Origin of the sequence: Pseudomonas mohnii, from assembly GCF_900105115.1 — a bacterium.
Classification (GTDB): Bacteria; Pseudomonadota; Gammaproteobacteria; order Pseudomonadales; family Pseudomonadaceae; genus Aquipseudomonas; species Aquipseudomonas mohnii.
Genome location: NZ_FNRV01000002.1, coordinates 57,672 through 115,342, shown reverse-complemented (window position 1 = coordinate 115,342; position 57,671 = coordinate 57,672). Strand labels below are relative to the sequence as shown.

At 52.6% G+C, this 57,671-nt stretch carries 45 protein-coding genes and 7 pseudogenes (2 of these 52 cut by a window edge); 26 read left to right on the top strand and 26 right to left on the bottom strand.

Annotation, left to right across the window (positions count from 1 at the left end; genetic code table 11):
- The 6 genes from BLV61_RS30595 to BLV61_RS30570 form a co-directional block, all read right to left on the bottom strand.
- Nucleotides 1-191: part of a DUF4214 domain-containing protein coding region (locus tag BLV61_RS30595; protein ID WP_167361855.1), annotated on the bottom strand (this coding region is incomplete at its 3' end). 1,209 nt of the annotated region lie to the left of the window's left edge; the window shows 191 of its 1,400 annotated nt.
- Between the two features lie 295 nt (nucleotides 192-486).
- Complete coding sequence (locus tag BLV61_RS30590; protein WP_090470259.1) at nucleotides 487-3,864, bottom strand: glycosyltransferase family 4 protein; 3,378 nt, start codon at nucleotides 3,862-3,864, stop codon at nucleotides 487-489.
- Nucleotides 3,865-4,038: 174 nt separating this feature from the next.
- The gene (gmd, locus tag BLV61_RS30585; protein WP_024015085.1) at nucleotides 4,039-5,085 is read right to left on the bottom strand and encodes a GDP-mannose 4,6-dehydratase; all 1,047 of its coding nucleotides are present in this window, start codon (nucleotides 5,083-5,085) and stop codon (nucleotides 4,039-4,041) included.
- Nucleotides 5,082-6,467, bottom strand: a complete 1,386-nt coding sequence (locus BLV61_RS30580) for a TolC family outer membrane protein (RefSeq protein WP_090470278.1) — start codon at nucleotides 6,465-6,467, stop codon at nucleotides 5,082-5,084. Before BLV61_RS30580 ends, gmd begins: the two co-directional genes overlap by 4 nt.
- Nucleotides 6,468-6,490: 23 nt before the next feature.
- Entirely contained in the window at nucleotides 6,491-7,813 is a 1,323-nt protein-coding gene (locus tag BLV61_RS30575) for an HlyD family type I secretion periplasmic adaptor subunit (RefSeq protein WP_090470256.1), read from the bottom strand.
- A gap of 13 nt (nucleotides 7,814-7,826) precedes the next feature.
- Nucleotides 7,827-9,566 (bottom strand): type I secretion system permease/ATPase, encoded by a 1,740-nt coding sequence (locus BLV61_RS30570; protein WP_047539394.1) that lies wholly within the window; start codon nucleotides 9,564-9,566, stop codon nucleotides 7,827-7,829.
- A 279-nt stretch (nucleotides 9,567-9,845) separates the two neighbouring features.
- Here BLV61_RS30570 and BLV61_RS30565 point away from each other — a divergent pair, with 279 nt between their 5' ends.
- Nucleotides 9,846-10,979 carry a glycosyltransferase family 4 protein gene (locus BLV61_RS30565; protein ID WP_090470252.1) on the top strand — a complete coding sequence of 378 codons (1,134 nt, stop codon included), beginning with the start codon at nucleotides 9,846-9,848 and terminating at the stop codon, nucleotides 10,977-10,979.
- A gap of 508 nt (nucleotides 10,980-11,487) precedes the next feature.
- Here the strand turns inward: BLV61_RS30565 and BLV61_RS30560 are convergent.
- Nucleotides 11,488-12,191, bottom strand: a protein-coding gene (locus tag BLV61_RS30560; protein WP_425272133.1) for an IS5 family transposase whose coding sequence is annotated in 2 segments (ribosomal slippage) — nucleotides 11,488-11,907 and nucleotides 11,910-12,191 — 702 coding nt in all. Because the reading frame shifts where the segments join, the coding sequence is not laid out codon by codon here.
- Nucleotides 12,192-13,048: 857 nt separating this feature from the next.
- Here BLV61_RS30560 and BLV61_RS30555 point away from each other — a divergent pair.
- A complete protein-coding gene (locus BLV61_RS30555) occupies nucleotides 13,049-14,386 on the top strand; it encodes a hypothetical protein (RefSeq protein WP_139213676.1) in 1,338 nt (445 codons plus the stop codon).
- Nucleotides 14,387-14,866: 480 nt separating this feature from the next.
- Here the strand turns inward: BLV61_RS30555 and BLV61_RS31800 are convergent.
- Nucleotides 14,867-15,079: pseudogene (locus tag BLV61_RS31800) on the bottom strand (type II toxin-antitoxin system YafQ family toxin); the annotation flags it as partial.
- A 335-nt stretch (nucleotides 15,080-15,414) separates the two neighbouring features.
- Between BLV61_RS31800 and BLV61_RS31230 the strand changes: the two are divergent.
- Nucleotides 15,415-15,666 (top strand): hypothetical protein, encoded by a 252-nt coding sequence (locus BLV61_RS31230; protein ID WP_139213675.1) that lies wholly within the window; start codon nucleotides 15,415-15,417, stop codon nucleotides 15,664-15,666.
- A gap of 69 nt (nucleotides 15,667-15,735) precedes the next feature.
- The gene (locus BLV61_RS30540; protein ID WP_090470240.1) at nucleotides 15,736-16,011 is read left to right on the top strand and encodes a hypothetical protein; all 276 of its coding nucleotides are present in this window, start codon (nucleotides 15,736-15,738) and stop codon (nucleotides 16,009-16,011) included.
- Nucleotides 16,012-16,455: 444 nt separating this feature from the next.
- On the opposite strand, the gene BLV61_RS30535 is transcribed toward BLV61_RS30540, so the two are convergent.
- A complete protein-coding gene (locus BLV61_RS30535) occupies nucleotides 16,456-17,190 on the bottom strand; it encodes a replication initiation protein (protein WP_090470237.1) in 735 nt (244 codons plus the stop codon).
- An 879-nt stretch (nucleotides 17,191-18,069) separates the two neighbouring features.
- On the opposite strand from BLV61_RS30535, the gene BLV61_RS30530 reads away from it, so the two are divergent.
- The 3 genes from BLV61_RS30530 (at nucleotide 18,070) to BLV61_RS30520 (ending at nucleotide 20,226) form a co-directional block, all read left to right on the top strand.
- Nucleotides 18,070-18,702, top strand: a complete 633-nt coding sequence (locus BLV61_RS30530) for a ParA family protein (protein ID WP_090470232.1) — start codon at nucleotides 18,070-18,072, stop codon at nucleotides 18,700-18,702.
- Nucleotides 18,699-19,007 carry a hypothetical protein gene (locus BLV61_RS30525; protein ID WP_047539383.1) on the top strand — a complete coding sequence of 103 codons (309 nt, stop codon included), beginning with the start codon at nucleotides 18,699-18,701 and terminating at the stop codon, nucleotides 19,005-19,007. The genes BLV61_RS30530 and BLV61_RS30525 overlap by 4 nt, the downstream gene beginning before the upstream one ends.
- A 193-nt stretch (nucleotides 19,008-19,200) precedes the next feature.
- Entirely contained in the window at nucleotides 19,201-20,226 is a 1,026-nt protein-coding gene (locus BLV61_RS30520; protein ID WP_090470230.1) for a DNA replication terminus site-binding protein, read from the top strand.
- On the opposite strand, the gene BLV61_RS30515 is transcribed toward BLV61_RS30520, so the two are convergent.
- On the bottom strand, nucleotides 20,201-21,409 hold the full coding sequence (locus tag BLV61_RS30515; protein ID WP_090470228.1) for a tyrosine-type recombinase/integrase: 1,209 nt from the start codon (nucleotides 21,407-21,409) through the stop codon (nucleotides 20,201-20,203). The two genes, BLV61_RS30520 and BLV61_RS30515, sit on opposite strands and share 26 nt — an antisense overlap.
- Before the next feature lie 709 nt (nucleotides 21,410-22,118).
- Here BLV61_RS30515 and BLV61_RS30510 point away from each other — a divergent pair.
- A pseudogene (locus BLV61_RS30510) lies at nucleotides 22,119-22,731 on the top strand (transposase); the annotation flags it as partial.
- Between the two features lie 328 nt (nucleotides 22,732-23,059).
- Here the strand turns inward: BLV61_RS30510 and BLV61_RS30505 are convergent.
- Nucleotides 23,060-23,347, bottom strand: coding sequence for a type II toxin-antitoxin system RelE family toxin (locus tag BLV61_RS30505; protein WP_090470225.1), 288 nt, complete (start codon nucleotides 23,345-23,347; stop codon nucleotides 23,060-23,062).
- A complete protein-coding gene (locus BLV61_RS30500) occupies nucleotides 23,337-23,576 on the bottom strand; it encodes a type II toxin-antitoxin system RelB/DinJ family antitoxin (RefSeq protein ID WP_090470222.1) in 240 nt (79 codons plus the stop codon). Before BLV61_RS30500 ends, BLV61_RS30505 begins: the two co-directional genes overlap by 11 nt.
- A gap of 528 nt (nucleotides 23,577-24,104) precedes the next feature.
- Between BLV61_RS30500 and BLV61_RS31795 the strand changes: the two genes are divergently transcribed.
- On the top strand, nucleotides 24,105-24,398 hold the full coding sequence (locus tag BLV61_RS31795; protein ID WP_244160013.1) for a hypothetical protein: 294 nt from the start codon (nucleotides 24,105-24,107) through the stop codon (nucleotides 24,396-24,398).
- A gap of 205 nt (nucleotides 24,399-24,603) precedes the next feature.
- Here BLV61_RS31795 and BLV61_RS30490 read toward each other — a convergent pair whose 3' ends face one another.
- Nucleotides 24,604-24,828 carry a type II toxin-antitoxin system RelE/ParE family toxin gene (locus BLV61_RS30490; RefSeq protein WP_228022317.1) on the bottom strand — a complete coding sequence of 75 codons (225 nt, stop codon included), beginning with the start codon at nucleotides 24,826-24,828 and terminating at the stop codon, nucleotides 24,604-24,606.
- Between BLV61_RS30490 and BLV61_RS31935 the strand changes: the two are divergent.
- The 3 genes and pseudogenes from BLV61_RS31935 to BLV61_RS30475 form a co-directional block, all read left to right on the top strand.
- Nucleotides 24,805-25,354 (top strand): annotated as a pseudogene (locus BLV61_RS31935) (recombinase family protein). The gene BLV61_RS30490 and the pseudogene BLV61_RS31935 overlap by 24 nt on opposite strands.
- A 3-nt stretch (nucleotides 25,355-25,357) precedes the next feature.
- Nucleotides 25,358-28,324 (top strand): Tn3 family transposase, encoded by a 2,967-nt coding sequence (locus BLV61_RS30480; protein ID WP_065990646.1) that lies wholly within the window; start codon nucleotides 25,358-25,360, stop codon nucleotides 28,322-28,324.
- Nucleotides 28,303-29,505 (top strand): annotated as a pseudogene (locus BLV61_RS30475) (IS4 family transposase); the annotation flags it as partial. The gene BLV61_RS30480 and the pseudogene BLV61_RS30475, both read left to right, overlap by 22 nt.
- A 94-nt stretch (nucleotides 29,506-29,599) precedes the next feature.
- On the opposite strand, the pseudogene BLV61_RS30470 reads toward BLV61_RS30475, so the two are convergent.
- The 4 genes and pseudogenes from BLV61_RS30470 to BLV61_RS30455 form a co-directional block, all read right to left on the bottom strand.
- Nucleotides 29,600-30,565: pseudogene (locus tag BLV61_RS30470) on the bottom strand (DUF4113 domain-containing protein); the annotation flags it as partial.
- Between the two features lie 154 nt (nucleotides 30,566-30,719).
- A pseudogene (gene umuC / locus BLV61_RS30465) lies at nucleotides 30,720-31,901 on the bottom strand (translesion error-prone DNA polymerase V subunit UmuC); the annotation flags it as partial.
- Between the two features lie 441 nt (nucleotides 31,902-32,342).
- The gene (locus BLV61_RS30460) at nucleotides 32,343-32,864 is read right to left on the bottom strand and encodes a hypothetical protein (RefSeq protein ID WP_047299966.1); all 522 of its coding nucleotides are present in this window, start codon (nucleotides 32,862-32,864) and stop codon (nucleotides 32,343-32,345) included.
- A gap of 258 nt (nucleotides 32,865-33,122) precedes the next feature.
- Nucleotides 33,123-33,542 (bottom strand): DUF6691 family protein, encoded by a 420-nt coding sequence (locus BLV61_RS30455; protein WP_047299967.1) that lies wholly within the window; start codon nucleotides 33,540-33,542, stop codon nucleotides 33,123-33,125.
- Nucleotides 33,543-33,814: 272 nt separating this feature from the next.
- Between BLV61_RS30455 and BLV61_RS30450 the strand changes: the two genes are divergently transcribed.
- From BLV61_RS30450 to BLV61_RS30415, 8 genes and pseudogenes are all read left to right on the top strand, one after another.
- Entirely contained in the window at nucleotides 33,815-34,156 is a 342-nt protein-coding gene (locus BLV61_RS30450; protein ID WP_047299968.1) for a hypothetical protein, read from the top strand.
- Nucleotides 34,157-34,256: 100 nt separating this feature from the next.
- Entirely contained in the window at nucleotides 34,257-35,513 is a 1,257-nt protein-coding gene (locus tag BLV61_RS30445) for a TolC family protein (RefSeq protein WP_090470216.1), read from the top strand.
- Nucleotides 35,510-35,761 (top strand): annotated as a pseudogene (locus BLV61_RS30440) (heavy metal-binding domain-containing protein); the annotation flags it as partial. The gene BLV61_RS30445 and the pseudogene BLV61_RS30440, both read left to right, overlap by 4 nt.
- 95 nt (nucleotides 35,762-35,856) lie before the next feature.
- On the top strand, nucleotides 35,857-36,144 hold the full coding sequence (locus BLV61_RS30435; protein ID WP_244160012.1) for a hypothetical protein: 288 nt from the start codon (nucleotides 35,857-35,859) through the stop codon (nucleotides 36,142-36,144).
- Between the two features lie 24 nt (nucleotides 36,145-36,168).
- Nucleotides 36,169-36,408, top strand: coding sequence for a hypothetical protein (locus tag BLV61_RS30430; protein WP_090470214.1), 240 nt, complete (start codon nucleotides 36,169-36,171; stop codon nucleotides 36,406-36,408).
- Nucleotides 36,409-36,496: 88 nt separating this feature from the next.
- Entirely contained in the window at nucleotides 36,497-36,856 is a 360-nt protein-coding gene (gene tnpB / locus BLV61_RS30425; RefSeq protein WP_244160011.1) for an IS66 family insertion sequence element accessory protein TnpB, read from the top strand.
- 17 nt (nucleotides 36,857-36,873) lie between these two features.
- On the top strand, nucleotides 36,874-38,418 hold the full coding sequence (gene tnpC, locus BLV61_RS30420) for an IS66 family transposase (protein ID WP_090470211.1): 1,545 nt from the start codon (nucleotides 36,874-36,876) through the stop codon (nucleotides 38,416-38,418).
- 457 nt (nucleotides 38,419-38,875) lie between these two features.
- The gene (locus BLV61_RS30415) at nucleotides 38,876-40,201 is read left to right on the top strand and encodes an OprD family porin (protein ID WP_045061357.1); all 1,326 of its coding nucleotides are present in this window, start codon (nucleotides 38,876-38,878) and stop codon (nucleotides 40,199-40,201) included.
- Between the two features lie 377 nt (nucleotides 40,202-40,578).
- Here the strand turns inward: BLV61_RS30415 and BLV61_RS30410 are convergent, their stop codons facing one another.
- From BLV61_RS30410 to BLV61_RS30390, 5 genes are all read right to left on the bottom strand, one after another.
- A complete protein-coding gene (locus tag BLV61_RS30410) occupies nucleotides 40,579-40,911 on the bottom strand; it encodes a DUF2790 domain-containing protein (protein ID WP_017341680.1) in 333 nt (110 codons plus the stop codon).
- 142 nt (nucleotides 40,912-41,053) lie between these two features.
- Nucleotides 41,054-41,251, bottom strand: a complete 198-nt coding sequence (locus BLV61_RS30405) for a co-regulatory protein PtrA N-terminal domain-containing protein (RefSeq protein WP_017341679.1) — start codon at nucleotides 41,249-41,251, stop codon at nucleotides 41,054-41,056.
- A 143-nt stretch (nucleotides 41,252-41,394) separates the two neighbouring features.
- Complete coding sequence (locus tag BLV61_RS30400) at nucleotides 41,395-44,568, bottom strand: CusA/CzcA family heavy metal efflux RND transporter (RefSeq protein WP_045061358.1); 3,174 nt, start codon at nucleotides 44,566-44,568, stop codon at nucleotides 41,395-41,397.
- A gap of 26 nt (nucleotides 44,569-44,594) precedes the next feature.
- Nucleotides 44,595-45,809: an efflux RND transporter periplasmic adaptor subunit gene (locus tag BLV61_RS30395; RefSeq protein ID WP_090470207.1), complete on the bottom strand. Its 1,215-nt coding sequence runs from the start codon at nucleotides 45,807-45,809 to the stop codon at nucleotides 44,595-44,597.
- An 88-nt stretch (nucleotides 45,810-45,897) separates the two neighbouring features.
- Nucleotides 45,898-47,184 carry a TolC family protein gene (locus BLV61_RS30390; RefSeq protein WP_139213674.1) on the bottom strand — a complete coding sequence of 429 codons (1,287 nt, stop codon included), beginning with the start codon at nucleotides 47,182-47,184 and terminating at the stop codon, nucleotides 45,898-45,900.
- 365 nt (nucleotides 47,185-47,549) lie between these two features.
- Between BLV61_RS30390 and BLV61_RS30385 the strand changes: the two genes are divergently transcribed.
- The 4 genes from BLV61_RS30385 to BLV61_RS30370 all read left to right on the top strand — a co-directional run bounded on the left by BLV61_RS30385 (nucleotide 47,550) and on the right by BLV61_RS30370 (nucleotide 52,215).
- Entirely contained in the window at nucleotides 47,550-48,224 is a 675-nt protein-coding gene (locus BLV61_RS30385) for a heavy metal response regulator transcription factor (protein ID WP_045061360.1), read from the top strand.
- Nucleotides 48,221-49,648: a heavy metal sensor histidine kinase gene (locus BLV61_RS30380; protein ID WP_090470204.1), complete on the top strand. Its 1,428-nt coding sequence runs from the start codon at nucleotides 48,221-48,223 to the stop codon at nucleotides 49,646-49,648. Before BLV61_RS30385 ends, BLV61_RS30380 begins: the two co-directional genes overlap by 4 nt.
- A 483-nt stretch (nucleotides 49,649-50,131) precedes the next feature.
- Nucleotides 50,132-50,806 carry a heavy metal response regulator transcription factor gene (locus tag BLV61_RS30375; protein WP_090470200.1) on the top strand — a complete coding sequence of 225 codons (675 nt, stop codon included), beginning with the start codon at nucleotides 50,132-50,134 and terminating at the stop codon, nucleotides 50,804-50,806.
- Nucleotides 50,803-52,215 carry a heavy metal sensor histidine kinase gene (locus BLV61_RS30370; RefSeq protein ID WP_090470197.1) on the top strand — a complete coding sequence of 471 codons (1,413 nt, stop codon included), beginning with the start codon at nucleotides 50,803-50,805 and terminating at the stop codon, nucleotides 52,213-52,215. The genes BLV61_RS30375 and BLV61_RS30370 overlap by 4 nt, the downstream gene beginning before the upstream one ends.
- 41 nt (nucleotides 52,216-52,256) lie before the next feature.
- Here the strand turns inward: BLV61_RS30370 and BLV61_RS30365 are convergent, their stop codons facing one another.
- On the bottom strand, nucleotides 52,257-52,589 hold the full coding sequence (locus tag BLV61_RS30365; RefSeq protein ID WP_045061364.1) for a DUF2790 domain-containing protein: 333 nt from the start codon (nucleotides 52,587-52,589) through the stop codon (nucleotides 52,257-52,259).
- 285 nt (nucleotides 52,590-52,874) lie between these two features.
- Nucleotides 52,875-53,552, bottom strand: a complete 678-nt coding sequence (locus tag BLV61_RS30360; RefSeq protein ID WP_090470194.1) for a heavy metal response regulator transcription factor — start codon at nucleotides 53,550-53,552, stop codon at nucleotides 52,875-52,877.
- A gap of 515 nt (nucleotides 53,553-54,067) precedes the next feature.
- On the opposite strand from BLV61_RS30360, the gene BLV61_RS31225 reads away from it, so the two are divergent.
- Both BLV61_RS31225 and BLV61_RS30350 read left to right on the top strand, forming a co-directional pair.
- Nucleotides 54,068-54,874, top strand: a complete 807-nt coding sequence (locus BLV61_RS31225; RefSeq protein WP_139213673.1) for a hypothetical protein — start codon at nucleotides 54,068-54,070, stop codon at nucleotides 54,872-54,874.
- Between the two features lie 194 nt (nucleotides 54,875-55,068).
- Nucleotides 55,069-56,769, top strand: coding sequence for a phosphoethanolamine transferase (locus tag BLV61_RS30350; protein ID WP_090470187.1), 1,701 nt, complete (start codon nucleotides 55,069-55,071; stop codon nucleotides 56,767-56,769).
- A 249-nt stretch (nucleotides 56,770-57,018) separates the two neighbouring features.
- Here BLV61_RS30350 and rloA3 read toward each other — a convergent pair whose 3' ends face one another.
- The gene (gene rloA3, locus BLV61_RS30345; protein WP_090470184.1) at nucleotides 57,019-57,534 is read right to left on the bottom strand and encodes a retropepsin-like aspartic peptidase RloA3; all 516 of its coding nucleotides are present in this window, start codon (nucleotides 57,532-57,534) and stop codon (nucleotides 57,019-57,021) included.
- 72 nt (nucleotides 57,535-57,606) lie between these two features.
- Nucleotides 57,607-57,671: the final stretch of a cation diffusion facilitator family transporter gene (locus BLV61_RS30340; RefSeq protein ID WP_045058199.1), read on the bottom strand. It continues 850 nt past the right edge of the window; 65 of the gene's 915 nt are visible here — the last part of the coding sequence; its start codon lies off the right edge, out of view; its stop codon occupies nucleotides 57,607-57,609.

Genomic DNA, 57,671 nt, shown 5'->3' with positions numbered 1-57,671 from the left:
CGGGTCAAGCCGGCATAAGCGTTAACGTACTCTGGTTGCTCGTTAACGAAGTTAGCGCGCAGATTTTCCAGAGTCAGAACAGGCTTCTCACCGTTCAGTTGCTGGGACCAGTAATCCAGGCCAGCCTTGTCGGCAGCGCGGCCCAAGTAAGCAACATACAGCTGTTGAATCTGTGCAGTGGTAATAGCCATTACGTTTTCATCTCCAATATGAGTCGATATCGACATCCAGGCTTCCGTTCGGATGAGAGCCCGTCGGCCCCAGCCTGTTGCCACGTCCCGGTAGGCCGTGGCCCCCTTTATGGGAAATCAGCTTTCACTGACCCTGTGCCAGTTATTTTTCCGGGACTTTTTTTAAGTCCTTCAGAGTGATAACTGGCAATTGCCGGGCGATCATACATGCCAAATTAGCGGCGGAACAATAGCTGAAAGCCTTCTTTTTCATCATGTCTGTAGGAACTTTCTGGCAATTCATTAAAATATTTGGTTACTTTCTGACCACTAAAGTTTTAATACTTTCAGCAGAGAGGGCGATTAAAACGTTACGTAGACGGGCCGAAACGGTGGACCATCCATGGTTGCGGATCCAATCTGCCTGCCGAGCCAGCGGGCCGACGTCAAGATTTTTACGCAAGCCATCTGCCATAGATTGGCTATCAGTGCCAGGGAGGAAGGTCACGGCATCCGCCACGTCCTCGAAGATGGCCAATGGGGTGCAAAAAATCGGACGACCGGTACTCAGGCCCCAACGTACGGCAGCACTCGAAGACTCTTGGGTATGTTGATACGGGAACACGATTGCATCGGCCATTCCCAGCCACGCCAGAGACTCCTCGTCAAGCAGGTAGTCGGTGATCAAGGTGACTCGCCCCGCCAGATCCGGCGCCTGAATCCGCTGACGGCAGGTTTCGGCAAGCGCTGCCGAAGCGGGTACCGGATATTCAGCATTGACCAATAGCAGGTGCAGAGAGTCGTCACGCTTGGCCAATAGGGCGAACGCCTCGATCAGTTCCGGCATGCCTTTGTGGGGCAATAAAAAGCCGTAACTGGCAATAATCGTTTTGCCTTTCAGGTTTGCGGCATTCTGACGCGTTCCCGGCGCCGGCGCCGGGGTATCAATGACCCCGTGAGGGAACAGCAGCAGGTTCTTGCTCAGGCCAAAGCCTTTAAGGCGATTGAGGTCACCCACACTGTGTACCAGCAGGCGCTCTGAACCGGCCAACGACTCCCGCATGTCGGACAATGACTTGAGCTTATCGCCATGCTGAACATCGGCCGTGGAGTGGAAAACCACCAGCGTACGGATGCCGCGGCCATGCGCCCAATCCAGCAACGAGGCAAACGCCTGCAACCCGAAGAAGGAGAAGTTGAACTGGAGCAGCAACGTATCCACGCCGGAACGTTCAATGGCGGCTTTCAGACGATCCAACGGATCGAAATCGCCCGCGCTCCAGCAGCGTTCAATGTTTCCCTGATCGGCACTGGTCAGCACTGCGTCATCGTTGGCGAATACATGGCACTCCAGACCAAAGGCCGGCTCGAGCAGTTTGGCGCTATAGGTCGCAATGCCGCAGGCACTGTTCCAGGTGGTGACGCTGCCCAGCCGCGGCGCTTTCTTGAGTAACGGCTGACGCTTGGCCTCGGCAATGGCCTCGACGCTGGCCTGGGCCACGTGTGACCAGGTGAAGCGGCTGCGGATCAAGGCATCGGCAGCCTCGACACGCTCGGCGGTCATCTCGTTCAGCTCACCTTTGCTCCAGGCCTGGTAGAACTCACCCAAGAGGCCGGCCAAGTGTTCGCTACTCGGCTCAAACCATACTGAGGCACTGGCTTTCAGGTGAGTGCGAGCACGCTCGTAACGGTAATCGATGAGCCAGGCGGTCTGTTCGGTACAGAAATCTGTCTGACCGCCCTGCCCCGTCACGATCACCGGCAAGCGATGCAGCATCGCTTCTGCCAGCGGCAGGCCAAAGCCCTCCCCTCGCGAAGGTGCGACCAATGCATCGGACAAGGTGTACAGCGCGCGCAGGGCAGAATCCGGCAGATCCTGTTCGATCAACTCGACCGCAGGCGCCGATGGGAACTCGGCACGCCAATCCGCCAACTGCTGCTGGATGTTGTGGTGCGGGTTGGGGAAGGTTTTGATAATCAGCACCACCGCGTGTTCGGCGGTGAAGGCCTGGCCGTAGGCCTTGAGCAAGACGTCGACGCCTTTGCGCGGGAAGCAGGACGAAACGTGCAGCAGCTTCAGGCGCTCGCTGGTCACCTGCGGCATGGCCGGCAGGCTGTCGAAATCGATGTCCGCCTTGAGGATATGGTCCGCGCCCAGGCCCACCGTGGCCAAAGGCACGGTCACGCCGTTGTCCCGCAACGTGGTGGTCACCCAGCTGGACATGCTGGTGATCAGGTGCGTCTGATGGTTGAAGTCATGGCAGTAGGCTTGCGGCAGGCAGGATTCTTCCCAGCCATAGCAGGACATGACATTCAGATCGCCCTGCATATCGGTGACCCGGGGTGGGTACATCAGACGCATCACGGTGTTCGCCGGTTGTTCGGCGCGTGCGTGCAGGGCCGCACAATCGGGGTTATTCAGCAGGAATGTCTGATCGACCGGGATCGGCCCCGGCCCTTCGGTGGCGCGCAAGGCGACCTTGTGGCCGTGTTCAGCGATCGCTTTGGCCAGCTCACGGTTCACCAGCGCCAGGCTGTAGGTGCTGTCGAATGGACCCTCGATGCGGTAATCCACCGCTGCTTTCGGCACCGCTACCGGAAATGTGTGATGCGGCAACACGATCTCGAATTGGGCCAGGAAAGCGCTTAGGCGGTCGTAAAGCCGTTGGTAGCCAAACTCGTCCATGCGCTCGATGCCGTAGCGTTTCATGCTGCGACGCAGCGCCGGGTTTTCCATGATCTGAGCAATGGTCGCCGCGACTTCGTGAGGCTCGGCGTTGTCCAGCAACAGGCCTGCATTGCCGAGGGTGTGAACCACGTTGCTATTGGGCGCATCGTAAGCCAACACCGGCAGACCGTGGGCCATGGCCTCGATCAGCGGCATGCCGAAGCCTTCGTGCTTGCTCAACGAAACGAACAGGTCGCTGCGGCAGTACAGGGCGTTGAGGGTGTCATCATCAACCTTGCCGGTCAGGTTGACGAAGGCTTCGATCCCCAGTTCGCGAATGCGCGCCTGAATCTTGTCCTTGTAATCAGCCACGGTAAAACCGCCAACGAGGTACAACTGCAGCGGCACTTGTGCACTGCGCAACAGGTGAGCGAATGCCTCGACCAGGGCCAACTGGTTCTTGTGCGGCATGATTCGGCCAACGAACAGCAACGTGAACGGACGCGGGGTGTCGTGACGCTGCACCGCATGCGGCTCGATGCGCTCCAGGTCCACCAGCAACGGAATCTCTGTCACCTTGTGTTCGTCATACCCGCGCGTGAGCAGCTCCTGCAGGTTCTGCCGGGAGTCGGCAATACTACCCGTCAGCCAGTGCTGCCAGCTATCGACCTGTTCCCAGCCGTGGGCCAGCATCGGCTGAATGACGTGATCGGCGGGGAACAGCTCGCCCGGCGTGATGTTGTGGAACACCATGAATTTGCGCTCGGGCAAATCACGCAGCCAGGATTCAACCGGGTTTCCGATGCCGTGATGCACCAGCAACGCATCGGCACTGCCCGGCAGATAGTCATCGATACACAGTACGTCGCCGGCCATTTGCTCTGACGGTTGGATGCAATAGATATCCGACTTGACGCCTGCCAGGCGCAGCAGCTTGCGGGTCAACATCATCCCGTTGCTGATGCCGTCACCGTGACTGACACTGATGGCGAACTGGTGGATGGTGACCTTTGCTTCGTTTTGCATGAGCTGACCTGGGACAAAAATTGAAAAGAAAATAAAAGAGGGTGTTATTGAACACTACAAAGAGGTGGGCCGCATTCGGCATTCGGTTTACGTGGCAACCGCTATAAAAAAGGGCCGCGTTTTCACGCGACCCTTATGACTAGCTAGCTAGATAGCTATATAGCTATAAAGATATCAGAAAGACTTGCCGACCTTCACTCGCTCCAGGTCAGCCTTGACCATCAGCTGGCAAAGCTCTTCCAGCGTAGTCTTGGGTTCCCAGCCAAGTACGCGCTTGGCTTTTTCGGGGTCACCAATCAGCAGTTCGACTTCGGCAGGACGATAGAACTTCGGGTTGACCTGAATAACGGTCTTGCCGGTCTTGGTGTCGATACCGTGTTCGTTGTCCGCACTGCCCTTCCAATCCAGTTCGATGTCTACGGCCTTGAACGCCATGGACACGAAGTCGCGAACTGTCTCGGTACGATTGGTCGCCAGGACAAAGGTGTCAGGTTCATCGGCCTGCAGCATGCGCCACATACCTTCGACATATTCCTTGGCGAAGCCCCAGTCACGCTTGGCGTCCATGTTGCCCAGCTCCAGGCAATCCTGCATGCCAAGGGAGATGCGCGCAACGGCGTCGGTGATCTTGCGGGTTACGAACTCTTTACCGCGAAGGGGGGATTCGTGGTTGAACAAAATGCCGCTGGAACCAAAAATCCCGTAGGACTCACGGTAATTGATGGTCATCCAGTGCGCATAGAGCTTGGCCACGCCGTACGGGCTGCGCGGGTAAAAATCAGTGTTTTCGGTCTGCGGGATCTGCTGAACCTTACCGAACATTTCCGAGGTAGAAGCCTGATAGAAGCGAATCTTCGGATTAACGATACGGATCGCTTCCAGCAGGTTTACTGCACCGATACCGGTGATTTCCGCGGTGGTGATTGGCTGGTCGAAAGAGACGCCTACGAAGCTCTGAGCCGCAAGGTTGTAGACCTCGGTTGGCTCGGCTTTCTGTAGCAGACGGATGCTGGCGCCCAGGTCAGTGAGGTCATGTTCAACCAGCTCCAAGTTTTCATGGGAGGCAACCCCCAATTCTTCCAGACGCCAGAAGTTAACCGAACTCGTGCGACGATAAGTGCCATATACCTTGTAGCCCTTCTCCAGCAGCAGCTGGGTAAGGTACGCACCATCCTGACCTGTTACGCCTGTGATGATGACTGACTTTTTACTTGTGTTCATTGCTTCATGTTCCGGTCGGAGACAGGGTTCGTTGCGCTGTTATTACTCAACCACACATTGACGCTCTCGACGCTTTCCTCGGAAAGCTTGCCAGCCCAGCGGTTGAGGATGAACAGGTTCGTAATGAAATCGTATTGAGTTTTTAGCAGATCGCGACGAGCTTTGAACTCGTTTTGTGTCGCGGTCAACACGTCCACGGCATTGACCACACCAAAGGCAAACGCCTTTTCTGCAGCAATACTGGACTTCTCCGCGGATGCCAACGCGGTGCGGTTAGCCCGTATTTTTTCGACGCTCGAATCCGCAGTCAAATAGGCATTGGTGGTTTCTTTGACAACCTGGCGGCGCATCGCCTCCATTTGCATTTCCGCAGTCAACTGGTCCTCATACAGACCACGCACCCTGGCGGACGTCGAACCGCCACTGTAAATCGGGATTTGTACCCCAATACCCGCCACATAGCTGTCGGTTTTTGGTGCCAAGGAGTTGTTGTAGCCTTCGTTGGTATTCTGCGCGCTTAAATTCAAGCTGACCGTAGGGTAATGACCACCCTTGCCGCCGCGCAAAGCCGCCTGAGCCGCTTCGACCGCGTTTTGGCTGGCTTTGAGTTGGGGGTTGTCTGTCACTGCCAACTGCACCCAGCTGTCCAGGCTTTCGGCCGAAACCTGCAATTCCACGTCATCGCGCACGCGACTCAACTTCTCCTTGACGGGACGGCCAATAATTTCCGACAACGCAACGCGGGTCACTCGCACCTGGTTTTGAGCATCCACTTCTTGCGCCGCAAGGGCGTCTACACGCGCCTGGATATCGAGCTGGTCCGTGATCATTGCCAGTTGCTTGCTATACAAGGCATTGACTCGGTCGAGGTTTTTTTGCGTTGCACGGCGTTCGGCCTGGACCAATTCAAGCTCATCGTCAGCCGCCAGGGCGGCGAAATAACGCTGCGCCAAATCGACGGTAGCTTCGGCTCGCGCCTCAGTGGACTCGTCATTTGATTGCTTGGCGAGGCTCTTGAACTTCTGATAGTTCTCCCAGGCAGCCTTGTTATAGATGTGCTGACTCAGATTGATACTGTAGTTTTCGCTGTTATAGGACTGACGACTGAGGTCATTCTCTTGACGAATCCGGTTTGCACCGCCATTGACCGTGACTTGCGGCAATAGACCACCCAATGCCTCGCGTTGCTGCTCCTCACTGGATTTAGCCCGGGAGTAAGACGCCAGCACCCGCGGATCTTCCAGGCGCGACTCGCGGTAGAGTTGCATCAGATCAGCTGAGTAATCCTTGGCACTCACACTCTTGAGGGGCGGTTTGGGCGTCGACGGTTCAGCGGTTTTCGGCTCGGCAGCATGTGCTTGCAACACAAGCATTCCCAACATCAGGCATGGAAACAGACGCACAATCACTCCTCAATCATCGATTGCGAGATAGCGTTGTGCGCTGGCTGCATCAGATATTGCAGCATGGTACGTTCACCCGTATTAATCAGCACGTCAGCCGGCATACCCGCCAGAAGCTTACGATCAGCAAGTTTTTTTAGACCCGCCTCGGTGACGCTGACTCTGGCCAGGTAATAAGGCTGGCCGGTTTTTTCATTGGTTAACCGGTCTGCCGATATGTTCGTGACACTGCCTTCGATCACGGGGGTCGTGGCGCTGTTGAACGCACTAAAGCGAATGTCCGCCAGTTTTCCAATGGCGATGCGGTTGATGTCTTGAGGCGCGACTTGAGCTTCGACAATCAACTCGGAGACAGACGGGACGATATCCAGCAGAGGGGTTGCCTGGCGTACAACACCGCCGACGGTATGAACGGTCATACCGATGACCATACCGTCATCCGGAGCGCGGATGATGATGCGACTCAGGCGATCTTCCAGTGCTGCCGTACGCTCTTGCAGGTCATAAGCCTTGGTCTGGATTTCAGACAACTGCTTAACCACGTCGGAGTTGAAATCCTTGTTGACTTGCAATATCTGCAATTGCGTTTCATTGATCTGCAGGCGAGTCTTGGTAATGGTAGAGCGATGATCTGCAACTTCGGATTTGAGCATATCGAGCTTGCGCTGCTGTTCCAGCATGCGCTGCTTATCGACGAAGCCTTGAGCAAGCAATTCGTTCAAATCACCAATTTCACCGGTGTAGGACTGCTCAAGGTTTTGCTTGGTACCAATGATGGTATCGGTACCTTTGATTTGCTGGTTTAACTGTCCAATACGCTCTTGAAGTACTGCAATCTGGCCCAGGCGCGCACCGCGGCGCGCATTGAAAACCTCGGTTTCACCCGCACGCGCTTCGATGCCCCGCGGACTTTCAGGCTCGTACATTTGGTCAAACGTTATGACAGATTTGTCGTCCCGCTCTGCGATCAGGCGGGCTTCCATCGCCTTGGCTGCAATCAGCTGATTGCGTGTCATTTCGTATTCGGAGCGCAGCTGGGCATCGTCAAGGATGATCAGCGGATCACCTTTCTTGACGATGTCACCATCGTGAGCCAGCACGTCTTTAACGATACCGCCCTCAAGGTGCTGGACCGTCTTGCGGTAAGTCTGCACGGTGACAACACCTGGGGCGTAAACAGCGCCATCGAGTGGCGCGAATGCAGCCCAGGTGCCGAACAAGCCGAAAGTCACGAACACAATGCCAAAGCCGAGGCGACGCGTTTTTCGGTCGGAAATCGGAAGATCAGCGAAGCTATCGGTTTGATTACTGAGAGAGCGGGTCATCGACATCTTCCTGTCAGGCGCTGGCCGGAGCCGTGCCCGTGGCAACTTGAGCAGCTTTTTGTTGAGCGGCAAGTTGTTGTTTGTTGAGTTCTTCCATTACTTGATCACGCGGACCGTACATGCTGACTCCACCTGCGCTCATGACGAGCAACCGATCGAGTTGAGACAGGATGGTGGTGCGGTGAGTGATGACGAAGATGGTCGCCCCAGTAAGCTTTAGCTCCTGGATAGCGGATGCCAGAGCACGCTCACCAACCTCATCGAGGTTGGAATTGGGTTCATCCAGCAAAATAAGGCGCGGCGAACCATAGATGGCACGGGCCAGGCCGACACGCTGACGCTGACCACCGGAAAGGTTGACCCCTTCACTGCCGATGACAGTGTCATAGCCATCGGGCAGCAACAGAATCATTTCGTGTACGCCTGCAGTCTTGGCAGCGCGCACCACTTTCTCGGGATCGACGTCGGTGAAGCGTGAAATGTTTTCGCTAATGGTGCCTTCAAAGAGCTCAATGTCCTGAGGCAAATACCCCATGTAAGGGCCTAGCTGGTCTTTATCCCAATTGCTGATGTCGGCACCATCCAGGCGTACGACACCATTCTGGGGCGCCCATACACCCATCAATGCTCGGGCCAGCGTGGATTTTCCTGACGCGCTCGGGCCAATAATGCCGACTACAGAGCCGGCCGGGACACCAAAGCTGATGCCACGCAAGATCGGCGTTTTTGAACCGGGAGGGCAAACGATCAAGTTCTCAACCAATACATGCCCTTGAGGTGCAGGCAATGCCATGCGCTCTGGCTCTGCATGCAACTTATCGAGAGTGTCGTTGAGCCGGTCATATTGCGATCGGGCGGCAATAAAGCCTTTCCAACTACCGATAATCAAGTCGATAGGAGCCAGCGCACGTCCCAGCAAAACCGAACCTGCGATAACCAAACCAGGGCTGATCTCATGGTTTACGGCTAAATATGCCCCCAAACCGAGGATCAACGACTGAATAAGCATGCGGAAGGTTTTGGAAACAGCACTGACTATCCCGCCCTTGTCGCTTGCCTGGGACTGAAGGATCAATACATTTTTCTGACGCATACCCCAGCGGTGCATGAGGGTATTCAGCATCCCCATTGATTCGATTACTTCGGCATTACGCAGGTTTTTAGTCGTGTACAGGGTTGCAGCGATGTTTTCTTTATTCGCTTGCCCTAAAGCCTTGCCTGTCATCTTTTCATTCATGTAGGCGAGGAATAGCAGCACCAGGGCGCTACCAATAGCGACCCATCCATACCAAGGATGGAACAGGAACATCACAGCAATGTAGATCGGCAGCCACGGAGCATCAAAAAAAGCAAACAATCCATTGCCCGTTAGAAACTGCCGCAGGCCTGTCAAATCGTTGAGTGACTGGGCCGAAGCATCCATACCGCCACTTTCCAGTGAACGCTTGAAACTGGCCTTATATACATCGCGGCTTAGCAATACATCCAGCTTGGTGCTGACGCGAACCATGATCCGCGAACGGACCCACTCCAGGGACCCCATCGTGATAACCAGCACGGTCATGATGATGGTCAGCATCACTAACGTAGAAATGCTACCGCTTGTTACCACTCGGCCATAGACCTGGAGCATATAGAAGGTAGGAACAAGCATCAGGGCATTGACAAATAAACTGAAAATACCGACTGATATGAAACTGCCTTTACAAGCTTTCAACGCAGCTTGCAAGCTGTTTTCATGAAGGTTACGCATAATTTCCTAATGCCGCTGGGTATGGAAAAGCGCGGGAGTGTAGCACCTCGCTTAGCCTGCAATAAATGAAAAAACGTTTAGAGGAAGGCACTGTTGGCCCACAAAACAATGGGCGCCGTTTTTTTTGCGTTGCAAGCCTCCGAAGCTAGCAGTTAATCTCTCAGGCCTTTTCTCACATGCGCCCAGGCTCCCCCTGTGTGTTGAGCGTTTTAGGCATGAACAAGGGCTTTTGGCGTTGTTCAAAGCAGCCAAAGTCAAATGTTTTAGCCAAGGTAACTCATGCGCATCCTGCATTTTTTCAAGACCTATTATCCCGACACCACAGGTGGCATCGAGCAAGTCATATTTCAGCTCTGCCAAGGCAGTCGTGTCTTAGGCGTTGAAAGCCAGGTGCTGACTATCAGCCAAGATCCTTCTCCTGCGCGGCTACAGATGGCTGACCATCAGGTCACTCGTGCCAAAGAAAATTTCAACTTGGCCTCTACAGGCCTCTCGATGCGAGTGTTCAGCCAATTTAAGGAAATGGCTGCCGAAGCCGATCTGGTGCACTTTCATTTCCCGTGGCCCCTCATGGACCTGGTGCATTTTGCCACCGGCCATGGTCGCCCTACCGTGCTCAGTTATCATTCGGATATCGTCAAGCAGCGCACCTTGCTCAAGCTTTATGGCCCTTTAATGAAGCGTTTTCTCAGGAGCATGGATCGAATAGTGGTGGCCTCGCCTAACTATCTGGCCTCCAGCGAAGTGCTCAAGCCATTTGCCGACAAGACGATGGTCATCCCTTACGGATTGGATCAATCGGCGTACCCAAAAGCATCGATGGAAACACTCAGCCACTGGCGAAAAAGTCTGCCAGAAAAATTCTTCCTGTTTGTCGGCGTGCTTCGCTATTACAAAGGCTTGGATAGCCTGCTTAACGCGCTTGAAGGCGTAGATTATCCAGTGGTGATTCTCGGTAGCGGCCCGCAAGAACTTGAACTCAAAGCTCAAGCGCAAAAGTTGCAACTGCGCAACGTGCTGTTTTTGGGGCGTCTGGATGATGAGGAAAAAGTCTGTCTGCTGCAGATGTGTTACGCCCTGGTGTTCCCTTCCCATCTTCGATCTGAAGCGTTTGGCATCTCTTTGTTAGAAGCTTCGATGTATGGAAAGCCGATGATTTCTTGCGAGATCGGAACAGGGACCACCTACGTCAACATTCACGAAGAAACAGGCTTGGCCGTCCCTCCCGATTCACCCGTGGCCTTGCGGGAGGCCATGCATCGCCTGTGGAACAACCCTGAAGAGACGCAGCGTTTCGGCAATAATGCTCGCGCCCGGTTTCAAGAGTTGTTCACCGCTGACCGCATGTGCGAGAGCATGGTGCAGCTTTATAACGAAGTGATTGACTTACATGGCACTAAAAATAAAGCGTAAGTCAAATTAACTTAAATTTAACAGGTATAGAACTTAGCTATTCCGCACTTTTAAATATCTAACATCATTATTACTCGAATTAAACTATTGCTTTATACAACGTATTTTTCGCACGCAATTATAAACGCCAAAATCCATGCTGGACGGCTAGTTTTGGATGATCCGTCATCAGAGGTATTCCCTCAGTGCGAATAAAAAGAACCCGAGCTCATCGCACGTCTGCTTGGCGGCACCTATAGTTTGGGTCGCAACCCTCTACGACTGGAGCGATCGCAGGGGGCAGCTGGGTTCCAGAATGATAAAGCCCTGCTCAAATAATAGTCGATGCGTGAAATATCACTAAAAAAGCACCCAGCTTCGTATTCAGGCCCTTGGTAAAGCTTGCGCTACAGGCACAGCTGGTTTGGCGTTACGCCGTTACGCCGAGCGACCACCAAAATACTGTGTCCTTGCTCAGGTCTCTTGCGAACCATGCTCAGTTTTTTATGGCACTACAGGGCGTTCTCAATCAGGCCAGCCAAATAACAGCAGACACAAGGCTCAACATCGCCTGATCGTTCCTGGCCAGTCGCTCATATCGGGTCGCTATCCGTCGGAACTGCTTCAACTTCAAAAAGAAGCGTTCCACCAGATTGCGCGCCTTGTAGAGATGCCGATCCAGTGTGCGAGGGTGCAAACGATTCCTTTTGGAAGGGATCACGGCATCAGCCCCCATGCACTGGATCGTATTGCCGAAGACGGCAGAGTCATAGCCTTTGTCTGCCAATACGACTTCGCACGCAAAACCGTCAATCAGGGCGGAGGCTTGCTCGTATTCGGAAGCTTGCCCAGGTATTAACAGCAAACGCAGCGGGTTACCCAAGGCATCTACAGTCGCGTGAATCTTGGTGCTCAAGCCGCCTCGTGACTTACCCATGGCCTCGGCGGCCGGGACTGTTTTTTTGCGGCATCATGCTGATGAACGCGGACAATGCAGCCATCCACCATCATATGTTCCAAGTCAGCATCTCCAGCAAGCGAGGCCATTAGTTTCAACCAAAAAACCTTGCGGGACCATCGCTCATAGCGGACGTAGACGCGATGCCAATGACCATAGCTATCGGGCAGATCACGCCAAGGGGCGCCGGTTCGGGCAACCCACAATACGGCCTCAACAAACAACCGGTTATCGCGAGCCGTGACACCTCGGTCGCTGGCTTTGCCCGGCAGCAGATCCTTGATGCGCTCCCATTGGTCATCGCGCAGCCAGTACAGCAGTCGGGTTGCGAAAGTAGGCCACCGAATTCACCGCGTTCAGTGCTGCTGCGTGGCTCTTTGCGTATCTTTTTTTCAATCCAAGCCGGTCAGAGGGACATCGGGGCTCCATCGCGAGCATTTCCGCGCCCTAACAAAGCCCTAACAAAGCTTTATCAGCGCTTTGTTGTGGTACAGAAATGCAGTGCCGGTATTTCTGTGCCATTAAAAAGCTTTGTTGTGCCACCGAAATGAAGCCTAGGCATTTCTGTGGCATTAAAAAGCTTTGTTGTGCCACTGAAATGAAGCCTAGGCATTTCTGTGGCATTAAAAAGCTTTGTTGTGCCACCGAAATGGCATGTCGAGTAATACCCCTCTGCCTCGCTATGCGATTAGTGCGCCCATCAGCCAATCACTGACCTCAGACCTTGGGTAGTGCATTGGCCTTTTTGTACCTCAACCCCGTTTCGGTCATTCAGTTTCCAGCCTCAAAAAAACCAACACACACCCTCCCCATCAGCTGGCAAAGCCACTGGTGCTGAGCCCTAGAGTGTTCACCACAAGCAGGTCATTGCCTCCTTCAAAACAACGTTGTACCTGGCTCTGGACTTTGTCTGTACCAAGGACTGGATATTTTATGTACCTGGGTTAGGATTGAGCTATGTACCTGGGTTCGGACTCACCTTAAAAAGTCCCGAATATATTACGTTTTGGTGTTTTTTGGTGGTACACCGAAAAATGGCGAAACGACCGGCCAACCCTATGTATGGCAGCAATCGCTAAATCCTTTGTCATCGTTATGAGTAGGATCGTTAACACCGGAATGGATGCAAACCATGACTATCAGCAGCGAAATCCAACTACGTGCTATTGGCATCCTCAACGCATTCAGAACCGACAACCCTGAAGGCTCTGTGTCATCGCAAGGAAGTGGTGTTGACGCGCAATCATCCTCAGCGCAAACACAGAAGCCCTCTCCTGCCGAACACCCTCATACGAGCGTGGACATAGGCAGATTCACGCGATGGCTTGATCAGCGCGTTACAGAAAAGGGTTTAGGCGAGAGAACCGCACTGTGTTATCGCAAATGGGTTTCGAGTTACCTTGAATCGGTGGGTCATACGTCAACGCAAGAGCTTCGCGCCTGGATACCACCCAGCAGGCGCGAACGTATGAGGCAGGCTGCTGCGTTGAGCCCTGAGAACGTACTGCTTAATGACGTGAACGATACAAAGCTGTTCGTGGCGTCCTCGAAGAGGAACCAGCGTTACCTTTCGTTCATGAGCGAGAGCGTACTGGAGCTTTTGAAGGCTGACCTGATGCCGCTCCCTCGTACGAAAGAGGAAGATGAAAAGCCATCGCGTAATCGCATTGCTGGTATGGAAACCTTTATGTGGTTTACGTGCACGCTATGGACTGGCCTGCGTCCACACGAATGGCCTTATGCACGCTACCTCGAAGATCACTATGACGCTGACACACGGCTAACCATTCGGCGTGTACTGGAGGTGACAACGCTCAAGCAGTCTGGTCGGCGCGAAGACAATCCACTCAAGGACAAGCGCTACCTGGTGCTGGAAGACTGGCCTGACAACCAGATTCGTGCGCTGAAGATATTTCTTGAGATTGTGTATCGCCATGAGGATGCGAAGGTGTTTGGTCGTTTTTACGACAGCCGCCGCAAGCTGCTACAACGAGCATGGGCGAGAATACTAAAGTTCCACGGTGGTACTATCGAGCACCTTGGGGCTGAGTTCTCGCCAGCCAAGAAGTCGAAGCTCAAATCGCTTGCAGCCTCGACCAGTAGCCCAGCTATCACTGAAGGCAATTCGATCTGCTTCTACACAGCGCGCCACGCCTTTGCTGAGGAAGCACGTCGCAGCGGCACATTCAGCCGCTATGACATAGCGGCAGTACTTGGCCATTCCATGATTACGAACCAAAGCTACTACGGCCCACGCAAGGGCCGGTTGGAGCGTGAGCATCGCTACATCTTGCCGAAGCCAATGCTTGGTGAGTCTGAGGCCATTGCGATGTGGGATGAGACCGCCAACCCTCTGCGCGGCAAATACACCAACCGCGACGACCTCGCACGATCTCTTCTGGACACTGAGAGCAAGAATAGGAGCCGTGAGGACGTGGACGGCATCTCAAGCTTCTGGCTGGGCTTGTAGGAGCTTCCGCTCGCAGTCAGACAGGACTGCCGGGGTCTAAGAGGGCGCGCGTCGCCCTCTTCCTTTTCCAGTAGCCTTACCGCATAATCTTTTTCGCACCGTAGCCGTTCGGCCATTCCTCTGGTGCTTCTGCAAAAGCCTCTTAAAACGGATCGTACGATCCAGACAAATCAAACAGCCCATCAAATCGACACACTCTGCATGTGGTTCGTACGCAATGCTTTTGCCTTTGATTCTGTCTGTGCCATTGATGTTCTGGATGTGGGAAACGATCCTCCCTGCTCATGAACGCGCCAACGCACAGACTGTTTCAAGCGTTGACGTAAAAGCGTCTTTAAAGCGTTCCCGCTATCAAGGCACTACAGCGTTCCCGTAAAGCAAAGCTGGTTTGGGTTCCCGCAAAAGCAGATGTGCGTTTACGGTGAAGCGGCCATGCCTTGGTGACTGCGAATAATGGGATTTATGGTAACCGAGGTGTATTTACTCCTCGAAAAGGTCAGCGTGGGTTCCTGCTCGAACGAAGACGATTTGCTCTTGTTTGCTTTCAGCAGCTAGGCGGTAAACCAGTAGGAAATCTCCGACGACATGGCACTCTCGAAAGCCAGCCCAGTTGCCTTTTAACGGATGGTCTAACCATTCAGGCGCTAAAGCTCCATCATTGGAGACAAGCAACATCATGACTTCCTTGAGCCGGTTAAGATCAAATAGACCGGAGCCGGAAAGTCACTCCCAATCCTTTAGGATGGTCTTCGCGTAGTCAGACACGCGAGGTAACGCCGCACGTTTACTGGCCGCTGTTTTTCTTGAGTTCAACTCATAACGGCCATAACGCCGCGTTTATGTCAAATCGGCCCCCACAAAACAGCCCACCTTGATGGGCTTCTGTGTGCCAACTAGACACCAGCCCCTCGGAGCCTGGTCTACCCTTCTCCCGGTGCGTGGTTTGACGCGTACTCCGTTAATAACTGGAAAAGGATAGCCAATGCCGTTGCCCCCCCAGTCATCGCGCGCAGAAAGGTTTTGAGGCGTTGCGCCAGGTAGCTCCGGACGTCGCTGGACTCGCGGCGGCGATCAGTGATGCCGTGGATGCCGAGCGGGTGTATGACGCCGACGTCGCCCAGGAAATAATCTATGGGTTGTGCCGCCGCGTGCACCAACATCCGCACGCCGGGGGGCTACCGTTGTTGGCCCAATTGAAAACCTGGTACCTGGAGGGCGCATTGAGCCCGACGGCTTTCAGTCTGTTGACCGTGCATGCGACGGCGCTGATCAATGCGTAAAGGCCTTCAGGAAAAGGCGTTGCGCTCCATGCTCGAGACAACCGCTAATTCGCTGGCAAGGAATCCACCATGCTGCTCACGATGCAACCCAAGATATTTTATCGGGCACGACAGGCCGGTCATGATGTGTTCATCGACGGCTATTTTTACAACGGTGGCTTTTACCGACGGCATCAACTCCTCGGGCAGATCGAGGAAGACGGCACGTTTGGTTATGTCAAAGGGCATGGCCAGTCGACCTGTCCCGAACATATCGCCGGCCATGTCAGGGGGTTGGTGTTGATCCTCAAGGATGGCACCCTTTTTAACCTGGTCGATGTGGATCAGCACAACCTGGAGGCGTGATGAACGCGCCTCACACAAACCGTGTACCGACTAGACAATGGCCTGCAGTCCTGGATCGACTGTTAGTTGTAACAGCTTGCAATCGAAAACGGCTGAGGGCATTCATGATGACGCGCTGCCGGTGATGCTCGAGGGCGGTACCGTTCGTGAAGAACTGGTCAGCCGGAATGACAGTAATTAATCGTCAGAACTCGCTTTCACAGCAGCGTATCGACTACAAAATCCGGCTATCTAGATGGTCGCAAGGATGGGGTCTTGAAATTCGATGGTGTGGGCTTTGCAGCTAGGCGGTGTGACCCAGACTTGCTTCTTACTTTGGGATAATTGAATGCTATCGACTACAAATTCCGGCTATGCGAATGCAACAGTTGTCTACATAGCTAGCTATATTGATAGCTATCAATATATTTATAAATTGTAAGATGCTGATTTTATTGTGCTTTTTTACAAAAGACTTTCCGATTGAACGGCCTCCATACCCTCTCCAAGCGAAAGCCGTAGCTGAGCAGCCTCCTGGAAGCGAAATATCAGGCTTTTGACAGCTTTACCTTCAGTGATGGTTTGGTAAGTGATGGCGATTCCAGATTTGGCCATGATTTCGGCGATCGACGGCGCTATCACCCTCTGCCGTAGATTGTTGAATCGCTTGTAGCTGTCACCCAAATCCAACAACGTCCGCAGCTTCTCTACCTCAATGATCAATATGCCGGTGCTCTTGAATTGCATCATCAATTCGAACAATCGAAAACTGTGCATGGAATTCAGATTGGCCACACGACGTAAGTCATACGAAGTGAGCTTGCTGTTGAGCATCGATAGGTAAGGAATTACATCGACAGTGAAATTAAGGGTCACTCGACCCTCACCCTCTGCGTAGGTCGCCTTGTACACCCAACGGATACGGGTTCGATTTTTGCCATCAAAGGTCTGAATGTCACGCTCGTAGAGGGAATCAGCAGCCTCCTTGAGATTGGTGTAAGCAAAACGTATCGGTATGCCATAGATCTCGGAGAAACTGGCGGCAGTAACCGTGATTTTGGAGGGCATTGGTTTACGTGGGTCAACCTGGGCAATTGCCGCCAGCAATAGGCGTTGCTCTTGAAGAGTCAGCCGATAGGAGGCGCTGATCAAATCATTGGCTTTTGTAACGAGCAATGACGATGGTTCTTTGGAGCTCATCGACTAATCCTGATGCAGTGATGAGTCGATAGTACCAACTTGAGGACGCGCTGCGTGATGGTTTTCCATAGCCGGAATCTGTAGTCGTTGAATGGCTATGGGCTATTGCCGGAATCTGTAGTCGTTGGAAATCAGTACTATTCGTGGCCAGTGCTCACCTGAACGGGCGGACATCACCAGCCAATAGCCAGAATTTGTAGTCGTTAGTCGGACGTACTAGCCGGAATTTGTAGTCGATAACTTTGCGATATGGGTGGTTTCTGATTTATGCCTCTCCAAAGGTGCTTTGAGGAAAGAGAAAGAACTCTTTTTCAGCAGAGTGCCTGTGGATAACAGCCGGAATCTGTAGTCGACATAGCTGAAATCTGTAGTCGTACTAGCCGGAATCTGTAGTCGATATAGCCGGAATCTGTAGTCGTATAGCCGGAATCTGTAGTCGCTGACCCGCTGCAGGCCACGGAAACAAAGGCCTCCAGCGATGCTAAAAACAAGCTTTAAAAACAAGCTTTAAAAACAAGATAAAAAGATTTTAAAAAAGAGCTCAAAAATTATTTTTCTTGGTTGAAAATCAAAAGAAAGGCAAGAGCACGTAAAAGCGCTTAGGCCGCGCTATAAGCCGATAAATCATAAAGGCTTGGTACCTCACTACAAGCGCCATAGAAATGCCTCAGAACGGCTATAAAAGGCCTTAAAATTGATTTATTCCATGTGGATCCAAGCGGATGCCGATAGGTAGAGTCAAAATCACATTTACAATTCATGACTGTAGATCCGGTATTGAACTTGACAAACAGCACTTGAATATCTATATCTAGCTATCTTAATAGCTATCTAGATAGCTATGATGTTCACGTAACCTCTTATAGGAAGAGAACCACAGTGACCATATTTGCTTGTGTAAATACCAAAGGTGGCGTTGGAAAAACAACGACAGCCGTTCACCTGGCAACGATGCTAGCCAAAATTGGGAAAACCTTATTAATAGATGGTGACCCTCAAGCAAGCGCCGCCAGCTGGGCTGCATGGCGCCGAGACAACCCAGAATATAGTCCTAGTCCTACAACTGTCTGTCTCCAAGGTAAAGCGATCAATTCCGAAGGCAGGCAGCTAGCAACAGCATATGAGCATGTGGTTGTAGATGCCGGAGGCCGAGACTCCGTGGGCTTACGTTCAGCATTACTCCTTGCCGAAGTTGTAATTGTACCTGTTGGCGCTAGCTCATTTGATGCTGCTGCTATGACAGACCTATTGACCGTCGTAGACCTAGCGCGAGATTACAATCCAGAGCTCGACGTCAGGATGTTGCTTTCCAGGGTCGATACACGGACAAAAGACACGGGGGAAATGCTCACATTCCTTGAGGAGCAATCCTTTAGTGTTTTCAAAACCAAGATCTGTGAGCGGGTTGCATTTCGTCGTTGCATCAGTGAAGGCGCAACTGTTCATGAACTCAAACGTGACAATGCAGCAATTCAAGAAATGAATGCTTTCTTTGCTGAGGTGTTGGGATGATTAAGGCCAAGCCAGATATAAAGAGCTACAAAAAAGATCCCAATGAGTTTCTGGAAGGGGGGGAGGCGGATAAGGCTTTATCAAAATCTGCTTCTACTCGAAAGCAGCCAGAAGTCGAAGAAACTGCGTCTTACATGATCGAAGCACTCAAACCAGAACCTACGGTGCAAAAATTATTTCGGCTACGTTGGGACATCGCTTGCGCTCTTAAGCTTGGAGCCGCTCAAGAGTCGGCCAAGACAGGAAAGCGAGTGACAGAAACAGACATCGTTCAGCAGCTATTAAAGAAACACTATAATCTATAATGCTAGATAGCTAACTATCTAGCATTATAGTTAGCCACAAGCGATACGCATCGACAAGACCTGAAGCCTATAGACGGCTAGTGCGTAATAATACCACCCATCAATGTGAGCACCATAATGGTTACCAATCTGCCTCAATCGCAGAAGTTTAAAGGGATGGTTTGTTAAAGATGCTATATTTAGGGGTGGTATTATGATGGCTGACATCGTGCATTTACACGCCTGCCTAAATGCTACGCTCAAAGAGTTCGGCAACGCATGGCCAAATTTCGTGGTGCGCTCGAAGGTATGGCAACTGCCCTTGTTGGCTGAACAAAAAGCAGCCGACCATATTGAGGCTCGAGCGTTAGAAGGCTGCGCGGCGATAGATGCGGCAATTCAAGCCATGTCGATGTTCGAGAGAATGCCTGATCAAGCACCTGGCACTGTCATGCGCTTACCAGGGTACTTCGCCCTCAGCGAGAGCGTTCTACATTGGGTGAAAGAGATCAACCAGCTCAAAGACCAACTCACCATGGAGATCGAAAAGACCCGCGTTGAGCTGAATTTAGCGCCATCGGCACGTTCGAAAATCTTGCGCCAGGCTTTAGGCGGGCAAATGAGCATGAAGCAATTTCTGCGTCATATTCAGGCATTTGATATCTGCCCGCGGCTGATTGTATTTACTTGGGCTGGCCATACCACAGGAGGGGAGCGGGTAGCGGTTGGCAAAGTAAGGGAGTTACTGGGCAAGACTGCGAAACAACAGGCCATGAAAGAGGGGATTGAGGTTGATCAAACCCTAGCGGGCGCCGAATTGCGGCGTATTGTTAACCTGGCTGACCAAGCGAGTCTGGTTAAATATAAAGTGGTGGCTCCCCATCCAAGAGCAATGGTGTATTTCTCGGAAAGCTCACGTTACGACGCAATGATTCATAGCAACTTACCTATGTTCGTATTAGCGGGAGACCGTTCCACTGACGTACACGAACTACGGAATTTTGACCGGCATGCGCGTCAAGCTCAGAGGCCTGATAAAAAAACGCGCATCGAAGTGATACCTCGTATGAATCTCTATCTGAATCCGGATGACCTGGTGGGCCAGCGTAAACCAGATATACAGGTATCTAACCGAAGTAGCGTTTCCTCAACCTATTCAGCCAGCAGTCAACGAAAAGTACTTGCAGAAACGCCTAACGCGCCACAACTGGACCTCAACTTTTTTCTGCCTGATGATTAAAGCTAATCATTGCGCCAACGCTGATAAGGGTCGCCCACTCATTCATCAATTGCCGACGCTTATCTAAAAGATCGCCGCGGTTATACGCCGCTTCTACTTTGTTTTCCAAGGAGTGAGCAAGCGCCATTTCACAAATCTCTCTCGGGAAATTTGTATGCTCGGCAGACCAGGTGCGGAAGGTAGAGCGAAAGCCATGGGGAACGTATTCTCCAGCCTGTAGCTCATCCATGACGCGGCGAATAGCGTTCCCGGGTAAACTGCCGGTGCGTCTGGCGTTGGGGAAGACATAGATGGGATGTTTGCCTTGCTGTTGCTCCAGGGTCTGAATAGCGCCTGCTGACAGCGGCACACGGTGGACCTTTCCTGCTTTCATTCTTGCTGCATCAATCGTCCATATACCTGCCGCGAAATCGAACTCAGACCAGCGAGCATCGCACACTTCATTGCTCCGGCAAGCTGTATAGATCAGAAGCTCGCACGCACGTGCGGCCGTGCTCTCCAGGCTGTCGAGTTGCCGAATAAACGGACCTAACCGCTCTGCGGGCATGGCACTGAAAGGTACTTTTGCGCGTTTTTGACGTGGCAGCAGTTTATCGAGATGGCCTCTCCATCGAGCTGGATTTTCTCCTTCGCGCAACATCCTGGCTTTGGCTGCATCAAGCACTAATTCAATACGATTTCGCAGGCGAAAGGCTGTTTCCGGAATGCGGGTCCAGATCGGTATGAGTACATCGAGCACATGCTCGGTTTTGATGCTGCCTACAGGCATTTCCCCTAGCAATGGATACACATGATCGCGCAGAGAGTTCGACCATTGCTGTACGTGCCTAACGTTTTTCCAGCTTTGACGATGGGTACTGATATACCGCTCAGCTTCGTGGCGAAACGTCACTGACGCGCGCGTTATCAGGGCCTGCTCGTACTGCAGCGATGCCCGTTTAGTGAGTGGATCAATACCCTGTGAAAGGTCCAGTCTATAGGTGTCGACCGCCAGTCGCGCAGCCTTCAACGAAACCGTCGGGAAGGATCCCAATCCTAAATCATGACGTCGGTTGTTGAGCTGATAACGCAAGACCCAATTCTTGGTGCCATTAACGCTAACGCGCAGAATGAGCCCCCGTTCATCATGATAACTACCTGGGGTTTCAACTGAGCGGAGAAAGGATTGAGTCAATTTGGCCATTTCAGGTGTCTGACTCCCAATTCTGACCGTGGCAAGACGAAGTACGAATTATAATGTACGCGGAGTATAAATCCTCGTACATATGAGATATTGCTCAATAAAATATGTGATTTTTGTATAGTATTTATTTTCAACCCCACACTCGATCCCACACGATCTCCTTCAGCCCCTTCGGTTGCTCGTCAACCTCAAAATCAAGCTCACACCACTCATCGTTAAAATTCATAAATCCAAAACGGCAGCCGATAGGGAAATTAATGCTCAATTTGCTGGGATTCAGAATTTGGAAGCTCGTGCCTCGTGGTCCTGCAAAAATGTACTGATCGAGTAGCTCCGACTGATCCAGGAAAGCACTGTTCTAGACAGCGACATAGCCGGAATTTGTAGTCGATACTTGAAAGTCATAAGTATTTTAAGCTAGATATCTAGCTATAAATCTATTTCACGAGGCAGAAACTCGTAGCAGTAACTTCAAAGACGATTCCGTTTTATCACCGTAAGATCAGTCTAAATCCTTGGGCGGGCATTTTCCCGCCTAGGGATTTAGAGCGAAGCGTCAGCATCTTCCAATCACCGTGGAAGTCATGTGTTTAAGCAAGGCCTAGGGAAAGCTGGGACGAGCTTTCGAAACGCCTGAGCGTGGTTATTTCTTAGTTTTTTGGGAAACACGTTTTATGGGGAGTTGGGATGTGCACCAGAACGGTAGGTGAAGAAGGCCCTTTCAGTATTGCATCGCCTGCGCGAGTCGCTGATCCGCGTCCCTACCAAGGCGGTCAATCAGATGCAGGGTTTCCTGCTGGAATTCGGCATAAGCCTACCCAAAGGGCTGGCCGTCATGAAGCGCTTGTCCAGTGTTCTGGCGAAGCACGAGCTGCCTGTTCGGTTAACGGTACTGCTGCAGCGTCTGCACGATCACTTGGTCCATCTGGACGGCCAGATCAAGGAACTGGACAAAGAGCTGACCGGCCAACTGGCTGTAGAAATGGGCGATGGCCAGAAATACGGTTGCAACCGAGATTTTGCTGCCTCTCTGGGCTTGGTTACCCAGACAGTACAGCACCGGCGGCAAGTCAAACTTGCTGGGCATCAGCAAGCGTGGCGACAAGAACCTGCGCCGCCTGCTGGTGTAATGCGCCAGGGCCTACCTGCAGCACATTGAACGTCAAGAAGGGGCGCTGGCCGACTGGGTACGCTCGCTGCTGACGCGACGTCATTCCAACGTGGTCGCCTGTGCGCTGGCCAACAAATTAGCCCGTATAGCGTGGGCGATTGCCGCACACCATACCCAATACGATGCAGGGCCAGACGCCTTGAGCGCATGACCCTGCAGTTGTTGCTGTACCAGGATTCACCCTTCAGGTTTTGCGATAGCTGAACAACAGATGACGTGAACGGCTAACCGGCCTGACGAAGATCTTGACACGAAAATCGGCTTTTGAAGCCGCGTCAGTTTTAAGGATCGCCAGGCGCGACTCTCATCCTGGCGCGGGGCAAGCCCTAATTGGACGCCGGATAGATTTAAGCAAGCCAACCACTTCATCCGTTAATCAGTATTGCAAAAAATGGGGTGACCATAGATTTTCAGTCAGCGGCAACACAGTCTCAGGTGTGACCGGATTTACCGTAAGCGTTGTTATGAAAAATCGAGCTTCATTTAAGCCGTTCTGATGCTTTTCGATACGCGGCTTCCTTTTCACGTTTATCAATCGCGACCACGAACACCACAACCTCTTGGTCGATCACCTGGTAGATCAGACGATAGCCAGCGCTGCGCAGCTTTACTTTGTAGCAATCTGGCAGCTCGCGTAAGCGGCTGGCCTCGATGCGGGGATTCTCCAGAATTTCAGCCAGCTTTTTCTTGAATTGCTGCCGGATCGTATCTCCCAGCTTGTGCCATTCTTTCAGTGCACGTTGGTCAAATTCAAGGCTATAGGTCATCCAACGTCACCTTAACGCGCTGCGGTGAAGCCAATCGCTCGCGTACGGTGTTTATGAGGGTTTCATCCTCTTCTGTCATGAGTACAGGCCTGAAGGGAAGCTGGCCGCGCTCAGCAACGTATTGCAACGCTTGGCGCATGAGTTCAGACGGTGTCACACCCAAACGTTCCAATTCGCGGTAAGCGCGGTTTTTGAGATCATCATCCACACGGACATTGATTGAGGCCATTTCGCATGATTCCTGTAAAGACGATTGTCTTTACAGTGGCATCGAAGGTGCTATTTTTCAAGAAAATTTACAAAATATGTATGAGGAATTTACGTACTTTCTCACCTTCCTGGTTAGCTAAGAGGGTGTAGACAAAATAAACTAAACTTACTGCTCCTTCTGCCTGAACAGCCTTGAAGTCATGCCTCGAACCGGACGCCCGCCCGCGATTACCGCAGAGCAGAACCCACCTGGTCAGATTTTCGGTCAGCGCCAACAGTCTTGGAGCACATCAGGGCCTATTTCCGCCATAAAAAAACTGACAGGGCTCAAACGTCTGATGGAGCTGGTTGAGGATGATGAGGGACGGCTGTCTGTGGTGCTGGCTGGCCATCCCAAATTGCGCAACAACTTGCGTCGCCCGACCATGGAGGAAATCGGCTACCAGACCGACATTTTTTCGCTCGACGGCATTGCAGACAGTCAGCCGAACATATTCACTGGCTGCTGGACACCTGCACGCAGGGCTCAGTCTACGTGTCCCCTATCATGATCGAAGAAGCGGTTGATCTATTGGCTGGCAAACTCCGTACGCCATTGCAAATTCAACTGCACTTGAGTTTATCGCTGGAGGCCGGCTACCTGACTGGTGAGAAACCCATCTCGGCGGAACTGGTAGAGTCACAATTGGACGACCTGGAGCCAACCTTGATGCGCCATGGTTACCGCATCAAGGACTTGGTGAAGCAATTTGATGCCAAGCCTACCGAGATCAATGCGCAATTGCATGGACTTGACCACCCATTTGCATTCGACTTGATCAGTTGTTTACATCGGATTTGATCAGTACACCTGCTTGCTTGATCGTCCAGAAATCAGCCGCTTGGCTCGCCCGTTAGTAGCCGTTTGGGCCGCTGACGCGGCCCAAACGGCATTACGAACGTCTATGGGGGAGCCTACAGAATTCGGAAAAAATCGTACGCTAAGGTTTTCCGATCAGTCATAGGCTCGCCAGTTTGATGTGTTCCGTTCCTGGCCCAGCCAAAACCTATCGGTCTTCGCGGGTGTGCCACAGGCGCAGCAGGTAGATAGTGGAATCCACTATCTCGTAACGCATCTCGTATTGGCCGATCTGAATTCGGCGTACATCCCTTGGTTCGAACTCTTCTAGTCGTTCGCCAATGCGCGGATTGGTCAGCAGCGTGGTAGGTGCTGCTGTAAGTTCATCTACATAGCCTAGGGAGGCCCCTTGCAGGGGCAACGTATCGGCTATGTCCGGGTCAACAGCTACGAACAGAACCCGAAATGTCAGCTGAAACAAAACGAGGTGAACAAACTGTTCACCGACAAGGCCTCTGCCAAGGATACCCAGCGTCCGTAACCGGAGGCCATGCTTGGCTTCGTCCGTGAAGGTGATACGGTCGTGGTACACAGCATGGATCACTTGGCCCGCAACCTGGATGACCTGCGCCGCCTGGTGCAAAAAAATGACCAAGCGCGGCGTGCGTATCGAGTTTTAGAAGGAAGGGCTGGTATTCACGGGAGGTGATTCGCCGATGGCCAACCTGATGCTGTCGGTCATGGGAGCCTTCGCCGAGTTCGAGCGAGCGCTCATTCGCGAGCGAATCGCCCAGGCCAAGCAACGCGGCGGTTACCGGGCTCGTAAAAAAGCCCTGTCCGACGAACAGACTGTCGCAGTCCGGCAACGGGCCGCTGTCGGTGAACCAAAGGCCCAGCTAGCCCGTGAGTTCGGTATAAGTAGGGAAACCCTTTACCAGTACCTACGCACGGATGACTGATACATGCCCCGTCGCTCGATACTCTCGGCTTCTGAGCGCGAGACTTTGCTTGCGCTGCCGGAAAGCCAGGACGATCTGATCCGCTATTACACCTTCAACGAGTCCGACCTGTCGCTGATCCGTCAGCGACGGGGTGATGCCAATCGTCTCGGCTTTGCCGTGCAACTCTGCCTGCTGCGCTACCCCGGTTACGCGCTGTCCAGCGACAGCGTGCTGCCAGATCCGGTCATTGAGTGGGTGGCACGACAGGTTCAGGCTGCGCCCGAAAGCTGGGCGAAGTACGGTGAGCGCGATGTCACCCGCCGTGAACATGCCCAGGAGTTGCGAACCTACCTGGGCTTGTTGCCGTTCGGGCTGTCAGACTTTCGCGCCCTGGTACGTGAGCTGACCAACCTTGCCCAGCAGACCGACAAAGGTTTGTTACTGGCTGGGCAGGCTCTGGAGAGTCTGCGTCAGCAACGGCGGATTTTGCCGACCCTGACGGTGATCGACCGGGCCTGCTCCGAAGCAGTGGCGCGAGCGAACCGGAGGATCTACCGTGCTTTGATCGAGCCGCTAAGCCAGCAGCATCGCAACAAACTCGACGAACTGCTGACCATCAAGACAGGCAGCAATAGTACCTGGTTGACCTGGCTACGGCAGTCACCGTTGAAACCGAATTCGCGGCACATGATGGAGCACATCGAGCGGCTGAAGATTTTTCAACTGGTGGCCCTGCCCGAAGGGCTCGACCGGCATATCCACCAGAACCGCTTGCTCAAGCTTGCCCGCGAAGGTGGGCAGATGACGCCGCAGGATCTTGGCAAGTTCGAGAACGAACGGCGCTACGCCACCTTGGTTGCCGTGGTGCTGGAAAGCACCGCGACAGTGACCGATGAACTGGTGGATCTACACGACCGCATCCTAGTCAAGCTGTTCAGCAGCGCCAAGAACAAGCATCAGCAGCAATTTCAGAAACAGGGCAAGGCGATCAACGACAAGGTTCGCTTGTACTCGAAGATAGGTCAGGCCTTGCTGGAGGCCAAAACTACCGGTGGCGATCCGTTCGCCGCCATCGAGGCGGTCATCCCCTGGGACGAATTCGCCCAGAGTGTGACCGACGCCGAGCTACTGGCCCGTCCCGAAACCTTCGACCATTTGCACCTGGTCAGCGAAAACTTCAATACTCTGCGCCGCTACACTCCAGCCTTTCTGGAGGTGCTTCAACTCCGGGCCGCACCGGCAGCTCAACGTGTGCTGGATGCCATCCAGCAGCTGCGCGAGATGAACGCAGACAACCTGCGCAAGGTGCCATCGGACGCACCAACTGCGTTCATCAAGCCGCGCTGGAAACCGCTGGTGATCACGCCGGAAGGCATTGACCGGCGTTTTTACGAAATCTGCGCCTTGTCTGAACTGAAAAACGCGCTGCGTTCCGGCGACATTTGGGTCAAGGGCTCACGGCAGTTTCGTGACTTTGAAGATTACCTGCTGCCGCCCGCGAAGTTTGCCGCGCTCAAGAAGGAACAGGCGCTGCCATTGGCGACCAATCCCAACAGCGACCAGTACCTAGAGGAGCGCTTGCAGCTGCTAGAGCAGCAACTGGCGACCGTCGCCAAGCTGGCCAAGGACAATGAACTCCCCGACGCGATCCTCACAGAGTCCGGACTGAAGATCACGCCGCTGGATGCGGCAGTACCGGTCACCGCCCAGGCGCTGATCGACAAGACCAGTCAGCTACTACCGCGCATCAAGATTACCGAGCTGCTGATGGACGTGGATGAGTGGACAGGATTCACCCGTCACTTTACCCACCTGAAGGATGGTGCTCAGGCCAAGGATCGAACGCTGTTACTGTCAGCAATCCTTGGTGACGCCATCAACATTGGGCTGACGAAAATGGCCGAGTCGAGTCCGGGTATGACCTACGCCAAGCTGTCTTGGCTGCAAGCCTGGCACATCCGTGACGAAACCTACTCGGCGGCTCTGGCTGAATTGGTCAACAATCAGTTCAACCACACCTTTGCGGCCAACTGGGGAGACGGCACCACCTCATCCTCCGATGGCCAGCGCTTCCGTGCAGGCGGTCGAGGCGAAAGCACCGGGCACGTCAACCCGAAATACGGCAACGAACCAGGGCGGCTGTTCTATACCCATATCTCCGATCAGTACGCGCCGTTCAGTACCCGAGTGGTGAATGTCGGAGTGCGGGATTCGACCTATGTGCTCGATGGTCTGCTGTATCACGAGTCGGATCTGCGGATCGAGGAGCACTACACCGACACGGCTGGCTTCACCGATCATGTCTTCGCCCTGATGCATCTGCTGGGCTTTCGTTTTGCCCCGCGCATCCGCGACCTGGGCGAAACCAAACTGTATGTCCCGCAGAGCGTACAGGACTACCCGACGCTGCGCCCAATGATCGGCGGCACGCTGAACATTAAGCACGTCCGCGCTCACTGGGACGAGATTCTGCGTCTGGCCGCGTCGATCAAACAGGGCACCGTCACTGCCTCGTTGATGCTGCGCAAGCTGGGCAGCTATCCACGTCAGAACGGCCTGGCCGTGGCCCTGCGGGAGCTGGGCCGGATCGAGCGCACGCTGTTTATCCTCGACTGGCTGCAAAGTGTCGAGTTGCGTCGTCGCGTGCACGCTGGATTGAACAAGGGCGAGGCGCGCAATGCCCTGGCCAGGGCGGTGTTCTTCAACCGCCTTGGTGAAATCAGGGATCGCAGCTTCGAACAGCAGCGCTATAGGGCCAGCGGACTGAACTTGGTGACCGCCGCTATCGTGCTGTGGAACACCGTCTACCTGGAGCGGGCAACCCAAGGGCTGACTGACGCCGGAAAGCCGGTGAATACCGATATGTATCAATATCTGTCGCCGCTGGGCTGGGAGCACATTAACCTGACCGGCGATTACGTCTGGCGGCAGAGCCGCAAGCTGGAGGAAGGGAAATTCAGGCCGTTACGACAGCTCGGAAAGCCTTAGCGTACGATTTTTTCCGAATTCTCTCGGCTCCCCTATTTCGAGATGAGCCCGTTCACGAAGTGGCCAGACGCCTGAATATCTGCGCCCAAGGTCTGGCTTCTGACCACTTGTTGGCCCGCAGCGGTGTGACCGAGGCGCGAAAGCGGCTCGGTGCCGATCCTGTTGAGTGGCTGTTTCGCAAGACCGGTACTCAATGGGGGGCAGAGCGCTACGACGATGATGCCTGGCACGACCTGCAGGTATTCGCGGTGGACGGTGCACTTTTACGCACCCCGGATACGCCCGAGCTTCGGGACCACTTCGGGTCGGGAAATACTCCGAGTGAGCGCCAGACACCGTTTCCCATGCTGCGCCTGGTGGCGCTGATGAATGTGCGTTCGCATGTGATCCTGGATGCGCAATTGAGCCCTTACCGACGCAGTGAAATGCGCTTGGCCGACGAGTTTTTGCAGCAGATTCCCGACCACTCGGTGACGCTGTTCGACAAAGGGTTCTGGGGCGCCGAGCTGCTGTCGAGTCTGAGCAGCGCGGGTAGCAACCGTCACTGGTTGATCCCGGCAAAAAAAGGACTGGTCTGCGAAGAAGTGAGCCGCTACAGCCAGCATGATCGTTTGGTGCGCATGAAAGTCTCGCCGCAGGCCAGAAAGCGAAATCCGGCCCTTCCATCGCACTGGGAGGTACGTGAAGTCAGCTATGAAATTCAAGGCAAGGTGAAGACCGTCATGACGTCCTTGCCGGTTGACACCTACAACGCCAAAGCCGTGGCCAAGCTTTATCAGGAACGCTGGGAGATCGAGCTGGGCTTCAGAGACATCAAGAGTTCGATGCAACAGAACGCCATGACCTTGCGCAGCAAAAAAGTCGAGCTGATTTATCAGGAGGTATGGGGACTTTTGCTGGCTTACAACGTAATTCGTCGGGAAGCCAGTCAGGCAGCGGTGGCGTTTGGCCGAGCGCCCTCGGACATCCGTTTCAAACCGGCTTGTCAGTACATCGCGGTGCAATTGATTGTGATGGCAGCGGCCAACCCGATTTCAGCCACAGGGAGACGCTTGGCAGAGTTAAGGGCAGGTATTGGAGGATTGTTTCTGGATCACCGTCCAAGGCCTTCGAGGCCAAGGACGGTGAAGATCTCAAAAACCCGATTTCCAGTAGACCGTAAGGCTGCTCCACTTAAGTGAACAGCATTACGCTGATTGAGGCGGGGTTTTTTGTACCCAACGAAAATCCTAACTCGTGCAGAGTTTAGGCAGATCGGTGCATATCCAACCGCCTCTAATGGCAGTAAACCCGCCAAAGCTGATCCAGCCGAGTAGTGTAGCTCTGACTCATTAGATTACGGCGCATGGCCCACTCGGGGGTAGCGGGCACGCTGGCCACCCGTAGCGTGCCGCGACCCCAGCGGCCGTTAATGGCATCGAGCACCGCCATCACTTTGGTCGCTTCACCTGGTTGGGACCGGGCGAACAGATCCTCGGTGAATTCTCCCGGCTGGAACAGGTTCAGCAGCATGACTTCGGCCTTGCTGTATTTGAAGCCTGGACGAAACACCTGTTCGACTGCATCAGTCGCCGCCTTAATCAGCACACGCACATCGTCGGTGGGGTAGGGCAGGTCGACCACCACGCCGTTGGCGTATTGCGCTTCAGCCGGATTGAACATACCGGTGCGGATGCTGACCCGGACCTTCTTGCACAGCGAATGCTGAGCGCGCAGTTTTTCCGAAGCCCGCATCATGTAGGTGGCCACAGCCTCTTTGATCGCCGGTAGTTCCGTCATGCGTTTGCCAAAGGCCCTGCTGCAACAGATTTCCTGTTTCGGCGGATCTGGCTCGTCCAGCTCAAGACACGAGGTACCGGCCAGCTCACGGGCGGTTTTCTCGATGATCACGCTGAATTTCTTGCGCAACGTCCAGGGATCGGCTTTGGCCAGGTCCATGGCCGTCTTGATGCCCATTTCATCCAAGTGCGCTTTCATGCGCCGGCCCACCCCCCAGACCTCGGCCACGCCCGTGTTGCGCAGCACCCAATCCCGTTTGAAGGGGTCGCAGATGTCGACCACCCCGCCCGTTTGCGCCTGCAAGCGCTTGGCCGTGTGGTTAGCCAGCTTGGCCAAGGTCTTGGTCTGAGCAATCCCGACCCCGACCGGAATCCCGGTGCAGCGCAGCACCTGGTTGCGAATTTCCCGACCCAAGGGCTCTGGTCCCGGAATGCCGCGCAGATCTGTAAACGCTTCATCAATGTAAAGGAAAGATGTCAACCCATGGACATCGGTTTCAATGAATATTTGTAAGGGTTTAGATCAGGTGTCCGATGTCCATAGACCACACGCATTTTTCACAGAAATGGATCACGTGGTGTCCATGGCAAATACGCGAATTTTGTGGCGACGAAAGCTAGCGTGACCAAGATGAGCCCGCTCCAATAGTCCAAAGCTCATCCAACCTGGTTGTATAACTGGGGCTCTTAAGCTCTCTCCTCATACCCCATTCAGGTGATACAGGGACGCTGGCAGTCCGCAATGTACCTCGCCCCCACTTGGCATTTATCTCATCCAAAACATTCATCACTCGCCCGCTTGCCTCTGTCTGTGATGGCGCGAATAGGTCGCCGGTGAATTCGTTAGGCTGCCGCAGATCCATCAGCAGTATCTCCGCCTTGCTGAATTTGAATCCCTCCTGGAACAGCTCGCTTAGAGACGCAACCGCAGCCTTTGTGATGACCCGCGTGTCGTCCGTTGGATATGGCAGTTCACAGATAACACCGCGAGCGTATTTGGGCTCGTCGGGATTGAACATGCCGGTGCGTATGCTCACCCGTACCTTTTTGCAGAGAGAGTTTTGCGCCCTTAGCTTTTCACAGGCCCTGGCTGAATACGTAGCGACGGCCTCTCGGAGAGGTTCGATAGCAGTAAGACGGGTGCCGAACATTCGGCTGCAACAGATTTCCTGCTTCGGTGGATCTATCTCGTCCATCTCAAGGCAGGGAACACCTTGAAGCTCTCTAGCGGTTTTCTCGACCAATACACTGAACCGCTTACGTAAAGTCCAGGGATCGGCTTTGGCCAAGTCCCAAGCAGTGTTGATACCCATCCCCGTAAGGTGCTCGGTCATTTTTCTACCGATGCCCCATACATCGCTGACGTCGCATGCCTTTAACAACTTGTCCCGGCGAACTGAGTCAGTGATGTCTACGACACCACCGGTTTGGCGTTGCCAACGCTTTGCTGCATGGTTTGCGAGCTTGGCCAGTGTCTTGGTTCCGGCAATACCTACCCCCACAGGAATGCCGGTGTAACGAAGCACCTTCGAGCGTATTTGTCGGCCCAACCGCTCCAATGGAACAGTCATTCCGCTTAGGTCACAAAATGCTTCGTCGATGCTGTAGGCCATCGAATTTACAACCAGACTGTCGATAACAGTCATCACTCGTTGGCTCAAATCACCGTAGAGGGCGTAGTTGCTAGAGAAAGCCACAATCCCGTGCTGCACGAGTTTTTCTCTGATCTGAAAGTAGGGCTCGCCCATCTTGATGAATGGCTTTGCGTCGGCGCTACGAGCAATCACACAGCCATCGTTATATCTGAATGACCCTAACAATTAGCAGAGAATAACTTACTGATTTATAAAGAAATTATTCAGCTAACATTTTTTGTGTTTTTCGGCCTGGCGGCGAGTCTTCGGCTGGCGTTCCGCCGTGTTCAGAGCGGTGGCTTGCATCATTTATTATACGTTTCGTGGCCTGATCGGCAGAGAAAGGCCAATAGATGACTGTCGGCCACGACAAAAAACAAAGCGTTTCCACTGCTGTAGCACGTAGTTGGCTTGAGCTTTTCTGCGACGACAAGATGATTGCATCCATCTGCTATCGTCTGCGCCAGCGCAACCGTTCAGAATGACCACTAGCACCGCAGTGGGCACTACCGAGTCAGCCGCAAGCCATAGGTGAAAGGGCAGCGCTTAGGAGTACGCCTCGAGTTGACCGGAGACGCACTCCACGATCAAAAAACGAGCAAAGACCTACTGTCCAGGCTTGGCCGGTGGCTGCCCTTGCATATAGTTTTGGTGCCACATCATGTGATCCATCATCATCTGTTGCATACCCGTGTACCTGTCCATCATGTACTGGCGTTGACTCTTTTGCTCCGGGGTCAAGTTCGAGTAGTCCTGCCACCCCATCATGTGGCCGCCCATCATGCCACCGCCCATCATGTGTCCATTGCCCATCATGCCGCCTCCGCAGCAGCCCATCATTCCCGGCCCCCACATACCGTTCATCATGCTCATTCCATTTTGCATCGTATTCCAATGCTCCTGAAGCAGCTTCTGACGCTGCTGGGGATCTTGGGTCTGCTGAATTTTCTCCATCTCCGCCTGCATTTTCTGGAAGGTTTCTTGCGCCTGGGACATCTGCTTATCGAACTCGGCAACATTTGGAGTTTGTTGCTGCGTCTCCGTCACTTGAGATTGCTGAGCTGCTATCGCCCATATGGGGGAAAGCGATGCGGCGAGGAAAAGAACGGCCAATTTGGTATTTTTCATTTCGCGCTGCCTTTGTGGGGGTGAGCCGAACCAAAATCTAATGGGCCAAACGATTACGGTGCTTGGGTTCAACCGCATTCGCCCGAAATTATAGACCTCAGCATGACAATCGCCTGTTACTCACTTACTGATTAACAGGACTGTCAAAAGCGACCTTGATATATATCAAATACTGAAGTACTTCTCCGGAGCTCGCATTTTACGGCGGGCCGAGGGAATCCCCCAGTGAACAGTCACAGCCTGTAAATGAACACCTGATCAATGCGTGCGTCGGCTTTCCAGGGCAGAGAACAAATACATGCCGGTCAACATGGCCAATACGAAAATGATGATTTGCCAGCGCCCCGTAAGCAGAATAGCGACGGCTGGCCCAGGGCAGATTCCCGCAATTCCCCAACCTATGCCGAACACCAGACTGCCACCAATCAAGCGGGCGTCCAATTCTCTTTTCACTGGTAACTGCATGCGAGCACCAAGAACGGATTGCTTGTTTTTGCGCGCCCAATTGAGGGGGATAAACGCCACTGCGATGGCCCCTCCCATCACCAGAGCAAGTGACGGATCCCAAGCCCCGGCTACATCAAGAAAAGCCAACACCTTGGCAGGGTTTGCCATGCCTGCCAGGAGTAGACCCAAGCCAAAGATCAACCCTGCAAAAAATGCGGTCAACTTGAGCATCTTCAAGCTCCCAGCACGTGACGAATGACGTACACCGTTGCAAAGCCAGCGGCCATAACCGGCAGAGAACGACCCAATATAGACGGTGGCGACAGACAGAAGTCGGGCAATACCGACCAGTCGCTTTCCTGCTCGATGCTGCGTAAGTCATATGTTAACGATAATGCTGGCTTAATTCAGATACGGTGATATCGCCTAAATCAAGGCCTTCGGCAGGCTGTGAGAGCTTCATCCAATTGTAAGAGCCCATTTCAGCCACTACACTCCAGCCCATGAAACGCTACCTGCGGTATTGCCTCATTTTCGTGATTAGCTTGGCGCTTCCCCTTAGCGGGATGGCGGGTGTTCAGGCGCCGACAGAACCTTGCCCAATGAAGACGATGGGCATGGCGATGATGGACGACATGGGAATGGACTGCTGTAACGACATGAAAAGCCCGACAGAGCATGGCAAACCCTGCAAGCCGGGCCAGGAATGCAAGACGGGCGGCATGCTGCAAGTTTCGATCCTCAAGCCTCCTGTAACCGTATTCAGCCCCGTAGTGGTTTCCTTCTTCAGCGATTCCCTGCCCGTACAAACCCCATCCGGGGTATGGCGACCGCCTCGCGTTTGATTCCTGTCCAACATTGAGCCTCATTCCACATTAGCGGGATGGACTGGCTGCGCGCATGTCTTTTTGACGCGTGCAGTGGATGATCACAGGAATCGTAAACATGAACTCCAAGTGCTATTGCACAGGTTGGCCCCTCGTGGCCGGTCTGGCGGCAAGCGTACTGGCATTGCCGAGCTTCGCTACCGCATTGACACTCGATGAAGCGTTGCGGCTGGCTGAAAACAATGCGCCGTCGCTGGCTGCACAAGACGCCAAAATTCAAGCTGCCAGCAGTGCGGCTATTCCAGCGGGTGAATTACCCGATCCCAAGTTGCTGGCAGGTGTGCAGAACTACCCCATCGGCGGCCCGGATCGCTGGAGCATCGACCAGGACTTCATGACCATGCAAATGGTCGGGGTCAGGCAAGAGATGCCCAACAGCGACAAGCGCAAAGCACGCATTGAGGTCGCCGATGCGGCCATTGATCGAGCTGCGGCAGAGCGTGGAGTCGAGCGCCTAAAGGTACGCCAGTCCACGGCGTTGGCCTGGATCAGCAGCTACTCAGTTGAGCGCAAAGATGCGCTGTTTCAGGACTTCTACAAAGAGAACCGCCTGCTGACCGATACCGTCCGAGCCCAGATTGCCGGTGGCCGCGCTCAACCCGCCGATGCGGTGACTCCCAAGCAAGAAGCGGCTCAACTGGAGGAGCAACAGGACGATCTGGTTCGCCAGCGCGTGCAGGCCCGAGCGGCCCTCAAACGCTGGATAGGCTCCGCCGCCAACGACAAGCCTGTGGGCAGCTTGCCTCAATGGCCTGTCGATCCATCAAGCTACGCCCATAAACTGCAACACCATCCCGAGTTGGCAGCGTTTGCGCCGATGACCCGTGAAGCGCAAGCCAAGGTTCGTGAAGCCGTGTCGGAGAAGCAGTCGGACTGGAGCTGGGAACTGGATTACCAGCGTCGTGGCCGTGAGTTTGGCGACATGGTAAGTGTGCAATTTTCCTGGGATCTGCCACTGTTTCCTGACTCCCGGCAAAACCCCAAAATCGCGGCCAAACAGGCTGAACTCAGCCAGCTTGAGGCCGAGCGCGAAGCTCTGTCTCGCGAGCACACCCAGCAACTGGAAAACGAACTGGCTGACTATGAGCGCCTGAATCGTGCCGTGCGCCGAAACCAGGAAAGCCTGTTGCCGCTGGCCAAGGAAAAGGTCGAACTCAGCATGGCGAGTTATCGCGCCGGCAAAGGCGATTTGAACGCCGTTGTTGCCGCCCGACGTGAACTCATCGAGGCCCGGCTGAAACAGATCGATGTGGAAGAGCAGCGAGCACTGACCAGTGCGCGTCTGTATTTTGCTTATGGGGAGTCCAGCCAATGATCCTTAAAAAATGGAACGGGGCATTGCTGGTAGGCATCTCGCTGGCATTGGGTGTTGCTGGTGGCTACTGGTTCGCGCATCAGCGCATGAGCGGAGTACCCGGTACTGCCCCGGAACAGAGCCTCAATTCCCCGGACGAACGCAAAGCCCTGTATTGGTACGACCCCATGTACCCACAGCAAAAGTTCGACAAGCCGGGAAAATCTCCCTTCATGGACATGCAACTGGTTCCTCAGTACGCCGCTGGCGTATCCGTCGAGCGTTTGAGATTGCTCTATGAGCGTGACAAAGGCACATGGCCACGTCTAGAATGGGTGCGTTAATAGCACCCATGAGCAGCCTAATGACCGATGTTGTGAGTTATCCAAAAGGCGACCTGCGACGCATGCTCTCTGTGCTTGCTGCAATCGACTCAATGCCCGACGCCACGCTGGTAAAAGTTGTCGCCAGGACTGGCCTCGACAAAAAGACAGTCACCAATTTGATTGCGCAAGCTAGCGAACAGGCGGGGGTCAAAATCACCAAGGCTGGCCCGGTTTACACCCTTGAAGATTGGGGGCCGATATTTAAGCGGGCAGGCGCAAAAATGGCTTTGACAGGTGCGTTAAACGCACCTATAATTGTCCCATAGCAACCAGTATGGGAAGTCAGAAACATGCGCGATATCTCGGTTTCAGGCCATATTTCAAAGTCAGTCGCGATGGAATACATCGCCGCCGCTGCAATGGGTAATGCCGATTTTGAGGCTCGTTCCATCTGCGGGTTTGACGTTGACTTTGTGGACGTTCAGAGCGGCCTCAAGGAACACCACAGCGAGCGTCTGGCCCGCGTAGTGTCTTGCAATCAAGGGCGCACTATTGTGGCCGTTGGATTCGTCAGCCCTGCTGACAATTGATCGGATAACCGCGCCATGAACCCCACATTCAAAGCCGTCCTCTGATCCCCGATGCTGTGCTCTCGAATTTCTCAGGAGCCCGCCTGCCATGATGCGACCCGATGCCAAAGTCGAAAAGGTGTACCTCTACCCCAAGCCCGTGGACTTCCGAAAATCCATCGACGGCCTGGCCGCCCTGGTCGAGCTGGATATCAAAGTCGCCGTGTTCGATCCTGTCCTTTTTGTTTTTCTGAATCGCCACCGTAACCGAGTGAAAATCCTCTACTGGGAGCGCAACGGCTTCTGCCTTTGGCTCAAGCGTCTCGAGTCTGAACGGTTCAAAACATCGCCCGACGTTACCGACGAAGCCATTATGTTGAGCGTCCAGGAGTTGAACTGGCTGCTTGATGGTTTTGATCTCTGGCGTAACCGCCCTCATCAAGTTCTGACACCACGTTTCGTGGCCTGAGCCGGTATAATCCGGGCATGACTTTCATGCCCGACGATCTTCCAGACGATCCTGTTTTGCTCAAGCAAATGCTGCTTGAAGCATTCAGCCGTCAAGAGGAAGTGGCTCAGTCCTACCAGACCCACATCGTCGATCTGAAAGAACAGATCAAGTTGCTGCGCGACCGTCTGTTCGGACGTAAATCCGAACAGACGGTGGAGCCCAACACGCCGCAACTGGCTCTGTTCAACGAGCCAGAAAGCGAGCCGATACCTCTCATCGTCGATACCGAAGAAGAAGTCGTTGCACCGACCACCCGCCGTGGCAAACGCAAACCGTTGTCGGCTGACCTGCCGCGTATCGAAGTCATCCACGAACTGCCTGAACACGAACTGACCTGCGCCTGCGGTTGCCTCAAGCATGTGATTAGTGAAGAAACCAGCGAGCAGCTGGACATCGTGCCGATGCAGATCCGGGTGATCAAACACATCCGCAAAGTCTACGGTTGCCGTGGTTGTGAAACGGCTCCGGTCACTGCTGACAAGCCGGCTCAATTGATCGAAAAGAGCATGGCCAGCCCCAGCGTGTTGGCCATGTTGTTGACCACCAAGTACGTTGACGGCCTGCCGCTGCATCGTTTCGAGACGGTATTGAGCCGACACGGTATCGATATTCCGCGTCAGACCCTCGCCCGCTGGGTCATCCAATGCGGTGAGCATTTGCAACCGCTGCTGAATCTGATGCGTGATCGGTTGCTGGAAAGCCCGGTCATCCACTGTGATGAAACCCGCGTCCAGGTACTCAAAGAGCCTGATCGAGACCCCACCAGCCAATCCTGGATGTGGGTGCAGGCCAGCGGGCCGCCGGATCGCAAAGTGATGCTATTCGACTACACATCCAGCCGTGCGCAGGATGTGCCGCTGCGTCTGCTGGAAAATTATCGTGGCTACGTCATGACCGATGATTACGCCGGTTATAACGCGCTGGCGCTGCAACCGGGCGTGGAGCGTCTGGCGTGCATGGCCCATGCGCGACGCAAGTTCGTGGACGCTCAGAAAGTGCAGCCCAAGGGTAAGACCGGGCGTGCCGATATCGCGCTGACGCTGATCAACAAGCTGTATGGTTTCGAGCGTGAACTCAAGGACGTCAGCAATGAGCAGCGATTTATCGTCCGCCAGGAAAAGAGCCTGCCGATCCTGGCTCAGTTGAAAAACTGGCTGGATAAAACGCAGTCACAGGTGACGCCACAAAGCGTGCTGGGCAAGGCTGTTAATTATCTGGCCAGCAACTGGAGCCGACTGGAGCGTTATGTAGAAGCTGGTTTTTTACCGATCGACAACAACCCGGCGGAGCGTGCAATTAAACCGTTTGTGATCGGGCGCAAGGCCTGGCTGTTCAGCGACACGCCCAAGGGCGCCACCGCCAGTGCGCAGATATACAGCCTGGTCGAAACCGCCAAAGCCAACGGCCAGGAACCCTATACGTGGCTGCGCCACGTACTGGAGCGCTTGCCGCATGCGCAGTCGATTGAAGACTACGAAGCGCTAATGCCATGGAGCTGCTCGCCTGAAATGCCACGGTAAACACGAAGCGCTTCTGGCGGTAGGTGTAGTTAATGGATCGGATACACTTGACCGCGGTCACTGCTTGAATCATATAAAGCTGTGTGATGGTCAGATTGGTCAGGTGAGCCAAAAATCTAAACGATCTCGGTTCGACTTCACTGTGACGATGCATCGAGAACTGATTTCAGCTCCTGAGCATGCGCACTTTCAGGTGTGGATTCGTGCTGCTGGTTAAGAGAATTCCTGAGAAAAGCCCTAGTAAAGGTAGAGCCACCCATCGGTTGGGGGCATGCCGCAAAAGTTAATTTTGAAAAAACAGGCGAACATTACAGAATTGTAATTTTTCAATCATCTCCCCGTTATCTTCAAATTGCAACGATACAAGTCGGCGACGATACGGGAGCAGAAACTGCTCCTGTAAACAATAATTCCAGCCGAAGAGCTTTCTAGTTCTGCCGAACCTAAGGAGTGATTAATGGATAACAATACGAAATTTTCGATGGCCGCTTTGGCGTTGGTTGTCAGTTCTGGGCCTTCTATAGTGTTTGCGGAGGAAAAGACTGGGGGGTTTATCGAAGACAGCAGCCTTACCGTGCTCAATCGAAATTTCTACTTCAATCGTGATCATCGTAACGGTCAATCAAGCCCCACGGGCAATGGCTACTCCGAAGCTTGGTCGCATGCGATTATCAGTAAGTTCGAATCCGGGTTTACCCAAGGCACTGTAGGCGTGGGCGTCGACGCTTTCGCGATGATCGGTTTGAAGCTTGATACGGGTGACGGTCGTAACGGCGGTCGTAGTTCATTCGATGTGCTACCTGTCAATGGCGACGGCGAAGCTCGAGATGAATACACGAAAGTCGGTGGCGCGGCAAAAGTTCGCGCTTTTGACACTGTGGTGAAAGTAGGTGATGTATTTCCCGCCAACCCTGTCGTGGCTTCTGGCGACTCAAGGCTTTTACCGGAAAGTTTCCGTGGTGTGACCGCTACCAATACCAGCATCGAAGGGCTGACAGTTCAGGGTGGTCGCCTGCATGCTATGAGTCAACCAGTCTCCAGCAATATGCGCGACAACTTCGCAACCTTCTATGCAGGCCCAGTTAACTCACCTTGGGTCGGCTATTTTGGTGGCGACTACAATGTGAATAAGAATATTATCGTTAGTCTTTACTCCAGTCGTCTCAAAGACGCCTGGAATCAATACTATGCTGGCACCGGGTTGAACTACTCCTTCTCTGATGAGCTTTCCGTATTCGGCGGTGTGAATTACTACAAGGCCGTTGACGAAGGGAAAAAACTGCTGGGCGAGTTCGACAACAATATTTGGAGCGCTAAGGTTGGCGTGAAGTATGGCGCACACTCACTTGCACTTTCTCACCAGCGAAATAATGGTAACGACGACTTCGACTATCTGCGTCAGTCGGATTCCATCTTTCTCGACAACTCAATCCAGTACAGCGACTTCAACTCGCCAAAAGAACGTTCATGGATGGTGCGTTACGACCTCGACATGAGCTCGTATGGTGTACCTGGCTTGTCGTTTATGACACGTTATGGTCGTGGCACCGACGCCGACTACTCCAACGCCAACGCCACATACATGCGGCGCGATGCGGATGGAAACCCGTTGACCGATCAGAAACGTTGGGAGCGCGACATCGAAGTAAAATACGTCGTTCAGACAGGCTCCTTGAAAGATATGTCCTTCCGCTTGCGACAAATGAACACCCGTGCAACCGCGTTTGAGTCTGATTTGGATGAAGTCCGTGTGATCGTTGAGTACCCACTAGCGATTCTGTAATACCTGAACGGGATAATTCGTTCTTCACGAATATCCCGTTTTCGCTAGAAAGATTTCAAAAATGTAATTTTTCAATCATCTTCATGTTAACTTGAATTGCTTATAGTGAGTGGGAGTTAATAGGAATCTAGCTAGCGCATCTGGTTGGAGTCCTATAGACAAGTAGCTAGTATGTGAAAATCTGAAACTCATCGCTGTTCAGTTAAAAGCTCCAAGCTCACCTTTAGAAGCTCCTTTGGAAAAAGGTGAATTTTTAAGACGTCCCTCGGGGCGTCTTTTTTATGACCGTTAAAACACGAGCATATAAAAAACGCCTGATACCTCTAAGTATTGAGGTTAATCGAGCGTTATAAATCCCTCTGACAGCAGCATAGCTGCTAGCCGCCTCGTTTACGACACTCTCCAGCCACAGTGTACCTAATTGTATTTAGCTGTCCTTTTGAATCTTCATAGGTCATTGCGGCGGGCACCACTGCGCAGACTTTTGCAGGCCGCACCACACTGATAACCTTCACAACATCCACCTTCATCCCGTACTCGTATTCTTTCGACACAGGGGCGCTTTTCCCCTGGCTAATTGCATACTGCTCCATGGCTTTAGCATTCGCCACCATCATCTTTTCAAAGGCTTTGTCTCCTCCCCCTTCCGCCAGTACGAGAGAGGATAACGTCAGAGCTCCAGCGAAAGTAATAATACTCATGAACTTCATATTTAGTACCTCATATATTAACTGTTACAAGGATATCAATTCGAACATTGCGATGGCGTGGCGGCTAGGTTACGAATGTGTAATAAAGCCGTAAAAAAAACCGCCGCCGGAAACCGGAAGCGGTTTTTTATACGCAGTACTACTACATTTTACCTGTCTCATCTTTAGCATCACTTGAAACCACGGGAACGCTCTTCCCTTCTCTAGCAACATATGCCTCCATTGCCACATCTCGCGCCGCCATCATTTTTTCGAAGGTTCTGTCCCCCCCACCTTCGGCTAAAGCAACTGAAGAAAGGATTAAAGCACCCGCAAGAGCGCAGATTTGAGCAATTTTCATACTGACACCTCATATAGTTAACGCTAGTAGGGTATCAATTCGAACCTATCAACACGGTGGCGCCAAGATTACAGATTCGTTATGTAGCTCACATAAAAAAGCCCACTATCGAATCTCGATAGTGGGCTTTTAAAACTAAAGAATTATACGGCTTCTATTTTATCGTCTTCGTCTTCGGCTTCTTCCTCGTCTCGGCGGTGCGCCCATTGATAAAGCGCAGGCAATATCAGCAGGGTCAACGCAGTTGAGGATAGGATGCCCCCGATCACCACGGTAGCCAGGGGTCTCTGGACCTCTGCCCCCGTTCCGGTGGCCAGTGCCATCGGAATAAAGCCAAGAGAGGCCACCAGAGCTGTCATCAACACTGGGCGCAAACGGGTAAGAGCCCCTTCATTGATTGCGGAACTCAACGAATGTCCTTCCTCCCGAAGATTGCGGATGAACGCAATCATCACCAGACCATTCAGCACCGCCACGCCCGACAACGCGATGAAACCAACACCTGCCGAGATCGACAGCGGGATGTCTCGGAGCCATAAAGCCATGACTCCCCCCGTCAATGCGAATGGAATACCGGTGAACACCAATAGGCCATCCTTGAGGTTGTTGAACATCATGAACAAGAGTGCGAACACCAAGAGCAGGGCCACCGGGACTACAATCTGTAGTCGCTTGGCAGCGGATTGGAGCTGCTCGAACTGTCCTCCCCAGTTGGTCCAGTAACCGGCCGGGATCTGCACTTCTTTATCAATGGCGCTACTGGCCTCCTGTACAAATGAGCCGATATCACGCCCACGCACGTTGGCGCTGACGATCACCAGACGTTTGCCGTTTTCACGACTGACCTGGTTAGGTCCCAACACTAGATCGAGGCTAGCCACCTCTGAAAGAGCAATAAACCCGATCTGATCGGCATTGGTGTTAAGCAGCGCCGGTACCGGGATTAGCAGTGTGGACAATCCCTCGAGATCCTTACGCATGGCGTCGGATAAACGCACCACCATGTCGAATCGGCGGTCTCCCTCATACATCGTACCGGCTTGACGACCACCGACCGCCACCGCAATGGTGTCTTGTACGTCGCCAACGTTCAGTCCGTAACGGGCGGCTTTGTCACGGTCGATGTTGATGGTCAGTACCGGCAGTCCCGACGTTTGCTCGACTTTGACCTCGGAGGCACCATTGATCTTCTGCATGGACGCGGCAATTTTTGCAGCGGTGCTGTTAAGCACCGCCATGTCATCACCGAAGACCTTGACCGCCACATCACTGCGCACGCCTGAAATCAGCTCGTTAAAACGCAATTGAATAGGCTGAGAAAGCTCATAGTTGCTTCCGGGCATTCCGGCTGTAGCTTTTTGGATATCAGCTACCAACGCCTCTCTGGATTTATTCGGATCAGGCCATTGATTCTTCGGCTTGAGCATCACGTAGCTGTCAGAGATGTTTGGTGGCATTGGGTCTGAGGCAATTTCTGCTGTACCAGTACGAGCAAACATCCGCTTGACCTCCGGTACCTTTGCTAACACAAGTCTTTCCAGACGTTGCTGCATTTCTACCGATTGCGTCAGGCTGGTACCTGGTACACGCAGTGCTTGTAACGCGAAATCCCCTTCACTGAGGCTCGGCACAAACTCGCTGCCCATTCGACTGGCGACCACACCGCACACCGCGATAACGGCTAGTGCTATGGCGAATGCCATTGATCGATGGCCCATGACCCATTCTAGCGCTGGCGCATACACCCGACGGGCGCCACGCATGATGATGTTCTCTTCTTCCTTGACCTTACCGGTGACGAACATCGCAATCGCCGCCGGGACAAAGGTCACCGACAACAGCATCGCGCCGAGCAAGGCAATCACCACAGTAAACGCCATCGGGTGAAACATTTTTCCTTCGACGCCGGTGAGGGCAAAAATCGGTAGGTACACGACCATGATGATCAACTGGCCGAAAATCAGCGGTCGGCGTGCTTCCTTGGCCGCCGCGAACACTTCGTGAAAGCGTTCGGAGCGGGTGAGGATGCGTCCGTGGTGTTGCTGTGCATGGGCCAGACGACGGATGGCGTTTTCGACAATGACCACCGCGCCATCAACGATGATGCCAAAGTCCAACGCTCCGAGGCTCATCAGGTTGGCGCTGACCTTGTTGGTGAACATGCCAGTGAATGTGAATAGCATCGCGAGCGGGATCACCATGGCAGTGATCAGAGCGGCGCGAATGTTGCCAAGGAACAGGAACAGAATCGCGATTACCAGAATCGCACCTTCAATCAAGTTCTTCTTAACGGTGGCAATCGCCTTGTCCACCAAATTGGTACGGTCATAGACGGTGACTGCCACCACCCCTTTTGGCAGTGAGCGGTTGATTTGCTCAAGCTTGCTGGCAACGGCCTGGGCCACGGTGCGGCTGTTCTCACCGATCAGCATGAACACTGTGCCGAGCACCACTTCACGACCGTTTTCGGTCGCGGCCCCCGTGCGCAATTCACGGCCGATGTCCACGGTTGCGACGTTCTTGACGCGGATGGGCGTACCGTCGACGTTGGCCATGACGATATTGGCGATATCGTCGGTGGTCGCTACTTGGCCGGGTGCGCGAATCAGTAACTGTTCGCCACTGTGTTCGATGTAACCGGCACCGACGTTAGCGTTGTTGCGCTCCAGCGCTGTAACAAGGTCAGTCAGCGTAAGCTTGTAAGCCGCCAAGCGTTTTGGATCAGGCGCAATCTGGTACTCCTTGGCGAACCCGCCAATGGTATTGATTTCGGCGACCCCGGGAACATTGCGCAGCTGAGGTTTTATGATCCAGTCTTGGATCACCCTCAGGTCGGTCGGCGTATAGGGGTTGCCGTCCTCCTTGACAGCACCTTCTTCAGCCTCGACCGTCCACAGGAAAATTTCACCCAGACCGGTTGAGATCGGCCCCATGACGGCTTCCACACCCTCGGGCAGTTGCTCCTTGGCCACCTGCAACCGTTCGTTGACCAATTGTCGGGCGAAGAACAGGTCAGTGCCTTCCTTGAAGATCACTGTGACTTGCGACAAACCCGAGCGTGACAGCGAGCGAGTTTGTTCTAGAGCCGGCAAACCAGCCATTGCAGTTTCGATGGGGAACGTGATGCGCTGCTCGGTTTCCAGTGGTGAAAAACCTGCTGCCCCTGTGTTGATTTGCACCTGGACGTTGGTGATATCGGGAACGGCGTCGATCGGCAGCTTCTGGTAGCTGGCTATACCGAGGCCGGCCATGAGGAGAACCGCGAGCAGCACGATGATGCGCTGCTCGATGGCAAATTGGATCAGGCGTTCGAACATGAGAACCTTCTCGTGGAAGTGGCGGATCAGTGGGCGTGTTCAGCCGAGGCTTTACCCAGTTCTGATTTCAGAATGAAACTGCCGGCAGCGGCGACTTGAACACCGGGCTCCAGGCCCTCCGTGATCTCGACCAGACCCGCCGAACGGCCACCTGTCTCCACTGGCTGAGCTTTAAACCCGTCGTCCGTTCGAACGAAAACAGTTTGCTTGTCCTCGACCGTCTGGATAGCCGCTTCTGGTACTGCGACCTTTGTTTGCCGAGTATCAGTGTCAACCTGCACGGTCACGAATAGCCCGGGACGCCATGCACCTTGTGGATTGGCCAAGGTCACGCGGACCGTGGCTGTACGAGTTTGCTCGCCCAACAAACTGCCGACATAGGCCACGGTTCCAGTGACTTCGGCATTCAGTTCCGGCGCACTGACCGTGACCGACTTGCCCACCAGTACCTTGTTTAAATCCTTTGGCGAGACACCAAAGGTCACCCACACACGCGACAAGTCGGAGAGGGTGAAGGCATTAGTGGTTTCGCTGACAACCTCACCGAGGCCCAAGTGTTTCTCAACGACAACCCCGTCAAACGGCGCACGCAATTCATATCGGTTACCCCCGCTGGTGACCGAGCTGCCACTGAGTACGCTGATTTTTTGTCGAGCATTGCTGAGGGCGATTTCGGCTTCTTGCAAAGCCTGGCGGGCTTGCAGGAAATCCTGTTCGGCAGAGATTTTGTCCTGCCATAACTGTCGCTCTCGCTCGTAGGTAGTACGGGCCAACTCAAGACGACGTTGCGCCGCGGCTTGTTCACTACGCTGATCAGAAATTTGTTGGCTGGCGATCACGGCCAGCAACTGGCCTTTTTTCACCGGTTGACCAAGATTGACATGGACCGACTCGACGACACCGGGTACGCGGGGCACCACATGCGCAGTGCGGTCTTCATCAAAACGGATTTCTCCAGGAAAGGGCAATGAAAGGCTAATACTCTGCGCCTTGGCTTCGACCAACTGGATGCCGGCTGAGCTGATCTGCTCTTCGCTCAGAGTCAAGTGACCTTCTTCCGCTTCGCCTTCGGCCGATTTCTTGCCAGTAGTTTCATCGCCGTGATCGTCATGGCCTTTGCCCTCCTGAGCCTGAGCCTGAGCTTCGGCTGAGGGCACCGATGGGCTGCCCATCCACAACGAGCCGATGCCTATACCCACCGTCAAGGTCAGTGCAGTGACGAGAATTAGTTTTTTATCCATGGAAACTCCCTGCGCAGCCCAGTCGGCAGTCACGGATTACCGTGGTATTGCGATGCTGAGCAGCGGTAAAAAAAGCGTTATATGAAATTCACGGAGTACGAGTGAGAAGGGCGACATCTCCGAAAATTCGCTCGATGCGCACCCAGGCGTCTGTCGCCTCGGCGATAGCCTGGATGTATTGCGTGCGGGCGCTAATCAAGGTGCGCTGAGCATCGAGTACGTCGAGGAAGTTAAACTTGCCCATTTCGAAACCTCGGGTAGCGGTGTCGACGGCACTTTGCGCGGCAGGCAGGATGGTTTGATTGAACGACGCGACTTCAGTGTTAGCCGTCATCCACTGATCCAGGGTGGTCTGGATTTCTGTGCGCAGGCGTAACTCACTGGCGTTACGAAGGTCGCGGGCTTGATCGGTACGGCGGGCAGCGGCTAGTACGTTGCCCTGGTTACGGTTAAACAATGGGATGGGCATAGACAGCCCCACAACATTCACCCGCTCGCGCTCGCGCTCGTCGTATTGGCTCCCGATACTCACGGTGAGGTCGGGAATTCGCTGAGCCTTCTCCAGGCCAAGGGAGGCTTCCCGCTGATCTATTTGCAGTTTTGCCAATCGTAGCTCCGCGGTTTCACCTATGCGATTAAGCAGCAGTGACGAATCCGGTACGGTTGGCATCGACCGGCCTGGATCACCCACAGACACGAATGCAGGCAAAGGCGCGCCCATGACCTGAGCGAGTCGCTGGTAGGCACTGGCCTCATCCCGCTCAGCCCGCCTCAGCTCCAGACGCACTTCTGATAGCTGAACCTCTGCGCGAGTACCTTCAACGGGTGAGGATTTACCACTCTTGATGCGACCTTGAGCTACACGCAAACCGCGCTCGGCGAGCTCAAGTGATTGACGTGATAACAGCAGCCTTTGCTGAGCCGTCGAGGAGCTGTAAAACGCCTGAATGACATCGGCACGCAGAACATTGCGTTTGCGTTCCAATTCAATCCCGGCCGCGTCTTGAGCTCGACTGGCCACCTCGATCCTAGCCCCGCGCTTACCGCCAAGCTCGATCGGCTGGTTGATCATTACCGTCGTAGTGCGCGAGTTTCGCCGAGTATCTTCAGCCTCCCAGGAAACCTCAGGGTTAGGGATCAACCCTGCCTGCTGTCGCACTCCCTGAGCAATACCAGTCTCCCATTGAGCGGCCGCCAGATCAGGGTTATTGGCAAAAGCAGTTTCAAGCGCCTGATCCATTGTGAGCATTTGAGCGGTCGCCGCAAACAAAGGACTAGTAAAAAGCGCAAGGATCGAAATGAGACCTGCTCTTAGCATGGTCTTATGCGTGATTGGGTGAGCAATAAACTTTCTACACCGAAGTAATTCCATCATTCCTTAAACCTTTAAAACAAAAAGAATTTCCCATGAGGCAAATGTAATTCTCCGCACCTATCAACAAGGTGACTGAAAAATTACAAATACGTTATCCAGCGGAAAAACCTCAATTAATGCATTAGGATGAAGTCAATAAGTGCTCGCGCCAAGAAACAACCCGAAACAAAAAAGGGGCGCCGAACCTAATACTTTGGGAGGTAAAGGAAACATGACGAACCTTGCAAAGCTTTAAAAAGACCATATTGCGAATAAAATTAAAGATGTAGCCAGAATCGAAACGTTTATACAGATTAATAATGCCCTTAAACCATGTTTAACGAGCATCAAATCATTCCGATACATTTACCAGAGGGTGAAATCCTATGCGAATCCTTGTGATAGAGGACGAGCTGAAGACTGCTGAGTACTTACATCAAGGCCTGACTGAAAGTGGCTATATTGTAGACTGCGCATCGACCGGGGCTGATGGACTCCATCTAGCACGTCAGCAAGCTTATGATCTGGTAATACTAGACGTAAATCTACCTGAAATTGACGGTTGGGACGTTCTTGAAAATATTCGGCAGACTAGTAGCACTCGGGTAATGATGCTGACTGCAAGAGGGCGTCTGGCAGACAAAATCAAAGGATTGGATTTGGGAGCCGATGATTACCTGGTCAAGCCATTTGAATTCCCTGAGTTGCTTGCAAGAGTACGCACTTTAATGCGTCGCAGCGAACATATTCCAGTTCCGGAGGTATTAAAAGTCGCTGACCTTGAACTTGATCAAGGCAGACATCGCGCATTCCGCGGAAAGCAACGCATAGATCTGACGACAAAGGAGTTCGCGCTGCTTCATCTGTTGATGCGTCAATCAGGAGAGGTGTTATCTCGCACTCAAATTATCTCTTTAGTGTGGGATATGAACTTTGACTGCGACACAAACGTTGTCGAAGTTTCGATACGAAGATTGAGAGCAAAAATAGATGATCCATTTGAAACAAAATTAATACATACCCTTCGTGGCGTAGGCTATGTATTGGAGGCGAGGAAATGAAACCGGTCAGCCTATCGATGCGGCTGGGGTTGACAGTTAGCATTATGGGAGCGGTACTAGTAGTGCTTTTAGCGATACTAGCTTTTTTAGCGCTTACTCACGAACTTGATTCGCGCGCAAAAAATAGCTTAGAGAAGAAGATGAGTCAGATTGAGCACAGTCTACTGATGGATATTAGTACCCGCGACATGAGTTTAAAACCACACGTGCTATTAGATCAAGTGCTGGGACACGACAATCTTAACCTGACCATCTTTGATGATGACAACATGAGTGAACCTCTGCTGAGTTTTGGAGCAGATATACCTGAAGTATCTACGAATCAAGCCGGAACAGCCGCCAGTAATAAGCTGTCGTACTATTCCCCAGCCGAAGAGTCCGGAATCCACATCCTCACCGCCTCTAAGCTCATGAAATTAAAGGATGGTGGGTTCGTATCGGTCCTACTGTCTATTGATCGCTCGAATGATGAAACGCTATTGAGCGCCTACCTGAGTTCGACCATTGTAGCGGTTCCACTGTTGCTGATTCTGATTGGTATCAGCGCCTGGGCTATTGTGCAACGTGGCTTATCCCCCCTTCGGGAATTCCGGAAAGTTGCAGCAATGGTGTCGGCCCAGGATTTAAGTCATCGACTCTCAGTTGTCAAGATGCCCCAAGAACTCAGTGAGCTTGCTCACGGTATAAACTTCATGCTGCATCGTCTTGACGGCGGAGTTCAACAACTATCGCAATTCTCTGATGACTTGGCGCATGAGCTGCGGTCACCGATTACGAACCTTATGGGGAAAGCTCAGGTAACACTTTCTCGAGAACGCCCGGCAAAAGAGTACAAGGCTGTTTTAGAGTCATGCACCGAGGAACTAGGACGAGTCACCAGAATTGTTTCAGACATGCTTTTCTTGGCCCAAGTTAGTCATCCGGCCGCACTCGTGCCGTTTGAAAGCATTTTACTAGAGGATGAAGCCCTAAAAGTCATCGACCTTTTTTCGCTATCGGCTGAGGAAAAGAGCGTTGGTATAACTGTCAGCGGATGGGGTAAAGTTTTAGGTGATCGGCTCATGATTCAACGGGCTATTTCCAATCTTTTATCAAATGCCATTCGTCACTGCCCAGCAGGGCAGTCCATTGCTATAGCGATTGAAACGCAATCTGAAAAAGTCTCCCTATCAATAAGCAATCCTGGGGTAGGAATTGAGCACCAGCACTTGTTTCACATTTTCGATCGCTTCTATCGTGTGGATAACAGTCGCTCACGAGCTGAAGGTGGTACTGGATTAGGGTTGGCCATTGTCCGATCCATCATGAGCCTGCACCAGGGAATGGCAGAGGTCCAAAGTATGCCGGGCCATCTGACAGTTTTTCAACTTACATTTCCAAAATATAATGCACAAAGCAACTTAAAAGCCCAAAAACAAAAGTAGTGATTTTAGTAAAGCCGTAACTAAAATCACGATAAACAATAGTCCAAAAACGCGAATCCGAAAATGCATAGAGCATAGATAGCGCGGGGTACTTAAAAATCGCAAAGCGAGATCAACTCCCCTTGGTACATCCTGCCAGTCTCCCCAAAAAATGCGTGCAGCATTAAATTGACTATCTGCGCCGTAACACTTCGAAACGATTCCCCATAGATATCAGCCGAGCGGAGCTTGGCTTCTGGCTGAAATAAATGTACGGGAGTCGCGCATTAACATGCCTGCGACATATAGTCGCAAATACTTTTATCGTAAAATGTCCTCCTCCTGTTGACCCTGTAGCAGCTTCAGGCTTGATACTGATCACTTGAGCAATGCGCGGTTTTGAGATTTTTATGATCGAATAGTTCTACATCATTTCTTAGTCGGGCACTTAAATAAACTTCGAAATTTTATTATTCAATTCATATTACATAGGGCGGCACTACCATGCGAATGCTTGTAGTTGAGGATGAGCTTAAAACTGCCGAATACCTGCATCAGGGTTTGACTGAAAGCGGCTATATAGTAGACCGCGCGGCGAATGGTACGGATGGACTTCACCTTGCGCGTCAACAAACCTACGACTTGGTAATACTTGACGTCGATCTACCACAACTTGATGGCTGGGGTGTGCTCGAGCGACTGCGCCAAAGCAGTAACACCCGGGTCATAATGCTAACCGCTCGCGGGCGCCTGGCGGACAAGATCCGCGGCCTGGACCTGGGTGCCGATGACTATCTGGTCAAGCCATTCGAATTTCCGGAACTGTTGGCCCGGGTACGAACTTTAATGCGTCGCAGCGAACAAGTTTCCGTCCCTGAGGTCTTGAAAGTCGCCGATCTGGAACTCGACCAGGGCCGCCATAGGGCCTTCCGGGGCGAGCAGCGTATCGACCTGACGACCAAGGAATTTGCTTTGCTGCACCTTTTGATGCGCCAGTCGGGTGAGGTGCTTTCCCGCACTCAGATCATTTCATTGGTCTGGGACATGAACTTCGACTGCGACACCAATGTGGTCGAGGTTTCAATCCGCCGCCTGAGGGCCAAGATTGATGATCCTTTTGACAAGAAGCTAATCCATACCCTGCGCGGCGTTGGCTATGTACTGGAGGCCCGGGAATGAAGTCGGCAAGCCTGTCGATGCGGCTGGGTTTGGCGGTGAGTATCATGGGCGCATTGTTGGTGTTATTTCTGGCGGTTCTTGCGTTCCTCGCGCTAACGCATGAGTTAGATAAACTGTCAAAAGACAACTTGAGCGAGAAAATGCGGCAAATCGAGCACAGTCTTTCGCTGTATGAAAAACCTGTCGACATCAACATTAAACCGCACGTTTTGCTGGATCAGGTGATGGGGCATGACCACCTCAACCTTACCATTTATGACCTGATAAATATGAGGACGCCGCTCTTGAAGTCAGGCTTTGGCTTGACGGACCCCAGGGTGGAGTTGAAGGCGGCAGGGGCTGCCACCGACAAGGTGTCGTACTCCCGAAGCACCGATGATCAGGGCCGGCACTTCCTGACTGCATCCAGACTGATCCGCTTGCCGAACGGTACGAATGTCGCCGTATTGCTGTCGCTTGATTGCGCCAACGATGAAGCGCTGCTCAGCACATATCTAAGCTCGACGATCATGGCCTTGCCGTTGCTGCTGCTACTTATCGGCCTCAGTGCCTGGGCAGTGGTAAAACGGGGGCTCGCGCCGCTGCGGGAGTTTCGCAAGGTGGCCGCCATGATCTCTGCTCAGGACCTCAGCCATCGACTCTCGGTGGTCAAGATGCCGCAGGAGCTCAGCGAACTGGCCCATGGCATCAACTTCATGCTGCACCGACTAGACAGCGATGTTCAGCAGTTGTCGCAGTTCTCCGATGACTTGGCCCACGAACTACGAGCACCCATTTCCAACCTGATGGGCAAAGCCCAGGTGACGTTGTCCCGGGAGAGGCCGGCCGAGGAGTACAAAGCGGTTTTGGAGTCCTCCACCGAAGAGCTTGGGCGCGTAGCCCGGATTGTCTCGGACATGCTTTTCCTGGCACAGGTCAGTCATCCCGCTGCGCTGGTCCCGTTTGAGACCATTGCTCTGGAGGATGAAGCCTTGAAGGTCATCAATCTGTTTTCACTGTCGGCGGAAGATAAACAGATCAGCGTGAGCGTTACTGGCAGGGGGTCGACCATTGGTGATCGGTTGATGATTCAGCGGGCAATTTCCAACCTGATGTCCAATGCAATCCGCCATTGCCCAGTAGGCCAAGCCATCACAATCACCATCGAAGTCCATGCCACAGAAGTCTCGCTACATGTAGCCAACCGAGGCGCAGGTATTGAACCTCAACACCTACCGCACTTATTCGATCGCTTTTATCGAGTTGACACTCATCATTCGCGCGCTGGAGGAAGTACCGGGCTTGGTTTAGCCATTGTGAAATCAATCATGAGTTTGCATCAGGGAGTCGCAGAAGTTAATAGCCGCCCGGGTAAGATCACGACCTTCAAGCTGGGTTTTCCAAACATCCATGGACACACCAACTGGTGATACCAACCATTGAAAAAACAGCCCTTATTCACGTCATTCGTTCATTCGTGCGTGTTACGACACACACCAATAATTTGGTATTCAATAGTGTGAAGCTTTCCAGCTGAGTCCTCATAGGTCATTCGAAAAGGTACAATGTTGCAAGAGCGAATTGGTGGGGTCATACTCACCACTTTTGCGATATCAAACTTCATTCTATAGTGATATTTCTGAATTTCCGGAGCGGTCTTGCCTTTTTGCGCAGCGTAGGCGGCCATTGCTTTCTGATTTGCTTCCATGGCGTTGACAACGTTGCGATCACCACGGCTTTCAGCGAATTCTATCGAAGGCAATGATTGCGTCAGTGCAACAATACTTAGTTTTAACAGACTCATAGCAGAGTCTCTTTGAAGTAGTTACAAAGCTGTTAAACTTAAGTACGTTAACGAGGTAAATCTTTATTAATTGTCTAATGAGAATTACTTATTTGTAATTTCCAACCGTTATCCTCACAAGCTCAGTGAAGTAACATAATCAGCCAAGCACAGTGCTTCCCCACCCCGAAGACGATTTTCGTAATCTAATAGAACTGTGATTTTAGAGTGGCATTTGTGTGTTCTGTTTATAAAGTTGTTGCCGATTATTTCACATAACTTCAAAATTCGAGGGATTAAGAGGGCTCATTGATCACGCTTTTCGAGAACATATCCAACACCGCGCAAGGTATGGATTAGCTTGTTGTTGAAAGGATCATCAATCTTGGCCCGAAGCCTTCTCATCGACACTTCAACAACATTGGTGTCGCAATCAGCACTCCGCCCCCAGACAGAGGACATGATTTGCGTGCGCGACAGCGCCGTACCAGTCTGGCGCATCAAGAGGTATAGCAGGGCGAACTCCTTGGTGGTCAGCTCAATCCGCTGCTCGCCTCGGAAGGTCCGGTGTCTACCAAGATCGAGTTCCAGGTCCCCGACACACAGCACGTCGGGCAATGCCGACAATACAGCGCGACGCATCAGAGTGCGTACTCGGGCCAGCAGCTCTGGAAACTCAATTGGTTTGACCATGTAATCGTCCGCGCCTAGGTCGAAACCCTTGATTTTTTCCTCCAGACTACCTTTAACGGTAAGTATCATGATGGGCGAAATAGTGACCTTGCGAATACTTACAAGTAGGCCCCAATCGTCACGTTGCGGTAGGTTTGCGTCAAGCACTACAAGATCATAAGCCTGTTGGCAGACCAAGCGTAAGCCATCGATTCCGCTGGCGACGCAATCAACGATAAATCCGCTTTCGGTCAGCCCCTGGTGCAAATAATGGGCAGTTTTCGGCTCGTCTTCTATTATCAAAATACGCATTTTTCATAAAGTCTCGACACTAAATAATAAATCATCCTTACACACGTATAGAAAATTTTATTTACCGATAAACTTCAACATATTTGCGTTGTACGATTTTAGTCAGTAAGGAGCTATTGCGCGCTGTTGTGGCTCCGTTATGTTATCGACGTCAAATATACAAATATACAAATATACAAATATACAAATATACAAACCTACACACTAAGTAGATCTTAGACTAATTGTCCGCGGCAGAGGGGGGATAACAAATTTGTAATTCTTCTGTCACCCTTCTGATAACTGTTCAGCAGTACATTGAGCCTGCAAAAAATCTATGCGTCATAGGATCCTGCGGTCGTGTCGACTTCTGATCGAATTCAGCCGGCAGAAATCGATCAGAAGTCTTTTAGACCATCAAATATTTATGAGTTAACAAAGAAACTGCGCACTTTGGGGGCGTAAATCTCGTTATGCCATCTCGCATTAGAAAAATGTTGTGGGCGGCTGGCCCACCGTCTCGTGTTTCGTCGTTGATGACGGCGTTGCTTCGGGCAACCCACGCCGAGGCTGTGACCAAACCTCAAATAGCATTGACCAATAACCCAAGCCTCGCAGATGCACAGTGGGAAATCCAAACTGCCCAAGCCGGGCAGCAACAGACTGATTTGATCCCCAATCCAGTACTAATAATAGATGCCCAAGCCTTCCGCGAAAATTCGAACACTACCAACGTTAAGCTCCGCCGGACACCGAAAAGGTGCCGCAAAAGTCACGCATGGATTGAGGTCGCATCTAAGAGTAAAGGCATAGTGGCGCTGGAGTCTAAACACTGCCGTAATGACTTGCGCCCCGATGATCGAAGTTTTTTACGGCGTCATGCTTGCACAGCAAGGTCTGATTTCAGCTCAGAGTTCGCACTGTCTGGCGGAACGATGACCAGCATCCGGAAGCGGTTGAACCTGGTGGGCGCTTCAACGCCGATTTTGTTTTTCGGCCGCAAACTAAAAAGCATTTCGTCGGAGGCTAGCCGCACCTATCAGTCTCGTGATATGCACAACGTCGCCGAACCGCGCCTGCGGTACGAAATCCATCTTGCTGTAGACAAGCGCTCGATGGCCCACAGAGAAAAGAAGTTCTTCAGTCAAGTGATCCTTCCCGCCGCACGAAGCGGCAAGGACTCCAACACTAATTTCTTTGAAATATCCAACCGCAAGTTTACGGGTGTTCTGGGCCCTCCGCGCACCCGTATCCAATACCTCGCTTCAGCACAACTACTGGCGTTCAAGGACGAATCGAGCGGATCTACAGCCACGTCACTTACTTGGGGTGCTACCTCATGAAAAAGATTTTCATCAGCGTGGGGTGTCTGGCGGTTTGGCTAGTCGCAGATCGCCAACTAGCTGACGAGAACGTTCAGGGTCACTGGTGCATCCACGAGTTGCACCGCGCTATTGGCGATTTTTTCTTACCTAAAATGTAGTGACACTCCAGTGGCAGTTCGCGCCTGGATACGTCGAGATTTTCCGGAGTACCCATGAATAACAAAGTACCAATTCGCAGTTGGGAAATCACACTCGGCAGCAATCAGTTAATTCTTGCAGTTTCGACTTGGCTTCTATTGTTTAGTAACTGGCCATTTTGGCGTGCTGTCTGGCAAGGCGTGGGAGGCCTACAAGACGGAAACACCATATTCGTGCTTAGCCTGCCTTGGTTCGTGTTGATTTGGCTCTACGTATTACTCAGCGTGATGGCTTGGGGACGATTGATAAAACCTGTGCTAGCTATCGTGTTGCTGGTTGCGGCAGCAACGAGTTACTTTATGAATAGCTATGGCATAGTAATTGATTACAGCATGCTAACGAATGTGATGCAGACGGACAGCTCCGAAGCCACGGAGCTGTTGAACTCGGATCTACTGCTGTGGATGCTGGGCTTTGGTGTTATGCCGGTGCTGGTTATCACTCGAGTCCGTTTGATTCAAAGATCGTGGTCCCGCGCACTTGCTCATCGATTCATGGGGGTGGCGGTAGCGCTCACCTGCTTGGCGATCGTCGTATTTACGCTTTATCAATCCTATGCATCGCTGATGCGTAATCATCGCGAACTCAGGTTGATGTTGGTTCCGTCGAATGTGGTTTCGGCAATTTATGGGTACACGCGTCGCCAGCTAGCAGTTCCCGCCGAATTAAAAACCATTGGTGCTGATGCCCGCCGTGAAGAAGCTACTGCTGGTGTACGCAAACCACGGCTAACGGTACTGATGGTGGGTGAAACCGCCAGGTCCGCGAATTTCTCCCTCAATGGCTATTCCCGGGATACCAATCCGGAATTGGCCAGTCGTGGTGTCTTAAGTTTTACCAATGTCAGCTCATGTGGAACAGCTACGGTCGTTTCCTTACCCTGCATGTTTCTGGATGTGGGTAAAGAAGGCTACAAAGACGGTATGGCGTTGCGCAGAGAAGGACTATTAGACGTGTTGCAGCGGGCCGGCGTATCGGTCCTGTGGAGAGACAATAATTCGGGTTGCAAAGGCATTTGCGACCGAGTACCAAATGAAAAATTGAACAATCAGAAATCGACGGGATTATGTAGAGCTGACGAGTGTTACGACGAAGTCTTATTGCAAGATTTACAAGCCTACTTGGATCAACAGCAGCGGGATTCAATCGTGGTGCTACACATGAAAGGCAGTCACGGCCCATCCTATTCCAAGCGCTATCCACCGGCGTTCGAACGATTCGGTCCCGTTTGCGATAATAATCAACTTGAACGTTGTACGCGCGAAAGCATTGTCAGTGCCTATGATAACAGCCTCGGTTATACGGACTATGTACTTGGGCAAACGATCGACCTGCTAAAGCGTAACGCTGAGCGTTTTGATACGGCGATGCTTTATGTCTCTGATCACGGTGAGTCCCTCGGCGAGAATGGGCTTTACTTGCACGGACTTCCTTATGCCATGGCTCCCAGCGAGCAGACTAGTATCCCCATGGTAATCTGGATCTCCAAAAACATGCAGTCGCGTCAAACCCTCGACTCCCAATGTTTGAAGGATCAGCGAGACGTATCACTGTCCCATGACAACTTATTCCATTCTATATTGGGGTTGATGGGTATTCAAACTACAGCATATCGCCCAGAGCTTGATCTGTTCAGTACCTGCCAGTCCAAAGCGTCAACACCGTTAAAGCTCGCGCAGACATTTGAGCGTCAATCAATGAAAACACCGAAATAAGTGGAGCTGCGAGAAAGATCTAAAATGACCCTATAGTATGAGCATACTTTGATTAGAAGCCATGCAACTAAATACTAATCGTTGCATGGCGCCACTTCTAACTCTTCCTAAAAATCGGCATCCGGGTGAGCTTTTTTTAAGACTATTTAGTCAGCCACATCAAGCATCAAAAAAGCTGCAAAATTCTGCCGAGCTATTTTCTCAATACATTCACCCTGCACGTATAGATAAAATGTATAATTCAGGTGTTTAATTACAGTTTGGTTCGTTAGTGAATGTGCGTGAAACATCGACCGCGCCCAAGACCCCCAAAGTTTTGCGACCAATCAATACGGGGTAGTTCATGTCGCCTCGATCCTTCAGTGAAAACTCTTCCTTATAAATTTTATCACCTATGCACATCGTCATCATGACTACTGGACGATGTTCAGCGCCACCGGCGCCTCGAACCTTTACATTTCTTTCGACGCGTCGCTCGAAGAGTGCGTTACTCACCTTCTTAGTTTTTGTGTCTTTTACTTTAACGTTGAAACGAACCCATTCCTCTCCATTTTTACGGAATCGTTCTAAGTCTTTCGCATCCATCGAGGATGTAAGAGCCCCTGTATCTAACTTTACTTTCACAGCAATATTTTCTGGTAAAAGTATTCCTTCCTCAATCCACCCGTATACCCTTTCTGGATTAGCAGGTGTTGAAAAAGCTGGCTGCGCAACAAAAGCCAAAAACAAAGCCAGCCCAGAATAACTTAAAATATTTCTGACCATTTTAATCGACCCTTTTGATCTGTATCACGACGTATAAACGTTCATCCAGCTTAAATAAATACCACGACTCAGTTAGTGGACCATACCCTCATGATCGTCAGCCAGTTGATCGTGAAAATCAGATCCTTCCATTTGGA

Bases quoted from the DNA above. Each gene is read 5' to 3' on its own strand.
- BLV61_RS30590 (WP_090470259.1), bottom strand. From the start codon at position 3,864: ATGCAAAACGAAGCAAAGGTCACCATCCACCAGTTCGCCATCAGTGTC.
- gmd (WP_024015085.1), bottom strand. From the start codon at position 5,085: ATGAACACAAGTAAAAAGTCAGTCATCATCACAGGCGTAACAGGTCAG.
- BLV61_RS30580 (WP_090470278.1), bottom strand. From the start codon at position 6,467: ATGTTGGGAATGCTTGTGTTGCAAGCACATGCTGCCGAGCCGAAAACC.
- BLV61_RS30575 (WP_090470256.1), bottom strand. From the start codon at position 7,813: ATGACCCGCTCTCTCAGTAATCAAACCGATAGCTTCGCTGATCTTCCG.
- BLV61_RS30570 (WP_047539394.1), bottom strand. From the start codon at position 9,566: ATGCGTAACCTTCATGAAAACAGCTTGCAAGCTGCGTTGAAAGCTTGT.
- BLV61_RS30565 (WP_090470252.1), top strand. From the start codon at position 9,846: ATGCGCATCCTGCATTTTTTCAAGACCTATTATCCCGACACCACAGGT.
- BLV61_RS30555 (WP_139213676.1), top strand. From the start codon at position 13,049: ATGACTATCAGCAGCGAAATCCAACTACGTGCTATTGGCATCCTCAAC.
- BLV61_RS30540 (WP_090470240.1), top strand. From the start codon at position 15,736: ATGCTGCTCACGATGCAACCCAAGATATTTTATCGGGCACGACAGGCC.
- BLV61_RS30535 (WP_090470237.1), bottom strand. From the start codon at position 17,190: ATGAGCTCCAAAGAACCATCGTCATTGCTCGTTACAAAAGCCAATGAT.
- BLV61_RS30525 (WP_047539383.1), top strand. From the start codon at position 18,699: ATGATTAAGGCCAAGCCAGATATAAAGAGCTACAAAAAAGATCCCAAT.
- BLV61_RS30520 (WP_090470230.1), top strand. From the start codon at position 19,201: ATGATGGCTGACATCGTGCATTTACACGCCTGCCTAAATGCTACGCTC.
- BLV61_RS30515 (WP_090470228.1), bottom strand. From the start codon at position 21,409: ATGGCCAAATTGACTCAATCCTTTCTCCGCTCAGTTGAAACCCCAGGT.
- BLV61_RS30505 (WP_090470225.1), bottom strand. From the start codon at position 23,347: ATGACCTATAGCCTTGAATTTGACCAACGTGCACTGAAAGAATGGCAC.
- BLV61_RS30500 (WP_090470222.1), bottom strand. From the start codon at position 23,576: ATGGCCTCAATCAATGTCCGTGTGGATGATGATCTCAAAAACCGCGCT.
- BLV61_RS31795 (WP_244160013.1), top strand. From the start codon at position 24,105: ATGATCGAAGAAGCGGTTGATCTATTGGCTGGCAAACTCCGTACGCCA.
- BLV61_RS30480 (WP_065990646.1), top strand. From the start codon at position 25,358: ATGCCCCGTCGCTCGATACTCTCGGCTTCTGAGCGCGAGACTTTGCTT.
- BLV61_RS30460 (WP_047299966.1), bottom strand. From the start codon at position 32,864: ATGAAAAATACCAAATTGGCCGTTCTTTTCCTCGCCGCATCGCTTTCC.
- BLV61_RS30455 (WP_047299967.1), bottom strand. From the start codon at position 33,542: ATGCTCAAGTTGACCGCATTTTTTGCAGGGTTGATCTTTGGCTTGGGT.
- BLV61_RS30450 (WP_047299968.1), top strand. From the start codon at position 33,815: ATGAAACGCTACCTGCGGTATTGCCTCATTTTCGTGATTAGCTTGGCG.
- BLV61_RS30445 (WP_090470216.1), top strand. From the start codon at position 34,257: ATGAACTCCAAGTGCTATTGCACAGGTTGGCCCCTCGTGGCCGGTCTG.
- BLV61_RS30435 (WP_244160012.1), top strand. From the start codon at position 35,857: ATGACCGATGTTGTGAGTTATCCAAAAGGCGACCTGCGACGCATGCTC.
- BLV61_RS30430 (WP_090470214.1), top strand. From the start codon at position 36,169: ATGCGCGATATCTCGGTTTCAGGCCATATTTCAAAGTCAGTCGCGATG.
- tnpB (WP_244160011.1), top strand. From the start codon at position 36,497: ATGATGCGACCCGATGCCAAAGTCGAAAAGGTGTACCTCTACCCCAAG.
- tnpC (WP_090470211.1), top strand. From the start codon at position 36,874: ATGACTTTCATGCCCGACGATCTTCCAGACGATCCTGTTTTGCTCAAG.
- BLV61_RS30415 (WP_045061357.1), top strand. From the start codon at position 38,876: ATGGATAACAATACGAAATTTTCGATGGCCGCTTTGGCGTTGGTTGTC.
- BLV61_RS30410 (WP_017341680.1), bottom strand. From the start codon at position 40,911: ATGAAGTTCATGAGTATTATTACTTTCGCTGGAGCTCTGACGTTATCC.
- BLV61_RS30405 (WP_017341679.1), bottom strand. From the start codon at position 41,251: ATGAAAATTGCTCAAATCTGCGCTCTTGCGGGTGCTTTAATCCTTTCT.
- BLV61_RS30400 (WP_045061358.1), bottom strand. From the start codon at position 44,568: ATGTTCGAACGCCTGATCCAATTTGCCATCGAGCAGCGCATCATCGTG.
- BLV61_RS30395 (WP_090470207.1), bottom strand. From the start codon at position 45,809: ATGGATAAAAAACTAATTCTCGTCACTGCACTGACCTTGACGGTGGGT.
- BLV61_RS30390 (WP_139213674.1), bottom strand. From the start codon at position 47,184: ATGATGGAATTACTTCGGTGTAGAAAGTTTATTGCTCACCCAATCACG.
- BLV61_RS30385 (WP_045061360.1), top strand. From the start codon at position 47,550: ATGCGAATCCTTGTGATAGAGGACGAGCTGAAGACTGCTGAGTACTTA.
- BLV61_RS30380 (WP_090470204.1), top strand. From the start codon at position 48,221: ATGAAACCGGTCAGCCTATCGATGCGGCTGGGGTTGACAGTTAGCATT.
- BLV61_RS30375 (WP_090470200.1), top strand. From the start codon at position 50,132: ATGCGAATGCTTGTAGTTGAGGATGAGCTTAAAACTGCCGAATACCTG.
- BLV61_RS30370 (WP_090470197.1), top strand. From the start codon at position 50,803: ATGAAGTCGGCAAGCCTGTCGATGCGGCTGGGTTTGGCGGTGAGTATC.
- BLV61_RS30365 (WP_045061364.1), bottom strand. From the start codon at position 52,589: ATGAGTCTGTTAAAACTAAGTATTGTTGCACTGACGCAATCATTGCCT.
- BLV61_RS30360 (WP_090470194.1), bottom strand. From the start codon at position 53,552: ATGCGTATTTTGATAATAGAAGACGAGCCGAAAACTGCCCATTATTTG.
- BLV61_RS31225 (WP_139213673.1), top strand. From the start codon at position 54,068: ATGACGGCGTTGCTTCGGGCAACCCACGCCGAGGCTGTGACCAAACCT.
- BLV61_RS30350 (WP_090470187.1), top strand. From the start codon at position 55,069: ATGAATAACAAAGTACCAATTCGCAGTTGGGAAATCACACTCGGCAGC.
- rloA3 (WP_090470184.1), bottom strand. From the start codon at position 57,534: ATGGTCAGAAATATTTTAAGTTATTCTGGGCTGGCTTTGTTTTTGGCT.